Genomic DNA, 53,068 nt, shown 5'->3' with positions numbered 1-53,068 from the left:
CGCCCGCGGCTACCGCAACCGCCACAACTACCGCCTCCGCATGCTCCTCGCCGCCGGCGGACTCACCCCATGACCCCCACCGAATGTCCGAAGAGCCCGCAAAGTCGGCGTGATCGTGGTTGCTCAGTCGCGGTTCGCGGACGTTTCGACTCAATGGTTGCGGCAGTCCGTGCTCGAGGTGATGCGACATCCTGAAAGTGTTGCGATCAAAGACAAGTGAGGCCTGAGCGAGGATCAAGATCTCGACCTCGCCAGACCGCCAATGACGAGTCTGGTATCAGCTCGCGTCGATCTCGCGGAGCCCGAGTACTTTGGCGAGCGTTATGCGGATGGTGAACTCCGGCTCCCAGACGAGGGCGACAAGATCGTGGTACTTGGCGTCGGCGCGTAGCAAGTCCTCAACATCGCCTTCGAAAGCGTAGTGCGTGGCCGTCATAGCAAGCGCCCGGTCGCGAAACCTATCAAAATCGGCGAGTGACGGGAAGAAGATCGAGAACCTCCCATCAGTCCGCTCACCCACAGAAACTCCCCACTCAGCTTTCAGCATGTCAAGGATGTCTGGAACAGCGTCGACGTTGAGTCGTTCCTCAAAGAGCGTCGCGCTGTGAGGCGCAGGCGGCGCGTCCGTCAGAGTAGTCCGGGACCAGTTGATGCTCACCTGCTTCTCGAACGTTAGTAGATCGAGATCGCTCGGGTCGATCTCAAGTCCTTCGCCGGTGAGATATCGGCGCCCACTTCGCGCTATCCACAGGATCGGCGCGTCCACGAGGTCGTGCTTGACTGAACCAGAGCCCGCGCCCGGCTCATCTGCGACGATCTTTCGGGCACTGCTCAAGAGCTCGTCGCAGTGGTAGTCCATGCAGAATCGAAAGTAGTGGGCCGCGAGAGCTGGCGCCCAGTCCCAGAGCGAATCCTGTGGGAGCGGGAATCGGGCCTGCAACTCTTCGAACTCCTGAAGCTGTTCAGCTTTCCCTGGCAGCGCCAGCGCCTGGAATTGGGCTTCGTCCCACACCGCTCTCATCTCGTTCTCGAACTTCGCCTTGCACGCCCTAAAAAGCCGAGAGTGGATACAGAGATTGAGGAGCTTGGGGCTCGCGCTGAAACTCACTTCGCAGTGGTAGTTCCGGTTGTATGCCGGTTCGTCGTCTGAGGATCGCTCGAAGACGTACTTGGCCGATAAGACATCTCTGGCCGCCTGCGTGATTACTCGCTCACTGGCGGCGCTATGTCCGCCGCTGGGCGTGCTCGCGGTCCGAAGATGCTTCACGACGACTTCTATTTGGGAACGCACTTGTCGCCGGATCAGTTCCACCGTGTCGCGCGCCGCGCGGATGTCGATGCGCTGCGTGTCGTCTTGCAGGGTCATCCGCTCGACCAGGTCATCCAGCGCAGAGAGAAACGGGTGTACGTCGCGGACACGTAAATGGCGTGCCCCGCGAGCGTTCTGCTTCGTGAACATTTCGGTTGTGATCAGGCCGAGTGCGAAGACGTCCGCGGGCGCCCCGATACCACTTGGGTGCTTCCTGGCCATCTGCTCGGGGGCCTGATAGTTGCGGTTCGCGAGTACTTCGCCCTGCCTTGTCAGATAGGAGTTCTTGAAGTGCGCGATTCCGAAGTCTGCGATAACCAAGTGACGATTGACCGTGTCGACGAGGATGTTCTCAGGCTTGATGTCACGATGCACTACACCTTCACCATGCACATACATCAAGCCCTCGCACAGCTGCGCGATGTAGTCGAGCAGCACGTCGTCAGCGAGCTCCGCAGCAATGACATGGCGCAGGCTCGTCGGGTACAAATCCATGACGTAGTAGAAATGGGAATCGTCCTCGGCCCAGGAGTGAACCTTCACGACATGCGGGTGTTCGGATTCGATCCCGAACCGAATCTCATTGCGAAAGCGCTCATTGCGCTTTGCTGATCCGCCGTGCTTCTCGATCTGTTTGAGCGCGTAAGGGCGACCGTCGGCGCTAGAGCGCACCCGCCACACCTTTGAGGCGCCACCCTGGCCGAGCATCGACTCCACCGTGTAGGTCGTGCCGTCAATTTCGCGCACATCATTCTTCTTCACCGAGGTCAACGGTAGCTCAGCCGAGCTGGCACGCATGGCCGTCCCGTCGATGAGGCACGTGCCTTCAACCAGTGACAAGTTCTTTGGCGGCGGCGGTGTCTTGAACCCAGGATCCTTTCGCAGATTCCCGCGAAACGCCCAGCGATCGCGATGCCAAAGTGCGTGGCGTCGAACATCTTCACCTCTTCGAGCTGTCTGCCACGGCTCGGCGCGATGTGTCGGAGGGCACGGAGGCGTCGGGCTCGGCCTGAGCACCCGCGTCGAAGCCGTCGACGACACGACGGCCACCGCCCCACCATCCGATCGCCCTCCCGCACCGAATAACAGGGGTACCCCGACCCCGGCGGCAGGAGATCATCGTGACCACGCACACCGGCCGGCGCGCGTCGCTCGCCCTCGCCGCCCTCGCGGGTCTCGTCAGCGGCGCCGTCTTCCTCGGCGCGGCTGAACTGCTGGCGCTGCTCGTGGCGCGCACCGCCAGCCCGATCCTTGCGGTCGGCGGCTTCGTGATCGACATCGTGCCGCAGCCGTTCAAGGAGTTCGCGATCGCGACGTTCGGTGCGAACGACAAGATCGCCCTCCTCGCGGGGCTCGGCCTCGCCGTCGTCATCGCCTCGGCGATCGGGGGCATCCTCGAGTACATGCGCAGCCCGTCCGGTGTCGTCATCGTCGCCATCGCCGGGGTGCTCTCCACGGCCGCGGTCGTCTCGCGTACCGGTGTCACCCCGCTGTCGTTCCTTCCGCCCGTGGTCGGCACCGTCGCGGCCTCCGTCGTCCTGATCCTCCTCGGACGTCGACTGCGCCTCTGGCGCGGCACCCTCGAAGGCGCGCACGCAGACGCAGACGCAGACGCAGACACCGCCTCGGACGAAGCGCCGGCGCTCGGCCGTCGCGGCTTCTTCCGCCTCGCGGGCGTGGCCGGGGTCTCCGCCGTGATCGTCGGTGTCACGGCACGCGTCGCGACGGCCGCGACCTCATCGGTCGACGCGATCCGCGATGCGCTGAAGCTGCCGGCCCCTCGCCGAACGCTGACCGTACCCGCGGGCGCCGAGCTCGACGTTCCCGGTCTCTCGCCGCTCTTCACGCCGAACGCCGACTTCTACCGCGTCGACACGGCGCTCACCGTCCCGGCCATCGACCCGTCGACCTGGCGCCTCGTCGTGGACGGCATGGTCGACCGTCGCATCGAGCTGAGCTTCGACGACCTCGTGGGCATGGGGCTGGACGAGTACGGCATCACCTTGACGTGCGTGTCGAACGAGGTCGGCGGCGGACTGGTGGGAAACGCGCGGTGGCTCGGCGTGCCGGTCCGCGACATCCTGCGAATGGCGGGACCGCAGGGCGGCGCCGACATGGTGCTCTCACGCAGCGTCGACGGCTACACCGCGAGCACTCCGCTGTCGGCGCTCACGGATGACGGGCTCGACGCGATCCTGGCGGTCGCGATGAACGGCGAGCCGCTGCCGGCCGAGCATGGCTTCCCGGTGCGGATGATCGTCCCCGGGCTCTACGGATACGTCTCGGCGACGAAGTGGCTCACCGAGCTGAAGGTGACGACCTTCGCGGCCGACGAGGCGTACTGGACGCCGCACGGCTACAGTGCCGAGGCGCCCATCAAGCTCTCCTCTCGTGTCGACGTGCCCAAGGTCGGCAGTCCCGTCGCCCCGGGGCGGGTCCCCGTCGCGGGCATGGCATGGGCGCAGCCGACCGGGGTCGCCCGCGTCGAGGTGAACATCGACGACACCGGCTGGATCCCGGCAACCATCTCCACGCCGGTGAACGACGAGAGCTGGGTGCAGTGGATGTACGAATGGGATGCCGCGCCCGGCACCCACTACATCGCGGTACGCGCCTGGAACAAGAACGGCCAGCTGCAGGAGCAGCAGCGTGCCCCGATCGCCCCGAACGGCTCGACGGGGTGGCACCGGGTTCTGGTCACCGTGTCGTCGTGAGCGCTCGTCCGCCGCGACGGAGCCCCGCGCGTGAGAATGTCGGCATGACGCCTCGTTGGACCCCACTCGCGATCACCTATGTCGTGCTGGCGATTGCCGGCCTGGTCGGGACGTTCGCCTTGAACGTCTGGTCGGTGGTCCTCATGCGCAACTACCTGCTCGATCTCGTGCAGTCGGGCCCCGCCGTCGGATCGATGCCCGTGCGGCCCCGCGCTCACGCGCGATCGAGCGCGCGAGCACCTGGCCGCCGCTGGTCAGCAGCGCGCGGCGCCACGGGAGCGTCCCCTCGATCTCGATCTGGATCGACATGGACAGCACCGTCCGGATCACGACGATGAGGCCGAGGATCAGAGCGTCCTCGATCGACGGCTTCGAGGTGATGGTGCGGATGAGGTCGGCGGCCACGAGCACCTCGAGCCCCAGCAGGATCGCCGCCCCCAGCGTGGTGCGCAGCACCAGGTAGGCCGCGTGCGCCCGCCGCTCGCGGCGGAGCGTGCGCCACGCCAGCACGACCGCGATGACGAACCCGGAGACCATGGCCAGGGCACCGATCACCTCGAACACGATCGCGATGACGGTGAAGAACGGCTCGATGGATGCGGACATGATCGCCACTCTAGGGGCGAGCTCCTCCGGACGCAGCGCGACGCCCCCGCCCGACGGGGGCGGAGGCGTCGCGCGGGGGGAGGCTTACTTGAAAGCGTCCTTGACGTCCTCGCCGGCCTTCTTCACGTGGGCCTTGGCCTGCTCGGCCTCGCCCTCGGCTTCGAGGCGCTCGTTGTGCGTCAGCTTGCCGACGCCCTCCTTGACCTTGCCGCCGAGGTCCTCGGCCGCGTTCTTGATCTTGTCGTCGAGACCCATGATGTGTTCCCTTCTCTGGCCTTCTCCGGACTCCTGACCTCGACGCTACGAGGGCCGCCGGCGCGAGGGCAGTGGGTTGACGGGCTGGGATCGAGGGGGTAAACGGGCTACGCGCGATGCGTGACGGGATGCCGCAGCATCCCCATCGGGCGGGCGCCCGGCACCCCGGTGATCGGACGCACCTCCTCGAAGCCGAGCCGTCGGTACAGGCGCCGGTTGACCGGGGTGGACGACTCGAGGTACGCGCTCTGGCGCATCGCGTCGAGGGCGTCCAGGTGAGTCGAGAGCAGGCGTCCGCCGACGCCGCGGCCGCGGGCGCGTGCCGTCACGCCCACCTCGGCCAGGTACCAGTGCGGGGAGTCGGGACGTTGGCGCTCCAGGTGCGAGAACAGCGAGAGCGCGCGGGGGATGCCGCGCCATCCCAGGGCGCGCACGAAGTGCGGCGCCTGCCCGACGAGACGTCCGAGAGCGCCGTGCGTGCATTCGGGCCCTCCCACACGGCGACCCCGAGGATCGAGCCGTCCCCGTCGCGGGCGAGGTCGACGGTTCCGGTCGTGAAGGCGCCGGCCGCCAGCATCCCATGGAAGAGGTGCGCGAGCCGTGTGCGCCAACGGCCCGGCGTCGGCACGATCGCGGCGAGCACCGGGTCGGCCTCGAAGGCTTCGGCCAGCACGTCTGCGGCGGCGGGGAGGTCGCCGCGGCGGGCGGGGGTGATGGTGATCTCCGGCATGTCTCCTCCAATTGGTCCGAGTGGATAAAACTAGTACGAGGGGAACCGCCGGCCCCGACCCTGGAGGACGCTGTGAACGAAGCGCCATCGCCCCGCGCCTACCTGGGCGTGGACGATCGCCGCCGGCAGCTGCTCGACGCGGCGTGGGAGGTAATCCGCGACGGCGGCGCGACGGCGCTCTCGCTGCGGACCGTCGCGCAGCGCGCCGGGGTGGCGCACCGCGTGGTCACCTACGCGTTCGGGACCAAGAGCACGCTCGTCGCCGCGCTGCTCGAACGCGAGTCGGCGCGTGCGGTGGAGGCCGCCTGGGCGGCGCCGCTCGCCGAGGAGACGCTGGAGAGCGCGGTCGCCGCAGCGCTGCGTGCCTACCTCGACGACGTGCGGGCCGATCCGCGCCGGCACGAGTGCCTCGCCGAGCTGACGATCCTCGCGCGATCGTCGGGCGAGCCGGCGGATGCCGCCGCGATCGAGAGCGCCGCGGCGCTCGCCGAGATCGGTGCCCGCCTGGAGGCCTGGCAGTCCGCACGCCCGGCGGCATCCGTGCGGGATATCGACGTCGTCGCCGCGGCGATCCTCGCCACCGCCGAGGGACTCGCGCAGTGGTGGCTCGCGACGCGCGACGACGCGCACGCCGACGCCGTCATTGCCGTGCTCGCGAGAGCGTTCGCGACGCCGTGACGCCGTGACGGCGCTCAGGCGAGCAGGTCGTGCGGGAGTGTGTCGTCGGCGAAAGCGGGCCACGCCGGAAGGGGATCCTCCAGCCGCGCCCAGCCGGCGGCGCCCTGCTCCAGCTCGGCGTCGGTGAGCAGCGCGGCGTCCAGGGTCGCGACGACGGCGCCCGTCATGAGATCGAGTCCCGTGAGGGCGAGGTCCTGCGCCGTGAGGCTCGCCTCCATGCTCGCGTCTTGCGGGTCGATCCACATCGCCGAGCCAACCTGGTTCCAGCGGGCCAGGATGCCGGGGCGCGTCGCCAGCCGACAGAAGCCGGCCGAACGCAGCAACAGGCCGAAGCGACCCGTGTCGAGTTCGTCGAGGGCGGCGGCGAGGCGGGCCGGGTGGAACGGGCGCAGTCGTTCGTAGCGCACCGTCGATACCCGGGGATCGGTCATGTAGGGGTCGTGCTCGTCGTTCAGCGCCTGCACCCATCCGGGGTGCTCCAGCACCGAGCTCTCGTCGAACCCGCGAGGGTCGGAGCCGGCGAGGGCCTGGAGGTCCTCCGCCGGGCCGCGGGACAGGCGTACCCGTGCGCGCGGGGCGAGGTGGGAGGCGAGCGCCATGAGCACCGACAGCTCGGCGGTCTCCACGTGCTCCCAACGCACGAGACTGATGAGGGTCGCCGACTCGAGCAGCGTGACCGCACGTCGCGCTCGCGCGCCCGCGTCGCCGTCGCCGTTGCGGCGGCGCCCATCGAGCGGACTCGGGTCGCGCAGATCGTCCAGCATGTGCCGGGCGTCGACGACGCAGACGATCGGTGCAGGCGGTGTGCGCGCGACGATGTCCAGGTGCAGCACCTCCACGTCGATGTCCGCATCGATCACGAAGCGCTCGACGTCGTGCCGATCCCGCTCGAGCGTCACCGCGACGGGATCGCTCGGCGCCGCACCCGCATCCGCATCCTCGCGTCCAGCCGAGACGCGGAGGAGTGGTCATGAAGGTTCGTGCGTCCCTCAAATCCCTGAAGGAGCAGCCCGGCGCGCAGGTCGTGCGCCGTCGTGGTCGCGTCTACGTCATCAACAAGCTGAACCCGCGCTTCAAGGGTCGGCAGGGGTGACCGTCCCCGGTTGCGCAGCACCGGCATCCGTCGAGATCCGCTGCGCCGTCGAGAGCGACGTGGCGGCGGTCTGCGCCTTCGGTGCCGTGGTGCTCCCCGCGCACTACACGCCTCTCATCGGGGCCGATGCCGCACAGGAGCTGGTCACCGACTGGTGGAGCGCCCCCGCGACGCTCCGCGCCGTCGACGCCCAGGCGCTCTGGGTGGCACTCGATGCCGACGGGGAGATCGTCGGCGTCGGCGAGCTCGGCCACATCGGCGACGATCCCGTCATCTACAAGCTGTACATCGGCGCCCACCGCCGCGGCGAGGGTATCGGCGCGCTCCTGATCGACCGGATGATCGCGACGCTCGCACCGCGCACGCCGCGCGTGCTGATCGAGCACGTCGCCGCCAACGACCGCGCCGCGGCGTTCTACGAGCGCCACGGGTTCGTCGTCGACCATGTCGACGTGATCGACCCGCACGCCCCCGAGCGCGACGTCGTCTGGCGGGCCCGCGAGCTCGCCGCCTGATCGGGCGGCGCTCAGGCGAAGCGGTCGAGGTGGATGCCGGCGTACGCGAGCGCCGCGACGCTCTCGCCGTCCGTGATCTCGCCCGCGGCGATCATGCGGAGGACATTGCCGAACGGCACCCACCGCACGGCGTCGATGCCCTCCTCGTGTTGAGAGGCGTCGGCATCCGCACCCCGGGAGATGCCCTGCGCGAGGAAGACGAACTCGGGTGCGCGCGCGATGCCGTTGAGGGCGTTCATCCGCCCGAGCGCCGTCCAGCGTGCCGCGGTGATGCCGGCCTCCTCCGCGAGCTCTCGCTGCGCCGCGACGAGAGGGTCCTCGCCGTCCGAGCCGCCCGCCGGAACCTCCCAGGAGTGGCCGGTGGTGTAACGCTCGAGCGAGACGAGACAGACGCGATCATCGTCATCGACGGCGACGACGAACACGGCGGGATGCTGCATCTCCACGACGCCGTAGATGCCCTCGCCGTGAGGGCCGACGACATCGTTCTCCTCGACGCGGATCCAGCGGTTCTCGTACACGGTGCGCGATGCGCGCGTCTGCCACGTCATGCGCCCACCCTAGAACGGGCGAACGGCCCGGACGCAGAGTCCGGGCCGTTCGAGCGGGCGGTGGCGATCAGTACCAGCCCACCGACTCCGAGTGGTCCCATGCGCCGCAGGGCGTGCCGTAGCGGCCCGCGATGTAGCCCATGCCCCACGCGATCTGGGTCGCAGGGTTGGTCTCCCAGTCGGCGCCGGCGGAGGCCATCTTGCTGCCCGGGAGCGCCTGCGGGATGCCGTACGCACCGCTGCTGTTGGCGGCGTTCACACGCCAGCCCGACTCCTTGTTCCACAGCGACACGAGGCAGGCGAACTGGTCGTCGCCCCAGCCGTAGTTGGCGGCAGCCATCGAGCGGGCGATGCCCTGGGCGGATGCCGGGTCGACGTTGACGTCGACCGCGGGACGCGACGAGACCGACGCGGTCGTCGCCGCAGCGGCCTCCTCGGCCTTCGCCTTCGCGGCGGCTTCTGCGGCCGCGGCGGCCTCGGCGGCAGCCTTCGCCGCCGCCTCGGCGGCGGCCTTGGCGGCAGCCTCCTCTGCGGCCTTGCGCTGCACGGCGGCATCGAGGGCGGCCCGCAGCTTCGCCGTCTTGGCGGCGACGACCTCGGTCTCGGCCTTCGCGTCGGACGTGAGCGTGGGGATCATCATCGCGGGGGTCACGTCGAGTGCGCGCAGCTTCGTGATGAGGGCGCCGAGCTTGGCTGTGTCGACCGTGGTGTCGGTGGTGCCGACATCGAGACCGGAGGCCGAGATGTCGATCGCCACCTTCGCGGCGGCGGCGACGGCACTCTGCGCGGCGCTCATCGCGGTGACGCCGCCGGCGGTGATCGCGCTGAGCGGTGCGGAGGTGGTCTCGACGGTGACCGAGCCGGTGGAGGCGGCGGGAGCATCGCTCGCAGCGAAGGCCGGCAGGGCCCCCGCAGTGGTCGTGGCGGCGCCGATTACGAGGCCGAGGCCGAGGAGGGCGGATGTCACGGGGCGGTAGGGCAGACGGGGCATAAAGAGAGTACTTCCGGTGAATCAGCACCGCCCCGGCGCCGGAGCGCGAGCGGTGTGCGTCCTCGGGTGGACACGAAGGTCACAGCTTCACAACGTTTTCTGGACATCCCCGGCGCACAACCTGAGTGAAACCTGTACGCCAACCGCCCGTCGGCCCGCGTTTCCTCCGGTCCGTTTGCCACGGTCCGAGCCCTGTCCGCTGTCCTGGCGGCGATATAGAGTCGCCTGCGACAGATCGTCATCGACAGGACGTCGCATAACGAAAAAGAGGCGAAAAAATGGCATCCAATTCGGCATCCGAGATCGTCGACGCCGTCGGCGGACCCGGAAACATCGCGAGTCTCACCCACTGCGCCACACGATTGCGCTTCCAGCTCAACGACGGAGACAAGGTCGACAAGACCGCCGTCGAAGCCATTCCGGGAGTGCTCGGCGCGGTCCCGCAGGCCGGCGACCGCTTCCAGGTCGTGATCGGCGGCGGCGTGCAGACCGTCTACAACGAGATCATGGCGCTGCCCGTCATGGCCGGCGGTGCATCCGCTGGCGGCGGCGCGGACGAGAGCATCGCCGACATCAAGGCGCGCGAGCGCGCGAAGGGCCCCCGTGGCACCCACGCCTGGCTCGACTCGCTGTTCGAGTTCCTCTCGGACTCGTTCCGCCCCATCCTCGGCGCCCTCCTCGGCGCGTCGCTGTTCATCACGTTCATGGCGCTCATGGCGACCCTCCACGTCATTCCGGCCTGGAACGCGCCCGGCGTCACCCTCGACCCGTCGTGGGCGTTCGTCAACCTCATGTGGCAGTGCGTGTTCGTCTTCCTGCCGCTGATGGTCGCCTACAACGCGTCGCAGAAGATCGGTGCCGACCCGTGGGCGGGCTTCTCGATCATGGCGGTGCTGATGCTCCCGAGCTTCTCCGGTCTCGCGACGGGCGTCGAGAAGACGCCGCTGTTCGGGTTCCAGCAGGCGCAGGTCGCGATCGTGCAGGTGTGGGGTCTGCCGATGCCCATCGCGGACTACTCCTCGCAGGTGTTCCCTCCGCTACTGATGGCCGCGGTGCTCGGCCTCGTCTACAAGGGCCTCAAGAAAGTCATCCCCGAGAACATCCAGCTGATCTTCGTGCCCTTCCTCGCGATGCTCATCATGATCCCGTTGACGGCCTTCCTCATCGGCCCGATCGGCGTGTACGTCGGGGCCGGGCTCGCGAGCGCGCTCGCGGCGATCAACTCCTTCTCGCCGTTCATCTTCGCGATCGTCATTCCGCTCGCCTACCCGTTCATGGTGCCGCTGGGTCTGCACTGGCCGATCAACGCGATCATGCTCCTGAACATCCAGACCCTCGGGTACGACTTCATCCAGGGCCCCATGGGCGCGTGGAACTTCGCGTGCTTCGGCGCGACTGCCGGTGTGCTGGTGCTGGCCTGGCGGGAGAAGGACAAGCAGATGCGGCAGACGGCGACGGGCGCGCTCGCCGCGGGCCTGCTCGGCGGCATCTCCGAGCCCTCGCTCTACGGCATCCACCTGCGGTACAAGCGCATCTATCCGCGGATGCTCGTCGGCTGCCTCACGGGCGGTCTCATCATCGGCATCGGTTCGCTGGTGCTGGGTCTTCCCCACGGCATCACGACGCAGGCGTTCGTCTTCACCTCGCTGCTGACGGTCCCCGCCTTCAACCCGATCGGGCTCTACCTGGTCGCCGTTGCCGGCGCGTTCGTGGTCGCGATGGTGCTCGTCATCATCTCGGGCTACAAGAACCCGGAGCCGGCCGGTGCGGCCGTCGCGGCGGCCACGGCAGGCGCGGCATCCGTCGCCCCCGGTGTGGCGCGCGACAGCATCCCGGCCGTCGCCGGCGGCGCGGAGCTCGCCGGTGTCGCCGGTGAGGCGACGGCGGCCACGACCGCGACCGCGGTCGCAGAGCGTCCGGATGCCGTCGGTGCGTTGATCCAGGTCGCCTCGCCGCTCGACGGAACCGTCGTCGCGCTCGACCAGGTGCCCGACCCCGTCTTCGCCGGCGGTGTCATGGGCCCGGGCGTCGCGATCGAGCCCACCGGTGACACGGTCTACGCGCCGGGTGCCGGCACGGTGGTGGCCGCTCAGCCGACCGGACACGCGTTCGGCCTGCAGCTGGACAACGGCGCCGAGGTGCTCATCCACGTGGGAATCGACACGGTCAACCTGAAGGGGGAGGGCTTCGACGTCAAGGTCAAGAACGGCGACCGCGTCGAGACCGGCACGCCGCTCGTCACCTTCGACCGCGCCGTGATCGAGAAGGCGGGCTACCCCCTGATCACCCCGGTGATCGTGCTGAACGGCGACGCGTTCGACACCGTCGACCCGGTCGCCCTCGGCCCCGTCACGCACGGATCGCCGCTGCTGGACGTGCAGAAGAAGGCCTGACCGCTGCGCTCTGCGTTTCGACTCGCTGCGCTCGCTCAACGACCGGGGAGGGCCTCCCCGGTCGTTGAGTGAGGAGCGCAGCGACGAGTCGAAATGCGGTGACCCCGCCGTCAGCGCAACGCGGCGACCGCGTCCCAGATCGCGTCGGCGACCTCCCGCTTCGTGCCCGCCGCATCCGACACGACGGTGCCGGCGGCATCCAGCAGCAGCACACGATTGTCGGTCGCCTCGAAGCCGTGGGTCTCATCGACCCGGTTCACCGCCAGCAGGTCCACGCCCTTGCGCTCTCGTTTGCGGCGTCCCCGTGCCAGAAGCTCCGCATCGTCGGCCGCCGTCTCGGCGGCGAAGCCGACCACGATCTGACCGGGCCGGCGTGCGGCGACGAGTCCTGCGAGCACATCGGGGGTGGTCACCAGCTCCAGCCGCGGCACGCCGTCCTCTTTGCGCAGCTTTTCGCGCGAGACCTCCGCGACCCGGTAGTCGGCGACCGCGGCCACCATCGCGATGATGTCGGCGGCGGGCGCGGCATCCGTCATCGCCGTCTCCAGCTCGGCGGCCGTGCCGACGCGCACCATCGTGATGTGCGTGTGGCGGGATGCCGACGCGAGCACCCCTTCGTCCACGTGGGCCGCCACGAGCGTGACGTCGGCGCCGCGGTCGGCGGCGGCGAGGGCGAGCTCAGTACCCTGACGGCCACTGGAGCGGTTGCCGAGGAAGCGCACCGGGTCGATGGGCTCACGGGTGCCGCCGGTCGACACGGCGACCCGCAGGCCCGCGAGATCGGCGGGCGGCGGCGCGGCGATCGCCAGCGCCGCAGCGACGATCTCCTCCGGCTCCACCATCCGCCCGGGCCCGCTGTCGCCGCCCGTCAGCGGGCCGTCGGCCGGCCCCACCACGTGCACGCCGCGCGCCCGCAGCGTCGCGACGTTGGCCTGCGTGGCGGCGTGTTCCCACATCGCCGTGTGCATCGCGGGCGCGACGACGACGGGCGCGGTGGTGGCGAGCAGCGTCACACCGAGCAGGTCGTCCGCGATGCCCGCCGCCATCTTCGCGAGGATGTTGGCCGTCGCGGGGGCGATGACGATGAGGTCCGCGGAGGTGCCGAGGGCGACGTGGCGCACGCGCGCGACGTCGTCGTGGACACTGGTCGTGACAGGATTCCTGCTGACGGCCTCCCACGTGGTCGTCCCGACGAAGCGCAGCGAGTCCTCGGTGGGAACAACGTGCACCTCGTGCCCGTTGGTGACGAGGGCGCGCACGAGGTGCACCGTCTTGTACGCGGCGATGCCGCCCGTCACGCCCACGACAACGAACATGGTCCGATCCTCCCACGCCGCAGGCGTCGCCACGAGGAGCGGACGGAGAGGTCACGAGCACCGTGTGTACCGTCATCGTCCACGTCCCGCACGGCGATGGCGCGCCCGTACGGTTGCTCGCCGTCCGTGACGAGGACCCCGCGCGCTCGTGGGATCCGCTGGGCCCGTGGTGGCCCGAGCTTCCGAGCGTGAAGGGTGTGCGCGACCGTCGTGCCGGTGGCGCGTGGTTGGCGGTGGATGCCGAGGACGGCCGCGTCGCGGTGATCCTCAACCGCGCCGACGTGCTGGCCGCCGACCCGACGGGACGGGCCGAGCCCCCGATCTCCCGCGGCCGGATCGTCCTCGATGCCGTCGCCGGCCGCACCCCGGACAGTCCACCGCATGCGCAGGGGTTCAACCTCGTCGAAGCGACGGCCGCCGGCGCCCGTGTCACCATGTGGGACGGCGGCGCTCTGCGGCACGTGGAGCTTGCTCCCGGCATCCACATGGTCGCGCATGACGACGTCGACGATGAGGCGACGGCGCGCATCGCGGCGTGGCGCGCGGCCTTCAGCGCGCCGGCTGCCATCGACGGGCACTGGTGGGAGCCCTGGCTCGACACTCTCGAGCTGACGAGCGGACTGGGACCCACCGACGATCGCGCCATCGTGCGCGACAACCGTCCCTTCGGGTACCCGACCCTGTCGCTGCTGGTCGTCGCCGCCTCGCTCGGACCCGACGGCGTCGACGTGCGCTACGCGGAGTTCGACGAGCCGGGGCAGTGGAACCGACCCCGGCTCGCCTGAGCGTCTCGCGCCACCGTCGTCTCAGGCCCCGCGGCGAATGGCCGTGACCAGGGGCCGCGATGTGAGCAGCGACAGGCACACCAGCACGATCCCGGCGAGGAACGTCCCCACGATCACCACCATCGAGATCGGAGCGATCAGCACCGTCAGCCCCACCACGGGCAACGCCAGAGCGACGCCGACGAGTGCGCCCCCACCGCCGCCCATCGCAGCGGCACGATGACGGTGAGCGCGCGGGCGCGGCGCAGTTCGCGCCCCGGCATCCCCAGACGATCCAGGCCCACGATGAGCTCGCGGTCCTCGAGCGTGGACGCGGCCTGTGTCACCCCCACCGAGCAGGCGAGCAGCGCGAAGCCGACGCCGAGCGTCACGAGCACGCCCGTGCGCATGTCGGCGAACAGCACGGCCTGAGAACCCGTCTGCCCGTCGTCGCCGGCGAGCGCCACGAGGCTCGCTCCCGAGCCGCCCACCACCGCGATGACGGCGATCATCGCGATCCCCGAGACGCGGCGCCAGGCCGAGGCCGCGTGCGCCGACAGCTCGCGCCCGGCGATGAGCTGCGCCGCAGACGACGTGGTGCGCGCGAGGCGGCGCCCGCGGGCCGCGACCAGCGGTGCTCCGACGACGTTCACGATCACGAGTGCGACGCCGAACAGGCCCACCAACGCGATCAGGCCTACCGCGGCGCCCCAGACCTGCGCGATCGCGGTGATGTTCGACACCGCCGTCGCCACGGCGACGATCGCCAGGACGCCGAAGACCAGCGCCGCCGTGCGCCGCCGTGGCGGGGCGGTGCGACGAGCCACGCCCAGCGGCGTCAGCTGCACCCGTCGCAGGCTCAGTGCCGCGCTCGCCGTGGCGACCACGACGACACCCACGACCGCCCCGGCCGCCGTGCCCGCGCCGGTCCAGAGCGCCGCGGCTCCGACGGGCCCCACCGAAGAACGGCAGCAGTCCCACCATGGGCAGCAGCGCCGCGTACAGACCGACGCCCAGGATGCCGCCGACCAGCGCGGTCGCGCCCGCTTCGACGACCGTCATCGCGCTGACCTCTCCCGTCCCGGCGCCGAGGAGGCGCAGAGTGGCCAGACGGTCGTTGCGTCGGCGCGCCGACAGACGTGCCGCGGCCGCCCCCAGCGTCGCGATCGGCACCGTGAGCAGCACGAGCGCCAGTGCGCTGAGCGCGCGGTAGATGATCTGCATCTCCCCGGCGGCGCGCGGGTCGGTGAAGAACATGCCGACGCCGCCGCCGACGACCAGCAGCAGCGCGGTCGTGACGCCGAAAGCGACGATCGGCCGCACCAGCGCGGCGCGGCCTTGCCGCGACGGGCGCGCGAGCATCACGGTGAGGCGGACGGTGCCGGCGACGCTCATGCGGCGCCGCCCGTCGCGACCGTCGCCGAGCCCTGGATGCGCCCGTCGGTCATGTGCAGCGTCCGCGAGCAGCGCGCCGCGACGCCCGGGTCGTGGGTGACGACGACGAGGTCTTCGCGGCGGCCCCCGCGGCGTCATCGGCCCCGGGATGTATCGGCATCCGCCTCCCGGGCGATCTCTGTCGCGCGTCGGGGGTCGCTGCTAGCGTCGCGGCATGGGAGTGGACGGGGGCGAGTCGGTGTTCTTCGCGGATGCCGCGGCCTTCCGGGCATGGCTCGAAGCCCACCACGACACCGCGACCGAACTGTGGATGGTGCGCCGGCGCAAGGGTCATCCCGAGCAGGGGCTGCGCTGGGAGGACGCGGTCCCCGAGGCGCTGTGCTTCGGCTGGATCGACTCGACGAGTCGACGGCTCGACGACGACGCGCGCATCCAGCGGTGGACGCCGCGCACGCCCACCTCCACGTGGAGCGCGGTGAACATCGCCCACGTCGCGCGGCTCACCGTGGAGGGGCGCATGCACCCGGCGGGCCTGGCGGCATTCGAGCGGCGCCGGCCGGAACGCACCGCGATCTGCTCGTATGAGACCAGCGACGAGCTCGACGCGGACGAGCTGGCCGCGATCACGGCCGTTGCCGCGGCTCGCGCGTTCTGGGATGCCGCGACCCCGGGCTACCGTCGCATCTGCGCCCACTGGGTGCACGGCGCGCGCCGTGCCGAGACGCGGAGCGCCCGCCTCGCGCAGCTCGTCGAGGAGTGCGCGGCCGGGCGACTCATCCCTTCGCAGCGCTACGGCATCCCGCCCGCGTGGCTCGCGCGCGCCGCTGCGGCCGCCGCGGTGCACGGAGAGTCGTAACGGCGACGCGCGGCCGCGTCGTCGACCGTCAGCGCCGGCGCAGCAGCAGCACGCCGTCCTCGAGCGTCCCCGGCTCCTCATCGCGGCCCGTTGCGGCGCGGGTGCGGGTCTCCACGAGCACCGCCTCCCACGCCTGCGGATCGAGGTCGAGCAGTCGCAGCTCCTCCTCCGGGGGCAGCAGCCGTGGGCGTTGCCCGTCGTCGCCGTGATGAGACCACGGCGGCGCCACGGCGTGCGACACGATCAGCAGATAGCCGCCGACGGCGACGCGCTCGGCCGCGCCGCGCAGCAGGGGGACGCGCGGGAAATCCGGTTCCCACGAGTGCAAGAAGCTCGCGCTGACCAGATCGAACGTCCCGGGCGGCACGGCCTGCGTGCCGCTTCCCACGAAGAAGGTGACCCGTTCGGAGAGTCCGCGCTCGCGCGCTGCGGTCGCACCGCGGCGGATCGCGGTCTCTGAGACGTCGACCGCCGTCACGTTCCAGCCGTGTTCGGCGAGCCAGACGGCATCCGCCCCCTCGCCGCAGCCGACCTCCAGGGCTCTGCCGACCGGGAGCGTCGCGGCGAGGTCGGCGAAGGTCGCATTGACGTGACCCGACCAGATGCTGTCGCGGGTCGCGTAGCGCTGCTCCCACGCCGAGGCTCGTTCGCGGGCGCGCTGCGCCAGTGCCAGGTCGCCGTCCTCCACGACCAGTGCGGCATTGACCCCGGCGCCCGCCATCGATCCGGCCGCCATCGCGACGGGAACATTGCCGTAGGGCGCGACGACATTGCCGGCCGCCCACACGCGCGGATGCGAGGTCGTGCCCAGGAGGTCGACCGCCAGCGGCGCCCCGGGATCGTCGGTGCGCGCCAGGCGAAGGGCGTCGGCGAACGCCAGGTCGATCGCTGGCGTCGGCGCGACGAACAGGGCATCGATCGCGTGCATCTCGCCGTCGGCATCCCGCGCCGCGTGCAGCGCACCGTTCGCCCCGTCGAGGGCCACGATCGGGGTCGGCACGATGCGGATGCCGCGAGCCCGCCAGCGCACCCGCAGCTCGTCGTCGAGGGGCTCGATCGCGCCCGTGAAGGCGGTGAGCTCCTCGCTCCACTGCCGAACCAGCTCGATCTGGTGCACGCTCTGCGGCGAGGTCGCCAGCACGCCGAGACGGCTGCCCGCCACCTCGAAGCCGTGGCAGTACGGGCAGTGCAGCACATGGCGTCCCCAGTATTCGGCGAGCCCCGCGACGGGCGGCAGCTGGTCGCGCACTCCGCTGGCGATGATGACGGCGCGAGCGGTGTCGGCCGTGCCGTCGGTGCGCGTGAGGCGCAACACGGCGCCGTCATCGCGGATGCCGTCGACCTCGCCCTCTTCGACGCGCACGCCGTAGCGGCCCAGCTCGTCGCGTCCGCGCGCGAGCAGCGCCTGGGGATCGATGCCGTCGTGGCCCAGGACGCCGTGCATGTGCGCGGCGAAGCGATTGCGCGGGCTGGCGCCGTCGATCACCAGCGTGCGCCGACGCGCACGTCCCAGCATCTGTGCGGCGCTCAGGCCGGCCGCGCCGCCGCCGATGACGACCGCGTCCCACTCTCTGCTCTGCATAGGTCCACTGTGGAAGGTGCGGGTGATGATTGCAAACAGAATTGCGTTATTGGCAAACTGAGGAGATGTCCCACGCTCTCGATCAGGTCGGCGCTCGCCTTCGTGCGGCCCGGCACGCACGCGGCTGGACGCTCGAGGAGCTCGCGACGCCGGCGGGCGTCTCGGTGAGTACGCTGTCGCGTCTGGAGTCGGGCAAGCGACAAGCCTCGCTCGAGCTGTTGCTGCCGTTGACGCGTCGACTCGGCATCCGCATCGACGATCTCCTTCCTACCGAGACACGTGACCCGCGCGTGCACCGCCCGATCGAGCGTCGCGACGGGATGGTCATCGCGCCGCTGACGCTCGAGGACTCGCCGATGCAGGCGCTGAAGATCGTCTATCCGCCGATGGATGCCGCGCCCGCCGCCCGCATCCACGAGGGATACGAGTGGCTCTACGTGCTGAGCGGCCGCGTGCGGTTGGCGCTCGACGGCAGCGAGCACGCGCTCGGCGCCGGCGAGGCCGCCGAGTTCGACACGCGGTTGCCGCACTCGATCAGCGCGACCGCCGATGGCCCCGCCGAGGTGCTGAGCATCTTCAGTGCCTCGGGCGAACGCTTCCACACGCGCCTCGCCTGACGGCGAGAAACCACGACCGCCGCGAGAAACCACGACCGCCGCGAGAAACCACGCCGGCGCGTGTTTCTCGACGCGGCGATGGTTTCTCGCGGAGGAGGGACGCGTCAGGCGCGGTGGGCGCGGTAGTAGTCCAGGAGCGCGCGGGTCGAGGCATCCTGCGCGGCCGTCGCCGTCTCGTCGCCCTCGATGGCCGGAGCGATCTGCAGAGCGAGCTGCTTGCCGAGCTCGACACCCCACTGGTCGAACGAGTTGATGCCCCAGACCACACCCTGCGTGAAGGTGATGTGCTCGTACAGGGCGACCAGCTCGCCGAGCACGCGCGGGGTCAGCGCCGGCGCGAAGATCGACGTCGTCGGGCGGTTGCCGGGGAACGTGCGTGCCGCCACGAGCGCGCCGGTGGTGCCCTCGACTTCGACCTCCTCCGCCGTCTTGCCGAAGGCGAGAGCCTTGGTCTGCGCGAGGAAGTTCGCCAGGAACAGGCCGTGCACGTCGCGGCCGCCGTCGTTGAGGTCGTACGCGGGGTTCACGAAGGCGATGAAGTCCGCCGGGATCAGGCGGGTGCCCTGATGGATCAGCTGGTAGAAGGCGTGCTGACCGTTGGTGCCCGGCTCGCCCCAGAAGATCTCGCCCGTGTCGCTCGTGACCGGCGAGCCGTCCCAGCGCACGCGCTTGCCGTTGGACTCCATCGTCAGCTGCTGCAGGTACGCGGCGAAACGACTGAGCTGCTGGGCGTAGGGGAGCACCGCGTGCGACTGGGCCCCGAGGAAATTCGTGTACCAGACGTTGAGCAGGCCCATCAGCACCGGCACGTTCCGCGCGAACGGGGTCGTCCGCACGTGCTCGTCGATCGCGTGGAAGCCCGCGAGAAGCTCGCGGAACGCCTCCGGTCCGAGCTCGACCATCAGCGACAGGCCGATGGCGGAATCGACCGAGTAGCGGCCGCCCACCCAGTCCCAGAATCCGAAGGCGTTCGCCGGGTCGATGCCGAAGTCGGCCACCTTGTCGAGGGCCGTCGAGACCGCGACGAAGTGGTGCGCGACGGCATCCTGCTTCTGCGCGTCGGAGCCGTCGATCGCCCCGGCGGCGGCCAGGCCCGTCCACAGCCAGTCGCGCGCGAGACGCGCGTTGGTGAGCGTCTCCAGCGTCGTGAACGTCTTCGAGGCGACGATGAACAGCGTCGTCTCGGGATCGAGGTCCTTCGTCTTGTGCGCCAGGTCGAACGGGTCGATGTTCGAGACGAAACGCGCGCTGATCCCCGCGGTCGCATACGGCTCCAGCGCGGTCGAGACCATCGCGGGACCGAGGTCGGAGCCGCCGATGCCGATGTTGACGACGTGCGTGACCGTCTTGCCGGTGACACCCTTCCACGCGCCCGAGCGCACGCGATCGGCGAAAGCGCTCATCGCCTCCAGCACGGCCTGCACATCGGCATCCACGTGCTGACCGTCCACGACCAGCTCGGGCGTCGCTCCGGCCGGGCGTCGCAGCGCCGTGTGCAGCACGGCGCGGTCTTCCGTCGTGTTGATGTGCTCGCCGCGGAACATGGCCGCGAGGCGATCGGCCAGGTGCACGTCGTCGGCGAGGGCCAGGAGCGAGGTCAGGATGCCGTCGTCCACGAGGTTCTTCGAGAGGTCCACGTGCAGGTCGGCGGCGTCGAAGGTCAGCCGCTCGACCCGCGTCGGGTCGTCGGAGAACCAGGCGCGGAGATCGGGGGCGAAATCCGCGGCGCGTGCGGACAGATCGGCCCAGGCGGGAGTGCGGGTGGCGTCGATGGGAGTGCTCACGCCTTTACGCTAGCGTCCGCGAGCCGGGTGTGCAGACGCGAGTCCTGTGAGAAAGGCATGGCCGGACGAGATCGATGCGCGAGCCCCGGAAACGACGGTGGGCCGGCCGTCCGAGAGGACGACCGGCCCTGCAATCCGTTGCACCACATTCGCAGGGGGAGAGTCCTGCGTCGCGTCCTCCGGCTCATGGAGTCGGTGTCCGGATTCGGCGATGACTCACGCTATAACGGCGAGGTCACGGTGGCGGGCTCGTCCGCCGAGTGCATATCGTTCGCATACCGTCCTGCCAGGAAACGGTCCCGTCCTCACGATCGCAGCGAGGCGAACCCTGCCGAGACCGTCAGGCTGACCCGCCGCGGCGAATCCGGATCCACGCGCAGACGGTTCTCCACGTCCCCGGCGGCGGCGTCGGTGGACACGGCGTAGGTCGCGTCGGGCAGCACGAGAGCGAGCCGGCCCGCGCTGAGGTCCGCCGTCAGAGTCCGGGGCGCGGACCCGGTGAGGCTGCCCTCGACGGACCCGGCGCTCAGCTTGAAGCCCGCGCGATCGACTCCGGCGAGATCCACGACGAGTCGCCCGGCGGAGACGTCCGCGGTGAGCGCTGCCGCTCGCCCCGACAGCTCCATCGATCCGGCGCTCACGGTGGCGTTCACCGTCCCGTACGTGCCCTGCACCCGCAGCGCGCCGGCGCTGAGCGTGAGATCGCCGTCGAGGGCGACCCGCTCCAGCGAACGGGGGAGGGTCAGCACCGCGGTGTCGCTGCGCCCGAAGGGGCGGATCGCGCTCCACCACGTACGCTGCGTCGTGACCACGAGCCGATCGCCGTCGCGACGCAGGCGCCAGTCCGCGACGGCACCGTCGACCTCCAGCGACGCGCGGTCGCCGCCGTAGACGATGCTCAGATCCGCGGCGGCCACGTCGACGGTGAGGGCGCGTACGTCCGCGGCATCCGCCGTCAGCGTGCCGCTGCCGCGCGCGGCGCCGGCGATCGCGCCGAGCGCCGAGGTGGCGAACGCGCCGAAGATCAGGGCGGCGCCGAGCGCGATCGTCAGAATCGCCACGACGCGGGCCGCCGGGCGTGGGCCGGTCGGACGCGGCGGTCCATCGGGACGGCCGGCGGATGGCCCGCCCGCGCCGGCGGTCGGCGGAGGCGGTGTGAGGGTGGTGGTCATCGGTTCGTTCCGTTCTCCCAGTGGATGAGGGCGGCCAGCACCCGTCGGTTGCCGTGTTCGTCCTGCTCGAGGTCGAGCTTTTGGAACAGCGAGGTGATGTGCTTCTCGACGCTCGCCTCGGTGACGAACAGCGTCTGTGCGATCGCCTGATTGCTCTTGCCTTCGGCGATCAGCGCCAGCACGCTGCGCTCGCGTTCGGTCAGCCGCTCCATGCGTGCGTCGCGTCCGCGGCGGGTGAGCAGCTGCGCGACCACTTCGGGGTCGAGGACGGTGGCGCCCGCGCCGATGCGTTCGACCGCATCGAGGAAATCGCCGACATCGGCCACGCGATCCTTCAGCAGGTAGCCCAGCGCCGCGGACTGCGTGCTGATCAGCTCGCCCGCATACCGCTCCTCGACGTATTGGCTGAGCACCAGCACGGCCACCTCCGGATGTGCGGCGCGCAGGTGCACCGCGGCGCGGATGCCTTCATCGGTGAACGTGGGCGGCAGGCGCACGTCGAGGATGCACAGATCCGGGGTGGAGGTGGCCACGGCATCCATCAGCGCCCCGGCGTCGGGGAGCGCGGCGACCACCTCGTGACCGGCGTCGTCGAGGAGGCGCACGAGACCCTCGCGCAGCAGGGTGGAATCCTCGCAGATCAGGATGCGCACGGCACACTCACCTCCAGAGCGGTCGGACCGCCGTGGGGGCTGTCGAGGCGGCTCACCCCGCCGGCTGCCGCGATCCGATGCGCGATGCCGTCGAGGCCGCCGCCGGGCAGCACGCGGGCACCGCCGACACCGTTGTCCTCGACGCGTGCCCAGAGCATCGGCGCGCCCTGATCGACGCCATCGCGTCGGCGCACCGTCACGCGCACCTCGCTGCCCCGCGAGTGCTTGGCCGCGTTGGTCAGCGACTCGGCGATGGCGAAGTAGACCGCGGCCTCGGCCGTGCGGCTGCACCGATTCGACGGGTCCCCGGAGGCATCGGGCAGACGCACGTCGAGGGTCACGGGGACGTGCGATCGTGCGGCCAGGGCGCTGAGGGCGGCATCCAGGCCCCGGTCGTCGAGGACGGAGGCGTGGATGCCGCGGGCCAGCTGGCGCAGCTCGGTGATCGCCGCCTTGGTCGAGGTGTGGGCTTCATCGATCAGCGCCTTGGCCGCGGCAGGATCGCTGTCGATCTTCTGCTGGGCCAGCCCCAGCATCATCCCCACCGAGACGAGTCGCGGCTGGACGCCGTCGTGGAGGTCGCGTTCGATGCGCGTGCGCTCCAGTTCGCCGGAGCGCACCGCGCTCTCGCGCTGCGTGCCGGCGGCGCGGGCCTGCTCCACGAGCACCGCTTCACGGCTCGGCACGAGGACCGCCCGGGTGAGCACCGCATGCAGGAGCGCGGCGCCGATCAACAGCGCGAGGCTGACGATGATGCCCACGATGCCGACCGGGACGGCCGCCTCGATGCCGATCTGCACGTCCGTGGCGGGGATGCGAGCGGCATCCTCGCCGATCAGTGGAGCGAACAGCAGCACCACGCTGGAGGACAGGGCGCCGACGATCGGCAGCACGACGAGCCCGAGGATCGTCGAGATGCCCGCCGAGGCGACGCCGCGCCACATCGGGCCGTCGGTGAACTGCTGCCAGAGGGTGCGCAGCCACCCGGTGAACCCGGGGTGGGCGCTGGGGCGTGCCGTCAGCGCGGGCAGGCCGTACTCGTAGAGGCCGTCGACCCGCGCGTATTCGAGCCATGCGGTGGCCCACGTCGCGTAGACGAACGCCACCAGGAACAACGCCCCGACCCCGAGAGCGGGAAGGAGCCCGACGCCGAGGCTCAACAGCAGCAGAAGCAGGCTGAAGATCGCGGTGCCCGCCAGCCCCATCGCCGCCAGCTGCGCGATGGCGCCGAGATGGGCGAGAAGTCCGATACGGCGGGCCGGCACCGTTGACGCAGGCGGCGGGGGTGCGGCGTGTGGCACGGATGCCGGGGGCAGGGCGGCGGTCTCTGACATGACTCCACGCTAGGGCGCGCCACGGCGCGGACGCAGGGAGCGGTCCCCCGAATCGGGGTGGGGTTATCCCCACCGGCCGGCTCCGCGCCGAGGGAGGGCGTGCGGAAGGATGGAGGCATGACCGTCCGCGACATCCGCCTGATCGCCGTCGACATGGACGGCACGCTGCTGCTGCCCGACGGGTCGGTGCCCGACGGGCTGTGGTCGCTGCTGGGGCGGCTGCGCGAGCGGGGCATCGCCTTCGCCCCGGCCAGCGGTCGCCAGCTGGCGACGCTGCAGCAGACGTTCGCCGCCGTCGACGGCGAGCTCGACTACATCGCCGAGAACGGAGCGTATGTCGTCCGCGGCGACGTCGAGGTCAGCTCGGACGCCGTCGACCCGGCGGTCGCGGCATCCGTCGTCTCGCGCCTGCGTGCCGCCGTCGCGGAGGGGACCCTCCGCGCCGGACTCGTGCTGTGCGGCAAGAGGTCGGCGTACGTCGAGGACACCACTCCTCGCTTCCTCGCGGAGGTTGAGAAGTACTACGCGCGTCGGGAGGTCGTGGCCGATCTTCTCACCGTGGACGATCAGATCCTCAAGCTCGCGATCTACGACCTCGACGGCGGCGAGGAGCACTCCGCGCCCGCGTTCGCCGATCTCGCCCAGACCCACCGGGTCGTCGTCTCCGGTCACCACTGGGTCGACATCATGAACGCGACCGTCAACAAGGGGGTCGCGCTGCGGGCGCTGCAGGAGGCGCTCGGTGTGACGGCCGAGCAGACCGCCGCGTTCGGCGACTACCTCAACGATCTCGAGATGCTCGGTGCCGCGCACTGGTCGTACGCCATGGCCGACGCCCACCCCGAGGTCGCGGCCGCCGCGCGGTTCCGGGCGCCCTCGAATGCGGATGCCGGGGTGCTGAGCGTCATCGAGGAGCTGATCGCACCGTGAGCGTGCGCCGGGCGTAGCGTGGAGGCATGGTCATGATCCCCACGGTCGCGCTCAACGACGGCACGTCCTTTCCCGAGCTCGGATTCGGCACCTACAAGCTGCAGGGCGAGGACGGTGTCGCCGCGATCGAGGCGGCCATCGGCGCGGGCTATCGCCTGCTCGACTCGGCCGTGAACTACGAGAACGAGACCGAGGTCGGCGAGGCGGTCCGCCGCAGCGGCATCCGCGACGAGCTCATCGTGACGACGAAGGTCCCGGGCCGCGACCACGGCTACGACCAGGCGATCCGCAGCGCCCACGCCTCCCTTGAGCGTCTCGGCCTGGAGCGCATCGATCTCTACCTCATCCACTGGCCGAACCCCAGCGTCGGCCGCTACGTCGAGACCTTCCGTGCCATGGTCGATCTGCAGAGCGACGGTGCGGTCGGCTCGGTCGGTGTTTCGAACTTCACGGAGCAGATGCTCACCCGACTGATCGAGGAGACGGGCGTGACCCCGGCCGTCAACCAGGTCGAGATGCATCCGTACTTCCCTCAGGCAGCGCTGCGCGCCTTTCACGCCGCTCACGGCATCCGCACCGAGAGCTGGAGCCCGCTGGCGCGGCGCAGCGAGCTGCTCGCCGAGCAGGTGGTCGCCGATGTCGCCGCCGCGCACGGGGTCACGCCCACCCAGGCCGTGCTGCGCTGGCACACCCAGCTCGGCTCGACCCCGATCCCGAAGTCGGCGACGCCGGCGCGTCAGCGTGAGAATGCGGATGTCTTCGGCTTCACGTTGACCGATGACGAGATGGCGGCACTCAGCTCCCTGGAGCGGGGTCGTCTGTGGGGCGGGGACCCCGAGACGCACGAGGAGATGTGAGCTTCCGCGCGAGCAGGCGGTCGCATCCCACGACGACATAGCCGACCGCGACGAGCCCCACGGTCAGCCCGCCGATCCACAACGCGACGCCGCCGACCCCGTGTTTCGCGACGTTCATGAACGGGTACGGCACGCTCGTGCCGCCCGCAAGCCGGCCCCGACCGCGCTGTAGGTGTACGCGAACGCGACATACGCGAACGGGATGAGCACCCACAGCAGCGGGTCGTGGCGGCGCAGATGACCCTTGGGGACGAACAGCGCCCAGTCGAGGATCGGCGTGACGATGTGGACGAGATCGTCGGTGAGCCAGTTGGGACTCGCCGTCCACAGCCCCGACACGCGGGCGATGCCGATCACGATCACGAGCGCCGCCACGGCGCGGTAGCCGAAGGCGAGGATGCGTGAGCGCGCGATCATTCGCTCATGTGAGGGCTCACGCTCACAGTTGCGCGCCGTCGTCCCACGGGTCCTCGAGCTCAGGCGTGCGTCCGCGCCACGATTCGTACGCGATGAGCCAGCCGATCGAGACGATCACGGCCAACAGCACGCCGAGCAGCACGTTCTGCATGATGAGTCCGAACAGCACTCCCGCGCCGAGCAGCACCACGGTTCCGATCAACCAGCCGATGCGGCCGCGTGGCCATCCTCTGTGGGTCATGGCACCAGCGTAGAAGGTCGGCCCGGGATCGCCGCCCGATCACCGCCCGCGGTGGTCCTCCGGTGCGAAGCGGGGACCGCGGCGCGGTTCGAGCCGGCCGCTCAGCCCGATCAGTCTGATCACGCGCTGGCGGTGCCCGCGCCAGGGCTCCAGCAGCTCGAGCATCCCGTCGTCGTCGACGCGGCGACCGGTCAGGGCGTAGCCCACCTGGTGGGAGAGGTGGTAGTCGCCGATGCTGACGGCATCGGGATCGCCGAAGGCGCGGATGCGCATCTCCGCGCTGGTCCACGCCCCGATGCCGCGGAGGCTCGTCACGGCGCTGTCGGCGGATGCCGGGTCGCGAGCGGCCCGCTCGATCGAGGCGCGCCGGGCGGCCGCCTGCACGATCGTCTGCGACTGCGGCGGTTCGAGTCCGGCGCGGTGCCACGTCCAGCTCGGGATGAGGTGCCAGTCGGCCGGCGGGGCGAACATCGGCCGGGGCGTCGGGCCGGGTGCGCGCTCGCCGCACCAGGTGAGGATCATCCGCCAGGCGCCGAAGGCCTGCAGCCCCGTCACCTTCTGCTCGAACACGGCGCTGATCAGCGCGTCGAAGACGAGGTCGGTGCGACCGAGCCGCAGATCGCCGTGCCGGTGATGGGTATCGGAGATGAGCGGATGCCGGTGGGGTTCGAAACCGTCGGGGTCGTCGTCGGCGCCGCACAGTCGCGGCAGCTGCTCCAGCGCCCAGGCGGCGCCGGTACCCCAGGCCGCGGCACGGACGCGGTCGCGTTCGATGCGCAACGCCAGGGTCGCGACACCCGCGGGCGTGCGCGTGGCCCGCCAGATCACGCCCTGGTGCTCGAGCTGCGACGGATCATGCGCGCCGCGCTGCTGCGGTCGTACGGCGCGCGCGACGTCGGTGAGCACGCGCGGCCGGTACTCGCTTTCGATCGGCCGCGGCGACGGAGGACGCGGGTCGCGCGTCGCCGGCGGCACCGTGCGCGGCGGCATCCTCTCCCGCGTGCTCATGCCGTCACCCTATGTCAGGGCCTCCGACATCACGACGCGAGTGGCGTGGACGCGGATCAGAAACGGTCGGGCGAGGGTGTGCCGTGGCCGTAGCGGATGACGACATCGGCGTGGCGGTCGAAGCGGTATCCGATGCCGCGGACAGTGCGGACGATGTCCTCATAACGGCCGAGCTTGGAGCGCAGGCGCCGCACGTGCACGTCGATCGTGCGTTCACCGGGTGCCTCGTCGGCGTCCGCGTGGCTCCACAGCGACGAGACGAGCTCGGTGCGCTCGATGGTGCGGCCCTCACGGAGCACGAGATACTGCAGCAACTCGAACTCCTTGAACGTGAGCTGCGCGGTCTCGCCCTCGATGTGCACGCGGCGGCGGGAGATGTCGATCGTCACCCCTCCGGGCACGTGGTCGTCCTCCGGCTCGTCCTGCTTCGTGCGGGCGACGGCGCTCGGCTCGTGGAGCGCGAGGCGCACGACGTCGACGTCGCGGCCGCCGGCGGACGCGGGCGCCAGGGCGACGGTGGCATAGGTCTCGGCGTGGGGGGCGAGTTCGCCGAGCGTGCGGCGCAGAGCTTCGACGAGCGTGGAGAGCGAGACGCCGTCTGCCGCCGCCTTCGCCTCGTCGATGCCGACGTAGAGAGCGAAGCCGCGCGGCGCGGTGCCGACCGGGACGGTGCCGGCGGCGGGGGTCGCCGTGCTCGCGGCCGGGGCGGCCACGGCGGGACGCTGCGGCACGTCGGAGACGGCGCGCAGGTGACGGACGGGAGCGGGCGAGGCGAGAAGAGCGGTGTTCGACACGGGAATGTCCTTCGGGGCGGAACCCGGGGCGTGCGGCCCAGGAGCGGGTTCGGGTGTGTGTTGCGTGAGGCCCGGTGCGAGATCAGCATCGGATGGGATGCGAGGGCCTGTGCGAGACAGCCGGCGTTCGCGTTGTGCGCGGCGCGGTGCTCGGGGGGTGGCAGTCGGCTGACGGAGGTCGGTCAGCGACGGCGGGCGCACCCGGCGGGGTTCACCGTCAGTGGCACATTCGGCAACACATGGCAACGCGCGGCATCATCATGATGCCGGCATGTCCGTTCGCCTCCAGGGCGGACAGAGTGCGTGCGTTGTCAGTCATGGGCCTGATTATGACGAATCGCGTCGTGATGTGTCAAACCGCACGGATGCCGCCGTCACAAGATGACGGAATGTGACAGAGTGCATGGTCGTGAACGCCCCGACGACGCCGCCCGCCCGCATCCGCATCGTCGGGACCTCAGGCTCGGGCAAGTCGCGGCTGGCGGAGGACGTCGCGGCGCGGATGCATATCGCCCGGCTCGAACTGGACGCTGTGTTCTGGGATGCGGGGTGGACCTATCGCAACCTCGAGGAGGCTCGGGGACGCGTGCGAGCGTTCCTCGCCGCGCACCCCGAGGGGTGGGTCGCGGACGGCAACTGGAACTCACGGCTGGGCGGTCTCATGGAGCCTGGTACCGCCGGCGGGGCCGACGTCGTGGTGTGGGTCGACCACCCGCGTCGCGTCGTGATGTGGCGGGTGCTCCGGCGAACCCTTCGTCGCGGCATCCTGCGCGAAGAGCTCTGGCACGGCAACCGCGAGAGCGTGCGCTCGTGGCTGAAATGGGAGCCGGAGGACAACATCATCCGCTGGGCCTGGACGAGCTATCCGGGCATGCGCCGGCGGATGGAGGCACGGATCGCCGCGGGCGACCCCGTGCTGCGGCTGCGGGGCCAGCGCGAGGTCGACGACTGGGTGCGCTCGCTTGCCGCCGGTCCCGCGGCGTAGCCCCGCACCCGTCCCATCTCCGCCCCGCCCCCTGCGCCCCGGCGTAGCGTAGAGATATGACAGAAACCGCCGACGAGCTGTCGTTCAGCAATGAGCCCGACGCGTCGCGCTACACGCTGCGCCGAGGGGAGCAGATCGTGAGCGCGCTGGACTACCGCGACGACGGCCGCACCGTCGCGATGACGCGGGCGTACACCGTGCCGACTTTCCGGGGTCACGGCTACGCGGCAGAGGTCGTCTCCCGGGCCGTCGACGACGTCGCCGCTCGAGGCGATCGCGTCATCAGCCCGGTGTGCTGGTATGTCGCCGACTGGTTCGCGGCGCATCCCGAGCGCCGGTCGCTGCTGGCGCCGCCGCGGACCGCCTGAGCCGTCATCGCCTACCTCCTCGGCGCCGGCGCCGTCAAGGGTCTGGTCGGTCGCCGCGCGGCCCCGCACAGTGGGACGACCGAGGTGAGGAGAGCCCATGAGCACCGAGCGAGACGAACTCCCGGACGGCGTGATCGATGCCGAGCCGTCGGGAGGCGGGGAGAGCGCGCCGACGCAGGACGAGCCCCGTCTCGAGCTTCATGAGACATCGGATCAGGAGCGCTTAGACGGACTGATCGCCCAGCTGCGCGCCGACGTCGGTGGGCAGAACGCCGCCACCGTCGACGAGGCCGTTCGCGGTCGCCTCGCCGAGACGGGGGTTCCCGCCGAGGAGGAGGTCATTCTCGCGCTGATCGCCGAGCTCGCAGCGGACGAATCCGCGGACTGAGCGCACGCGGCGGGCGCCCGTCGACGCGCGTCACTGCTCCGACAGCCACCGGCCCAGCTCCCGGGCAGTCGGTTCCGCCGTGCGGATGAGCGTCTCGTGACGGTGGCCCTCGACGACGAAGCCGCGCGAGTCCGGGATGGCGGCGACGACCTCATCGAACCACTCGGGGGGAACGACGACGTCGGATTCGCCCCGCACCACGAGGGTGGGTGCCGAGACCCGAGCGTAGGTGGCTTCGGGGCGGTGGGTGAGCATCGCCCGCATCTTGCGCCGGAGGTTCGGTCCCGCCCGCATATACTCGCGGGCACCCAGCAGCAGCACCTTCGGGCTTTCTCCCCAGAGATCGCGCGCCAAGCGCCACAGCTGACGTAGCGCGCGGCGGCGATGGCGGTCGACGGTGGGGGCGACCAGGACGAGGCGGTCGACCGTGTCGGGGTGTCGGGCCGCGGTTTCGGCGACGACCTGCGTGCCCATCGAGTGCCCGAGCAGCACGACCGGACCGCGTCCCAGATGGCGCAGATACGCCGCGACGAGGTCGGCCATGCGCTCGATCGTGGGCGTGCGCGTCGGCTCCGGGGCGTCGCCGTAGCCGGGCAGGTCCAGGGCCACCACGAGCGCTTCGTTCTCCAGGTGGCGCACCAGATCTGCGAACACCTTGCGGCCCATGCCGATCCCGTGCACCAGCACCACCGTGCACGCCGACGCGGCATCGCCGCGACGCTCCGCCACGACGCTCGCGCCGCCGTGTGCGAAAACCTCGATGCGCCCGGCATCGGTGGGCACGCCCGTGATCTCGTCGATCGCGCGATCGACGGCATCCGTGCTGACCGCCATGCACGAGTGGACGGGCGTGAGCGCGGTCGCCTCGACGACGTCGCTGAGCGTGCAGGAGCGCACGGTCACCGCGCGTGTCGTCGCCGCCGACCGCGGCGACGTCGCCGGAACCGTCACGTTCACGGGGCAGGCCGCCACCTCCGCGCTGGTGCGCGCCAGCGCGTGGTCGGTGCAGGTGCTCGTCTCGCGCGGCGGGGCGAGCGTCGTCGTCCCCGCGGGAATCCGCACCGTCACGGCGCAGTACGACGGCTACCGCGATCAGCTCGTGCAGGTGTCGAACTCCGATGCGGTCACGCTGGCCGACGTCGTCGTGACCCCGGACCCCGAGCCCTCGCCGGTCCCCACCGACGGCACGAGTCAGAGCGGCACGGGTCAGACCGGCACGGGTCAGAGCGACCCCGGCGCGGCCTCGCTGGCCACGAGCGGTCAGAGCCCGGTGCTGATCACGGCGGCGAGCATGCTCGCAGCGCTGCTGCTGGTAGCCGGAGCCGTCCTGCTGATCGGACGCCGCCGCATCCGAAACGGCTGAGTCCGCACCCACCGCGACGGGCGGCTCGGAGACGGTCTCCGAGCCGCCCGTCCGCTGTGTCGTGGGACGGTGGCCACGCGTGAGGGGGCGATAACGTGGACGGATGACCAGTCCGGGTACCGCGAGCATCTCCCTCGACGGCGGGCAGCGCTGGCGCGCGTTCTGGGTCTGCGTATCCGTCGCGGCGCTGACGATCCTCGATCTGAGCAAGGTGAACGTCGCGCTGCCCTCGATCGAGAAGGCGCTGGGGGCCGGTTCGACCCAGCTGCAGATCGTCGTCTCCGGCTACGTGCTCATGTTCGGTCTCGCGCTCGTGCCCTTCGGGCGGCTCGGCGATCAACGCTCGCGCAAAGCCCTGTTCCTCGTCGGGTTGAGCCTGTTCCTCGTCACCAGTGTCGTCTGCGCCCTGGCGCCCACGATCGAGGTGCTGATCGCTGCCCGCCTCGTCCAGGGCCTCGCCGCCGGCATCCAGATGCCGCAGGTGCTGGGAACCATCCAGCAGATCTTCGTCGGCAAGGAGCGCGGTCGCGCCTTCGGACTGTTCGGAGCCACGATCGGTGTCGCCACTGCGATCGGCCCCACCTTCGGTGGCCTGATGATCGCCGTCGGCGGGGTGCAGGACGGCTGGCGGTGGATCTTCTGGATCAACGTGCCGCTGTGTGCACTGGTCATCGCCGGCGTGCTGGGCCTGCTCCCGCGAACGCGTCGATCGACGCCCGGTCGCCTGCAGCTGGACCCGGTGGGTCTCGTGCTGCTCGCGTTCACGATCGTGACCCTCATGTGGCCCTTCCTCTTCACGACCGGCGCCCCGACCGACGATCCCCGCCGGTGGTGGAGCCTCGTGCTCTTCGTCGTCTTCGTGACCGCGTTCACCTGGTGGGAGCGGCGGTACGCGGCATCCGGTCGTTCACCTCTCGTGCCGTTCTCCCTCTTCTCGATCTCGTCGTTCCGCAACGGCACCCTCGTCGTGACTACCTACTTCACGGCGATCCCGGCGATGTTCCTGCTGACCACGCTGTTCCTGCAGATCGGCATCGGCACCGAGCCCGTCTTCGCCGGCATGGTGTCCATCGGCTTCGCCGTGGCCAGCGCCATCACCGCGTGGTTCGGCGGCTCGCTCGTCGCGCGGCTCGGGCGCCCCCTCGTGGTCGGCGGGCTGATCGTGGTGCTCGTGAGCGTCGTCGCCCTCGCGATCGTCGCGTACACGGTGCCGGCCGGAGTCGTGGAGTACGCCATGGCGGGGGTCATGGTCCTCGCCGGTGCCGGCGCCGGCTTCGTCGTCGCGCCGAACCAGACGCTCACCCTCGCCGAGATCCCGACGCGCGAGGGGGGCCTCGCCGGTTCGGTCGGCCAGCTCGGCCAGCGCGTCGGCACGGCAGTGGGCACCGCGATCGGGCTCTCGCTGTTCTACTCGACGGTCTATCGCGAGAAGGACGGCGGGGGCGACGCGCTCGCGGTCTTCCACGATGCGTACGCCTACGGCATGGTGGCCGTCGGCGTCTTCCTGGGCATCGCGCTGCTGATTGGAGTGATCGACCTCGGCGCGCGGCGCAGAGCGGCCCAGGACTGAGCCCACCCGCGGGCCTTCCGTGCGATGTCGGCGGCTGCGCCTACCGTGGAGCCATGCGCATCCTGCATACCTCCGACTGGCACATCGGGCGGACCTTCCACGGTCATTCGACGCTCGATGCGCTGCGGGGTGTGCTCGAGACGCTCACCGAACAGGTCCGCACCCACGCGGTCGACGTCGTCATCGTGGCCGGCGACGTCTTCGATTCCGCGACGCCGGCCGCCGCCTGCTACACGCTGCTGTCCGAGACGCTGCGGGCACTGGCCGACACCGGCGCGCAGGTCATCGTCACCAGCGGCAACCACGACTCCGCGGCGCGGCTCGGCTTCCAGGCGGCGCTGCTGCGCGACGGCATCCACGTGCGCACCGACCCGGCGGCGATCGGCGAGCCGATCACGGTGTCGGACGAGCACGGTCCGGTGCACTTCTACGGCATCCCTTACCTCGAACCCGCGCTCGTGCGTGCGGTGTGGCCCGGGGTGCGTACGCAGGCCGATGCGCTTCGCCGTGCGATGGACGTCGTCCGCGTCGACCACGCCTCCCGCGGCGGACGGACGGTGGCGATCGCGCACTGCTTCGCGGCCGGCGTCGAGCCCACCCCGCACCTCGAGCGCGATATCCAGCAGGGCGGTCTCGATGTCGTGCCCCTGTCTGCCTTCGACGGTGTGGACTACGTCGCCCTCGGTCACATCCACGGTCGCCAGAAGCTGGCTGAGCATGTGCGCTACGCCGGCGCGCCGCTGCACTACAGCTTCGGTGAAGGGCACAAGCCGCGCGGGTCGTGGCTCATCGAGATGGATGCCGAGGGAGCGTCGGAGGCGGTGTGGGTCGAGCTGCCGGTTCCTCGACGCCTCGTCACCCTGCGCGGGCCGTTCGAGGAGATCCTGGCCGCGACCTCGTCCGACGATGCTCGCGACGCGTGGGTCAGCGTCGAATACACCGATGATCTTCCGGTGCGCGATCCGCTGCGACGGCTGCAGCAGCGCTTTCCGTACTGCGCCAAGGTCGTGCACGTGCCGGACGTCGCACGCCACAGCGATGGGCGGGGCTACACCGATCGTGTCCGGGCCGCACGCAGCGACCTCGAGCTGTTCGATGCGTTCCTGTCACATGTGCGTGACGGCGAGGGGCTGACGGAGCGAGAGCGCGAGGTGCTGCGTGACGTGCTCGAGGAGCGCGTCGTCGTCGAGGCGTTGGCATGAAGCTCCACCGTTTGGAGCTCACCGGCTTCGGGCCCTTCCGTGACACGCAGGTCGTCGACTTCGACGCGTTCGATGCCGACGGACTCTTCCTGATCTCCGGGCGCACCGGCACCGGCAAATCGAGCATTCTCGACGGGGTCAGCTTCGCCCTGTATGGCAGCGTGCCCCGCTACGACGGCGGGGAGAAGCGTCTGCGCAGCGACCACGCGGATCTCTCCGACCCGACCGAGGTGCGATTGGAGTTCACCGTCGGCGCGCGACGCTGGCGCGTGACGCGGGCGCCGGAATACGACCGCCCCGCCAAGCGCGGGGGCGGATTGACGACGGAGCCGCCGCGGGCGGAGCTGGAGGAGCTGGTCGAAGGAAGATGGGTCGGGCGCGCGGCGAAACCGCGCACGGTCGGCGAGGCTCTCGGCGAGATCCTCGGTCTGAACGCGCAGCAGTTCCAGCAGGTGATCCTTCTGGCGCAGAACAAGTTCTCGCGGTTTCTGCTCGCCTCCGGTGAGGAGCGCCAGGGCCTGCTGCGCACGCTCTTCGGTACGCGTCGATTCGAGCAGTACCGTGATGAGCTCGATAGCCGGCGCCGAGAGGCGGAGACGGCTCTGGCCGCTGTCGACTCGCGTGCGCGCACGCTCGTCGAGGAGGGTGAGAGGCTGGCCCGAGCTCACGATCTCGATATCCGCGAGGCGCAGGACGGCGCCGGCGACCTCGCTGACGAGCACGCGGGCGGATCGGAGCTTGCAGCGCACCCCGACCCTCGGCGCGCGGATCCCGCGCCGGCGCCCGTGGCGACCCGTCGCGAGGATCTCGCGCGGGCGCACCGCCGCGCGCGGTACCGCGTCGAACAGGCGGAGTTCGCGCGCACGGCGACCGAGGAGCGTTTCGCCGCCGCGGCCGCCGCGCACGCCGCGGTCGTGGCCGCCGCGGCGCGCGCGCAGGAGCGACAGACGCTGCGCCACCGCCTCGGTGAACTCGAGGCCCGCGCCGACGAGATCGCACGTGCGCGCCGCCGGCTGGATGGCGGGCGTGCCGCCGCGGTGCTGCGCGCCCCTCTCGACTCTCTCGAGCGTGCCGAGCGCGCTGCGGCGGCGGCGGCGCACGACGCCGACACGGCTCGGGATCGGTGGCGTGCGGGCCGCACGGACGCTTCAGCCGACGCCGCTCGCGCGGTCGAGCAGCTCACCGGTGATCTCGCCCGGTGGGAGATCGCAGCCGCTCAGGAGCGGGACCTCGTCGCGCGTCGGGTCGAGCACGAGGCTGCGATCGCCGCGATCGTGGCGCGCGAGCACGACCTCGCGGACATCGATGACCGCCGCGCCGCCCGTCCCGCCGAGCGTGCCCAGATCGACGCCGAGATCGCCGCCGTGTCGGTCGCCGCGGCGCGTCTCGACGATCTGCGTGCCGAACACCTGCGTCTGCGCGAGGTCGTCGCTGCGGCCCACCGTGCCGACGACCTCGCGGCCGCGCTCGCCGCGGCCGAGGCTGCGTACGCGACGGCGCTGACGGACTCCGAGGCCGCGTCGGCTGCGCTCGGTGCGCTGCTGCGTCGACGTGTCGCCGGCGTCGCGGCGGAGCTTGCGGCCGCGCTCGTTCCCGGGGAGCCGTGCCCGGTCTGTGGCTCCCCCGAGCATCCCCACCCCTCGCCGCCCGCCGACGAGCCCGTCACCGATGACCTGCTGGTGGCGGCCGAGCGCGCGCGAGACGAGGCGTCCGTCGCCGAGGCCGACGCGCGCGAGCGTGCCGGTCTCGCACGGGAAGCTGTCGCTGCGGCCCGCATCGCCGCCGGCGGCCTCGACGGAGCCGCGGCCGAGGAGAGGCTCGCCGCCACGTCCGCGGCGCAGGCCGAGGCCGAGCGTGCGGCCGCGGAACTCGCCGGCCTCTCGCAGCGCCGCGCGCGTGCCGAGCAGGCCGCCGCGGCCGACGACGAGCGGCGCGCGGCGTGCGTCGAACACCTCGCGACGGCGCGCGAGCGTGCCCGCGCGGCCGAGTCCGACATCTCCCGCCTCGACGCGGTCGTCACCGCGGCGCGCGGGTCGTTCGCGACGGTGGCGGCGAGAATCGACGCCGTCGCCGAGGAGCGCGATCGGGCGCGCGCGGTCGTCGTGGCTGATGCCGCACGTGATGAGCGCGCTCGTGCGCACCTCGACGCCCGACAGGAACTCGACGCGCTGCTCGCGGCCTCCGGTTTCGACGATCTCGACGCGGCCCGGGCGGCGCTCATCTCCGACGAGGAGATCGAGGGGATCGACATCGCGATCGCCGACCATGCGGCGCAGCTGTCGGCGACGCGCTCTCGACTTCTCGAACTCGAACTCGACGCCGGCGGCGATGACCCCTCCGCCGGCGATGTCGACGCCTCCCGTCAGACGGTGGAGATCGCCGATGCCGCGCGCACCGATGCGATCTCCGCTCACGCCGGCGCCGTCCGCACGGCCGAGGCGCTCCAGGATCTGCTGCAGCAGGTCGACCGTGCCCTGGCGGAGGTGCAGGAGAGCGCCGACGAGGCCGCCGCCGTGATCCGTCTGGCCGACAGTGTGGCCGGGCGGGCGCCGAACACGATGCGGATGGACCTCGAGACCTTCGTGCTGGCCGCCGAACTGGAGGAGATCGTCGCGGCTGCCAACGTGCGTCTGGCGGAGATGTCGTCGGGACGCTACACCCTGCACCACTCCGACGCCCGTGCCGCGCGCGGGCGCGCGTCGGGCCTGGGCCTCGACGTGCTCGACGCGCACACCGGCCGGCGGCGTCCGCCGCAGTCGCTGTCCGGCGGCGAGACCTTTCTCGCCTCGCTCGCCCTCGCGCTCGGTCTTGGAGAGGTCGTCACGGCCCGGGCCGGCGGCATCCGTCTGGACACGCTCTTCGTCGACGAAGGCTTCGGATCGCTCGACCCCGAGACACTCGAACTCGCTCTGCGGACTCTCGACGACCTGCGCGCGGGCGGGCGTACCGTCGGTGTCATCAGCCACGTCGAGGCGATGAAGGAGCAGCTGCCGGCCCAGCTGCTGGTCGCATCGACGCCGGAGGGCCCGAGCGTCATCCATCAGGATGCCGCTCGAGCCCCCGTGGTCAAACGCGCGCGGTGACCTACTGCAGGTAGGTCCGCGCAGAGGTCAGGATCTCACCGTAGAGCGTGCGCAGCATGTCGGCGGAGCTCTCGTCGGCTCCCACGCTGGTGATCGTCTGCTGCACGAGGTCGTCGATTCCCGCCTCGCCGGTCGTGAGCAGCGTCTCGCCGATGAGGATCAGCGTTTCGTCGGGGAGGACCTGCTCGATGATCTCGGGCGTCGCCGTCGGGTCGACCTCCGTGAGGATCTGGTTGACCTTCGGGCGGACATCGGCGATGAACTGCTGCTGCGCCGCCGACTCCGTCGCCGTTGCAGAATCGTCGCCCTCGCCGGGCAGGATGTCGCCGGGGCTGACCTCGACGGAGGGGATGGGCGTCGGGGTGCTCATCATCTCGTCGATCGATGAGCCCGCCGAGGAGACGCCGACGAGGATGATCGACCAGATGAGAGCGAACGAGCCGATCGTCGCGCCCACCAGCGACAGCACGAGGGCCGTGATGCTGAGGGGCTTTCCGCCGTAGCGCTTGCCCGCGAGCCCGACGACGGAGAAGATGAAGCCCGCCAGCAGCAGCAGACCGCCGATCAGCACGGCCACCAGACCCACCCACGGCACCGGCACGATGCCGATGATGCTGAGGAGCGTGCCCCCGGCGGCGAGGCCGAGTGCCGTCCACGCGATGGCCTTCGAGCGCGTGTCGGGCACCGGCGGGCCCGAGGGTGCGAGGTACGGCGGGGTCGGCGCGCCGTAGGGGGCGGTGGGTGCGCCGTAGGGCACGGTGGGCTGGCCGGCCGCGGGCGGGAGAGGGGGCGCCGTCGGTGCGACGTAGGCATCCCCGTAGCCGCCGGTCGGGGCGGGTGCGGCAGGCGGGGCTGCGGGCGGGTAGACCTCGGTGGGGGTGGAGTCCACCGCGTCGGGAGCGACCGCGTCGGGGACGTCGGCGGCCGAGCCGTCCGGATCCTGAGGATTCGTGGGCGGGGGTGTCGACATCTGTTCTTCCTTCGTTTTGTCCGATCATCGCGGGGCCTGGTCCGGGAGACGTCGGCGTGGCGGCGGTATGTCGACCCTATCGACTCACTGTGACTTTGTTCTCGGTGAGCTGTCCGCGACGTTTCTCACGTCGCATCCGCTGACCGCGACAGGCCATCCTGAGACAGGATGGGAGCACGCGGCATCCCGCCGGTGCGAGCACGCGGCGGGACGCCCGATGAAAGGGACGCCATGACACTCACCTCGGTTCTGCTCGACACTCCGCCCTCGGTGGCCGCGCGACTCGGCTGGGACCCGGCCACGACCGTCCACGATCGTCGCCGCATTCTCGCGAAGGAGCTCATTGCCGCTCGCCTCGGCTGTGACGTGAACGACATCCGTATCGAGCGCGAGGCGCCGCGCGGCTTCGGCTACCACACGCGCCTGATCGCCTCGCGTGACGGTGAGGAGCTGCCGATCGCCATCGTCACGGCGAGCTTCCGCGCCGCGACGATCGTCGCCATCTGCGACCCGGGCCTTCCGCTGGGCATCGACATCCGTGACATGACACCGGAACCCGCCGACATCCGCTTCATGCAGAAGCACTCGCACCTGTTCGACCCGGACAACATCCCCGACCTGCTCCAGCACTGGGTGCGGGTGCAGGCGGTGCTCGAGGCCGACGGTCGCGGGGTGCGCGTCGCGCCCGACAACGTGCGGCTGGACATGGGGCGGCTGAAGGGATGGATCCCGGACCGCAACATGAAGTACACGCTCGTCGACGCCTCGCGCGACAGCTGGGTGATCACGATCGCGATCGGAACCCTTCCCGCGGCCTGAGTCCCGTGTTCATCCGTCCCTTGCTGCCGCATCCGACGGGGTGAAGCGACCACAGCGGACGGATGAACGCCGCGGGGCGCGGGTGGGCTCAGGCGGCCGGGAACGCGCGGTCGAGCTCGGCGAGCCACACCGCGGCGTTGCCGTCGCTGGGCGCTCGCCAGTCGCCGCGCGGCGAGAGCGACCCCGACGGAAGCACCTTCGGCCCGTTGGGGATCGCGGTGCGCTTGAACTGCGCGAAGCCGAAGTAGCGCGTCAGGAACACCCGCAGCCAGCGCACGATCGTCTCGCGGTCGTAACCGTAGCGGTCGGATGCCGGGAAGCCCGGCGGCCACGCCCCGGCATCCGCGTCGCGCCACGCGTGCTCGGCGAGGAAGACGATCTTCGAAGGGCGCAGACCGTAGCGCAGCACGTGGTACAGCGCGAAGTCGTGCAGCGCGTACGGGCCGATCGTGTCCTGCGTGGACTGGACCTTGCCGTCCTGACCCGCCGGGACCAGCTCCGGGCTGATCTCCGTGTCCAGCACCGCCTGCAGCACGTCCTTCGCCGCCGGCGACAGGCTCGTGCCGTCATCGTCGGCATGCGCGATGACCCAGCGGATGAGGTGCTGGATGAGGGTCTTGGGCACCCCGGCGTTCACCGCGTAGTGGCTCATCTGGTCGCCCACGCCGTAGGTCGCCCATCCGAGGGCGAGCTCGGAGAGGTCGGAGGTGCCGACGACGAAGCCGCCGTTCTGATTCGCGAGGCGGAACAGGAAGTCGGTGCGCGCCCCGGCCTGCACGTTCTCGAACGTCACGTCGTACACGGGCTCGCCGTTCGCGAAGGGGTGTCCGATGCCCGTCAGCAGCTCGGTGGCCATCGGCCGGATGTCGATCGTCTCGATGGAGGCGCCGATGGCCTCGGCCAGGGCGATGGCGTTCGACTTCGTGTGATCGCTCGTCGCGAATCCCGGCATCGTGTAGGCGAGGATGTCGCTGCGCGGGCGACCCATGCGGTCCATCGCCCGCGCGACGACGAGGAGGGCGTGCGTCGAATCGAGGCCGCCGGAGACGCCGATCACGGGCTTCGGTGACCCGATCGCGCGCATCCGCTGCTCGAGCGCGGACACCTGGATGTTGAACGCCTCGTAGCAGTCCTGGTCGAGTCGTGCCGGGTCGTCGGGCACGAAGGGGAAGCGGTCGAGCGGGCGACGCAGGCCGATGTCGGATGCCGGGGGATCGACCGTGAACGACACCGTGCGCATCGGCGCCGCTGCCGGGGCGACCGCGCGGCGGTTGTCGTCGAACGTGCCCTGGCGAAGGCGGTCCTGGCGGATGCGGTCGAGGTCGATGTCGGCGACGGCGCTGCGCGGGCCGTCCGGGAAGCGCTCGGTTTCGGCCAGGAGGGCGCCCGACTCGTAGATCATCGTCTGTCCGTCCCACGACACGTCGTTGGTCGACTCGCCCAGGCCCGCGGCCGCGTAGACGTAGGCGGCGATGCAGCGGAACGACTGAGACTTCGCGAGAAGGTGACGATCATCGGCCCGCGCGACGGTGATCGGGCTGCCGGAGAGGTTCAGGAGCACGGTCGCACCGGCGAGAGCGGCGGTGGACGACGGCGGCACGGGCACCCACATGTCCTCGCACACCTCCGCGTGGACCACCAGGCCCGGCACGTCGTCCGCGGCGAACAGCAGGTCGGTGCCGACGGGCACCTCCTGGCCGACCAGCACGGTGGATTCCGGGGCATCCGTTCCGGCCGCGTACCAGCGGGCCTCGTAGAACTCGCGATAGGTCGGCAGATAGCTCTTCGGTGCGACGCCGAGCACGCGGCCGCCGTGGATGATCACCGCGCAGTTGTAGAGGCGTGGCCCCAGCCGCAGCGGTGCGCCGACGACCAGCAGCGGACGCAGCTGCTGCGAGGCCGAGACGAGGGTGGCGATGGCGGCGTGGACGGCGTCGAGCACGGCATCCTGCATCACGAGGTCGTCGATGGCGTATCCGGTCAGGCAGAGCTCCGGGAAGACGGCGACGGCGACGGCATCGTCGCTGAGCGCGCGGGCCGCGTCGATGACCGCCTCGGCGTTTCGCGCCGGGTCGGCGATCGCGACGGGGATCGTACAGGCGGCGACCCGGGCGAACCCGTGCCGATAGACGCTCTCGAACGGCAGGTTCTCGCTCACCCCTCCAGTCTGGCAGGTGCGCCGGCGCTGGGCGATGTCGGCGGCGCCGACTAGCGTCGAAGGCGGAAGGGTGACATGCGATACATCGAGGACACCGGCGACGGCGCGCGCATCGTCTGGAGCGCGAGCGATTTGAAAGCAGCCGCCGAGTGCGAGTTCGCGTGGCTGCGTGCGATCGACGCCAAGCTCGGACGGGTGCCGGCGGTCGTCGAACCCGAAGACCTCACCCTCGAGCGCGCCGGTCGGCTCGGCACCCAGCACGAGCTGCGCCAGCTGGAGGCCTACCGCGCGCAGTATCCCGGACGTGTCGTGGAACTGCCCGAGACGCGATCGTCGGATGCCGCGGCCGTCGCGGCTGCGGTGGCCGCGACGACGGCGGCGCTGGCCGACCCCGCCGTCGCGGTCATCTATCAGGCGGTGTTCGCCACCGAGGAGTTCGTCGGATTCGCCGACTTCCTCGTGCGCGACGACCCCGCTCGCCCCGCGGATACCGCCGCCAACCCGTGGGTCGTGCAGGACACCAAACTCGCGCGTCACGCACGCGTGACGGCGTTGATGCAGCTTGCGGCATATGCCGACCAGCTCGACCGGCTGGGAGTGCCGCGCAGCAGCCGTGTGGAGTTGCTGCTCGGCGACGGCACGACCTCGACGCACGCCGTCAGCGACCTCCTGCCCGTCTTCCGGTTGCGCAGGCAGCGACTGCGGGCGCTCGTCGCCGACCGCGACATCGCGGCGGGCGCCACGGGCGCTCCGATCGCGTGGGGAGACGACCGGGGTGAGCTCAGGATCGTGGCGTGCGGCCGATGCGCGACCTGCGATGCGGAGGTCGTCGCCCATCGCGACCTGCTGCTCGTCGCGGGGATGCGACCCGTGCAGCGTGACCGGCTGCGGGCCGCCGGCATCCATACCATCGACGACCTGGCCGCCGCGAGCGCGCCTCCCGAGCGGATGTCGGGTGACACGTTCGCCGGCCTGCGTACGCAGGCGCGCCTGCAGCTGGACAGCCCGGCGGGCGGCGTGGGGGAGACGGCAACCGCGGCCGCGCCGCCGGTGCCGACCTTCGAGGTGGTCTTTCCGAAGGCGATCGGAGCGCTGCCCCGGCCCGACCGCGGCGACCTCTTCTTCGACTTCGAGGGAGACCCGCTCTACACCGAAGCCGCCGACGGGGTGGGAGCGATGTGGGGCATCGACTACCTGTTCGGCTGGGTCGACGACGACGAGCAATACGCGGCGCTGTGGGCGCATTCCTTTGCCGACGAGAAGCGGGCGCTCGAGGATTTCCTGGATGTGGTGGCGCTGCGCCGGCGCGCCCACCCCGGAATGCACATCTACCACTACGCGCCGTACGAACCGACGCATCTGCTGGCGATGGCCGCCCGCTACGGTGTGCGCGAGGCCGAGGTCGACACGCTGTTGCGTGAGGGCGTCTTCGTCGACCTCTACCCGATCGTCCGGCGCGCCCTTCGCGTGGGATCGCGCTCGTACTCGATCAAGAAGCTCGAGCCGCTCTACATGGGCGCCGAGGTGCGCACCAGCGACGTGCAGCGCGGCGACGACTCGATCGTCAAGTATGTCGAGGCGCGCGAGCTGATGGACGCGGGGGCGGACGCCGCGGGAGCGGCGATTCTCGACGATCTCGCCGACTACAACCGCTACGACTGCGTCTCGACCCGGCGCTTGCGCAACTGGCTGGTTGAGCGGGCCCGGGAGTCCAAGCTCCTGCCCTCGGCCGACGTCGACGCCGCAGAGCGTCCCTACGAACCCTCCCCGCGTGCCGATGCGCTCACGCGGATGGCGGGCGCTGCCGAGAGGGACGATGCCCCCGATGTGGCCGCGGTCACCGCGCTCAAGCTCGCCGCCGCGGCGATCGACTACTACCCCCGCGAGGCGAAGACCTTCTGGGCGACGCACTTCCTGCGGCTGCGTGAGCCCGTCTCGATCTGGGAGGACACCCGCGACGTCGTCGTCTTCGATCACGATCGGTGCCGAGTCCTGAGCGACTGGCACGTACCGGAGGGCGGACGCGTCCAGCGTCGCGTGATCGAGCTGCGCGGCGATCTCGCGCCGGGCACGAAGCTGTCCGCGGGGGGCGCGGTCTTCCTGCTGTACGAGCTGCCGACACCGTTCCCGGTCGACGCCAGCCCGCGATGGATCCACGCTGCACGTTCGGTCCGCGTCGTCGACGTCCTCGATGACGGCATGGTCGTGGAGGAGAACTCCATTCAGGGGTTCACCTGGCAGGAGCTGCCGATCGCCTCCACGCCGCCCGCGCCGCCGCAGGCCGGGTCGCAACAGGCGGCCATCGACCAGTGGGCCGACGCGATCATCCAGGCTGCGCCCCTGCGCTCGGCGGACTTCCCGTTCGACCCCGCGACCGACCTGCTGCTGCGCAGAGTCCCGCGCACGCGCTCGGGTACGCTCGCGCGCGGCGACGGCGACGGCGACGCGGTCGACGAGATCGCCCGCGCGGTCGACGACCTCGACCGCAGCTATCTGGCCGTGCAGGGTCCGCCGGGCACCGGCAAGACCTATGTCGGCTCGCACGTGGTTGCACGGCTCGTCCGCGAGAAGGGATACCGCGTCGGTGTCGTGGCGCAGTCGCACGCGGTCGTGGAGAACATGCTCGCGCGCATCGTCGATGCGGGCGTGCCGGGTGAGCGCGTCGCGAAGGCGACGAAGGGCACGGCATCCGGCGCCGAGAGCTTCACCGTCATCGCGAAGGACGGCTACGCGGCGTTCGCCGCAGCCCACCCGGAGGGTTTCGTCATCGGGGGCACGGCGTGGGACCTGAGTCACGCCGGGCGCGTGCCCCGCGCGAGCCTGGACCTGCTCGTCATCGACGAAGCGGGACAGTTCTCGCTCGCCTCCACCATTGCGGTGTCGGTCGCGGCACCGCGTCTGCTGCTGCTCGGCGATCCGCAGCAGTTGCCGCAGGTGAGCCAGGGAACCCACCCCGAGCCGGTCGACACCTCCGCGCTCGGATGGGTGATGGACGGTGCCGCCGTCGTCCCTGACGACCGGGGCTTCTTCCTCGCGCAGACCCGGCGCATGCGCCCCGAGGTCGCCGGTCCCGTTTCCCAGCTCTCCTACGAGGGACGACTCGCTGCCCACCACTCCACCTCGGCTCGTCGCCTCGAGGGGGTCGCGGCCGGCGTCGTTCCGGTGGCGCTGACGCATGCGGGCAACGCCACGCAGTCGCCGGAGGAGGCCGACGCCGTCCTCGCCCTCGCCCGCGATCTGCTCGGTCGGGCGTGGACACCGTCCGCGCATGTGCCGCCGCGACCGCTCACGGCAGCGGATCTGATCGTCGTCACGCCGTACAACGCGCAGCAGGTGCTCGTCGAGTCCGTTCTGGCGGACGCCGGGCTCGGAGAGATCCCGGTCGGAACCGTCGACAAGTTCCAGGGCCAGGAGGCGGCCGTCGCGATCGTGTCGCTCGCGGCATCCAGCGGTCGTGATGCACCCCGAGGACTCGAGTTCCTGCTGCTGCAGAACCGTCTGAACGTGGCCGTCTCGCGAGCCGAGCACACCGCGTTCGTGGTGTACGGCACGGGCTTGCTCGACGACCTGCCCCGCACCCCCGACGGAGTCGCCCGGCTCAGCGCCTTCGCCCGTCTCGTCGGCGCGGACGCGCCGTAGACTCGGCGTACCGCTCGAGGCTCACCGGTCGCGTCCCGCCGGACGATGCCTCCGCGACGCGGCGAACAGGAGCGCGACATGAGCGATGAGATGCCCCGGCAGTTCGAGATCGATCTGCCGCCGGAGGCGATCGCCGGCAGCTTCGCCGACTTCGCCAACGTCTGGCACACGCCCGACGTCTTCGTGATGGATTTCGTCTCGCTCGTGCGCCCCCCGCAAGCCGGGGTGGATGCCGATGGCGCTCCCGTCACCGTCGTTCCCGGGCGGGTGGTGCAGCGGGTGCGCATCCCGCCGCAGCAGGTGTTCGAACTCGCGAAGGCGCTCACCCAGCAGCTGGAGTTCTGGGAACAGGAGACCGGACGACGCGCCGAAGGGTGAGGCAGCCCGTCTCCGCGGCCGCGCACGGTCGTGCCGGTGCGCGTCATCTTGGGGGGATATACTCCCGGAGGCTCGTCCCCGTGCATCCGATCACGACGAGCCGTGATCAGAGGCGGTGAGACACCATGGCAGACGATAGTAGGCGCGCCGCGGTGGTCGCCGCCGGCATCCTCTCGCTCTGAGGCCGGCGCACCCGCGGCGCTCTCGCGCGTGCCGCCCCGGCACGCACGGACGTGCGCGCGATCCTTCGCGCGTGCCCGTTCGCGGCGCCCGGCGACCGCGTGTCCTCGAGGAGAGACCCATGACCCTGATCGACAACGCCGTCTACAAGGACGGCGTGCGCGTCGCCACCCCCGCCTCGCTCGACGAGGCCTATGCCCTCCAGGAGGCGCACGCGGGTTTCGCGTGGATCGGCCTGTACCGTCCGTCGGACGAAGAGTTGGCCTCCGTCGCGACGGAGTTCGAACTGCACCCGCTCGCCATCGAGGATGCGGCTCTGGGGCACCAGCGCTCCAAGGTCGAGCGGTACGGCGACACGCTGTTCGTCGTGCTGCGTCCCGCGCGCTACGACGACGAGCGCGAAGAGCTCGACATCGGCGAGCTGCATCTGTTCGTCGGCCCCGACTTCGTCATCACCATCCGTCACGCCGAATCGCCCGATCTCGGGGCCGTGCGGCGGCGCCTCGAACAGCAGCCGGAACTGCTGGCGCTGGGATCGGAAGCGGTGCTGTACGCCGTACTCGACCGTGTCGTCGACGAGTACGAGCCTCTGGTCGCCGGCATCGAGAACGACATCGACGAGATCGAGGACGACCTGTTCGGAGACGCCGACGACGATGCCCTCTCGCGCCGCATCTACGAGCTGTCCGGAGAGCTGAACCGCTTCGCGCGGGCCACGCACCCGCTCGTCCCGATCATCGAGTGGCTGCAGCGCGGCCACGACGCCTACCACGTCGACATCGAGTTGCAGCGGCGGCTGCGCGACGTCCGCGACCATGCCCTCCGCGTCACGGAGCGCATCGACGGTTTCCGTGCGGTGCTCGACAAGGCGCTCATCGTGCATTCCGCGCTCGTCTCGCGTCGCCAGACCGAGGTGAATCTGGCCCAGAACGAACAGGTGAAGAAGATCTCCTCGTGGGCGGCGATCATCTTCGCCCCGACGCTGATCGGCACGGTCTACGGCATGAACTTCGACGTCATGCCCGAACTGCACTGGGAGTACGGCTACCCCGTCGCTCTCGGCGTGATGGTGGCTTTCCCCACCGTGCTCTACCTGATCTTCAAGCGGCGGCGGTGGCTGTGAGCCTCGTTCGTCCGTCCCGTTGCGTCACTCTCGGCATCCGATAGCGACGACACGGGGCGGATGAAGCCGGTCAGACCGTGCCGTAGAGGCGGTCGCCGGCGTCGCCGAGGCCGGGCACGATGTAGCCCTTCTCGTTCAGGCGCTCGTCGAGCGCACCGAGCACGAGGGTCACGTCGCGGTCCCCGACGAGCTCCTCGATCTTCGCGACGCCCTCGGGCGCGCCGAGGATGCAGATCGCGGTCACGTCCTGCGCGCCGCGGGCGAAGAGGAAGTCGATCGCCGCGCCGAGCGATCCACCGGTCGCGAGCATCGGGTCGAGAACGAAGCACTGGCGGTCGCTGAGGTCGTCGGGAAGGCGCTCGGCGTACGTGTAGGGCTGCAGGGTCTGCTCGTTGCGCGCCATGCCGAGGAAGCCGATCTCGGCGGTGGGCAGCAGCTTCACCATGCCGTCGAGCATGCCGAGGCCGGCGCGCAGGATCGGCACCACGAGGGGTCGCGGCTCGGAGATGCGCACCCCGGTCGTCGTCGTGACGGGCGTCCGGATCTCGACCTCTTCGACGCGCACGCTGCGGGTCGCCTCGTAGGCGAGCAGCGTCAGCAGCTCCTCGGTGAGCTGACGGAACACCGGCGACGGTGTGCGCTCGTCGCGCAGCACGGTCAGCTTGTGGGTGATGAGGGGGTGATCGGCAACGTGCACGCGCATGATCTCAGCCTACGCTGAAGGCATGAGCCTGCCCGTGCGTGCCGACGACGAGAACGCGCTGCGTCGCGCGCTCGCGCTCGCCGCCGAGGCCGCTGCCGCGGGCGAGATCCCGGTGGGTGCCGTCGTGAGGGATGCCGCGGGCACCGTGATCGGCGTCGGACGCAATCGGCGCGAGGCCACGGCCGATCCCACCGCCCACGCGGAGATCGTGGCGCTGCGCGAGGCCGCGGCATCCCTCGGCACCTGGAATCTGGAGGGGTGCACGCTCACGGTCACCCTCGAGCCCTGCCTGATGTGCGCGGGCGCCATTCTGCAGGCGCACATCACACGCGTCGTGTTCGGCGCGTGGGACGAGAAGGCGGGAGCGGCCGGATCGGTGTACGACGTGCTGCGCGACCGTCGGCTGCCGGTGCGGGCCGAGGTGGTCGGCGGCATCCTCGAGGACGACGCGCGCGCTCTGCTGCGCACCTTCTTCGACGCCCGTCGCTGACGAGGTGCCCCGGCTCAGTCGGAGGAGCTGAGGATGATCGCCTCGGTGGGCGGGGCGGGATCGGCCGGCCGGCCGATGTAGCCGATGTTCTCCAGCAGGGCGCGGCGGAACTGTGCGGGCCGCTCCAGGTGCGGCGCGTGGCCGACGCCCTCGAAGACCACTTCGGTGACGGTGCCTCCCGCCGCGCGGTAGGCGTCGAGCACGTCGCGGGTCTGCGACACCATCTCCTGCGCGGGGGCGAGCTCAGCGCCCGGCCACCCCGGGATCACGCCGAGCGCGCCGAGGTGGTTGGTGTCGAAGAACGAGGCGTCCGAGACGATCGCGTCGGCGGAGCCGCGCACCCAGAGGACGGGCGGCTTGGGACTGATCTCCACGATCGCCGACGTGTCGAAGTACTGCGGCGCCATGGTGTTCAGCACGCCCAGCCGCCCGGCGGCGAATCCCGGCCAGTTCTCGCTGGCGACGCTGTCGCCGGGGTAGTTGCCCGTCGCGGTGGAGGTGGTGTTCATCGACTCGACCCAGATGTCCTCGTGCTCGCTTGCGTAGCCGGGCGCGACGTAACCCGAGCGGAAGACGCTGCGCGGCGATGTGGGGGCCTCGTCGGTCGTGTCGCGGTCGGTGAGGCGCTGGACGAAGTCGGGGTTGGCGCCGCCCGCACCGCAACCCGCATCGTCGGCGGTCACGCGCGATCCGTCGCGGCGGGTGCCGCCGAAGCCGTAGGGCGAGACCGGAGCCTGCAGCGTGAGGGAGCGTGCGGGGTGGTCGATCGCGTACTGCATGACCACGCCGCCGCCCATCGACCAGCCGACGAGGTGGGCCGTCTCGATGCCCAGCGCCTGCAGCGTGGCGAACACGTCGTCGCTGAAGTCACGGACGCCGCGCGTCGCGTCGACGGGCGCGCCCTCGGTCTCGCCGAAGCCGCGGAGGTCGATGGCGACGACCCGCAGATCGCTGGGCAGATCCTGCATGAGCTCCTGCCAGAACAGGCTGGACGACACGTTGCCGTGCACCAGGATCACCGTCTGATCCGCGGTCGCGGCCGGGTTGTCGCCGCGGCGTTCGAGGATGCCGACGCGCAGGCGATCGGTGTCGATGATCCGGGAGGTGATGCCGTCGAGGAGCGTCATGACCGCATCCTACTCCGACGACCTGACGTCATGAATGAACTTTCAGGTCAACAGGCGGAGAGCTCCCAGGGGTGGTCCTGACCACACCTTCTCGCGGTCGCGCGGCGCGTACGGACCGGCCGTACTGGTGCGCTGCCGAGGGTGACGAGGCTCTCGGCCCAGCGCACGGCGGCGGCGACGCCGTCGACCACGGGCACCCCCAGCCGGCGCTCCAACTCGGCATCCAATCCGGCGAAACCGGCGCAGCCGAGCACGATCACGTCGCGCCGTCGGCGAGCACGCGGGCAGTGGTTTCTCTGCACGCCTTGCGTTCCTCTGCGAGGATGAGGGCATGGCTTCCCCCCTCCCTTCGATCGCGATCCTCGGTGCCGGCTCGATGGGAGGCGCGATCTTGCAGGGCCTCGTCCGCTCGGGTGATGCCTCCGCGATCACCGTGACCAACCGCACCGCTGCGCGCGCTGAAGCCTTGGTGGGGCTCGACGGCGTCACGAGCCTCTCGCTCGAGGCCGACGGCGACGCGAACACGGCCGCCGCCGCAGCCGCCGACATCGTGCTCATCGGCGTGAAGCCCGTGATGGTGCCCGATCTGCTCCGCGAGATTGCGCCCGTGCTGCGTCCGGGGACGATCATCGTGAGCCTCGCCGCGGGTGTCACGATCGCGACATTCGCGTCCATCGTGGGTGAGGATGTCTCGGTGATCCGCTCCATGCCGAACACCCCCGCGGTGGTCGGCAAGGCGGTGACCGGCCTGTCGGCGGGCCCCACGGCATCCGCGGACGAGCTCGCACTGGTGCGCCGGCTTTTCGCGACGTGCGGAGCGGTCATCGAGGTGCCCGAGTCGCAGATCGACGCCCTGTCGACGATCTCGGGGTCGGGGCCGGCCTACTTCTTCCTGCTGGTCGAGGAGCTCACCGAGGCCGCGCGCGGCAAGGGCTTCTCCGACGCCGACGCGCGCCTGATGGCCGAGCAGACCTTCATCGGCGCCGCGGCGCTGCTGGATGCCACGGGGGAGGACCCCGCCGAGCTGCGGCGGCGCGTCACCAGCCCCAAGGGCACCACCGAGCGGGCGATCGCGGTACTGCAGGGCGCCCGCCTGGACGGCGTGTTCGCCGAGGCGACCGACGCCGCCCTCGCCCGCGCCAAGGAGATGGCCGCCGGCGCCTGACCCCCCGCCCGCGAGAAACCACTTTCGGCACGAGAAACCACCACTGCAGGTGTGTGTCGTCGCCGTTGTGGTTTCTCACTGCGGCCGGTGAGGGAGAGCTCGGGGCGTCTGGCGCAGGCTCGCCAGTCCGGCGCGGTCGCGCGGGCGGACGAGCCGGACGGCCGCGCGCTGCAGGGCGGTGGCCAACGGTTCGACCCGCACCGCATCCGCCATTTCCCAGCGTGCGACCGGGTGCCCCGCGCGGCGCAGACGGTCCTCGCGGCGCTTCTCGTCACGGAAGCGCAGCGCGGCTCTCTCGAGCGCGTCGTTGTCGCCGATCCCGTACTTGCCCCAGCCGTCGCTCTTGCCGACCGTGCGGCTCGACGGGAACAGGAAATCCGTGCGGTCCGTCACCCCCTCGTAGCGGAACTCGGCCTGCAGCACCGGGTCTTCGAAGCCGCACCAGCGGATGACGGCGCGGCTGACGCTCTCGCCGGGCGACTCGGCGCGCGCATCCGCGTGGGCCCAGACCCACGCCAACCGCGCGACGCCCCGGCGGGAAGCCTGCGACGCGGCCCGCTCGCGGAGATCGTCGACGACGAGCATGCCGCTCTGTCGGGGCGAGATCGCGGCATCCACGACGGCGAGCGCCTGCGCGGGCGGAAGCACGCGGGCGAGATCGACGACGGCATCCGCCGGCGACGTACACAGGATGCCGTCGACGCGCACGATCTCCCGCGCGTCCGTGCTGGTGTGCACGCACACGTCGCCGAACCGTCGGGACGCCGTGCGGTCGGGATCGAACACGTGGATGTCGCGCGTCTCGCCGAACAGCGGCAGGCCGAGCAGCACCGCGGCGGACTCCAGGCACAGCACGGCGTCCGGGTGGGCGAGCGCGAACGCGTGCACCCGCAGCGCGTACCGCTGCCACGGCGCCAGCCGCGCCGCCGCGGCAGCATCCACGTACACGCCGCGGCGCACCCGCGCGAAGCCGGGTCCGCTCACCCCCAGCTGCAGCACGCGGGCCTCGGCGGAGGTGACGAGCGGAAGCGGTGACCGGGTGGTGGCACGGTCCGTCGGCAGGTGCGGCATCCGCAGATCATGCCCCGGCACCCGCGCCCGCGCGCCCACATCCCCACCCTCCCCGCGGCCGTCCCCTCCCGCGCCGCCTGGGGAGGAGCCCCCGTGCGGCGGCGAGAAACCACCGGCGCGTCGAGAAACCACGCGCGGCAGGGTTTCTCGCGCCGCAGATGGTTTCTCGCGGGCGCGGCGGGCGGGCGGGCGCGGCGGGTGGGCGGGCGGGCGGGCCCGGATGCCGCGGTCAGCGGTCGAGGGAGGCGAAACGCTCGATGTCGCTGTTGGTCCCCGACACGATGATGAGGTCGTGGTTCGTGACGACGGTGTCGGCCTCGGCGTAGCGGAAGGGCTTGCCCGGGCTCTTCACGCCGACGACCGTGACGTTGTACTTCGAGCGCACCCCCGACTCGTTCAGACCGATGCCGCGGATGAACTTCGGCGGGTACATCTTGGCGAGCACGAAGTCGTCGTCGAAGCGGATGAAGTCGAGCATCCGGCCGCTGACCAGGTGCGCGACGCGCTCGCCGGCCTCGCGCTCGGGGTAGATGACGTGATTCGCGCCGACGCGGGCGAGGATCTTGCCGTGGCTCTGCGAGACGGCTTTCGCCCAGATCTGCGGCACCTTCAGATCGACCAGGTTCGCCGTGATGAGCACCGAAGCCTCGATCGACGAGCCGACGGCGACGACGGCCACCTGGAAGTCCTGGGCGCCGATCTGCTTGAGCGCTTCGATGTTCTTGGCATCGGCCTGCACCGTGTGGGTGACGCGCTCGGACCACTTCTGCACGAGCTCGAGGTTGTCGTCGATCGCGAGGACTTCGCGGTCGAGGCGGTCGAGTTCGCCGGCGCACGCGGCTCCGAAACGGCCGAGGCCGATCACCAGGACGGGAGCATCGCTCCGGATCTGCTCAACCAACGATCGGCCTTTCGACGGGCAGCGAGTAGTGCTGCGATCGGCTCGTCGCGGCGACGGCCGCGGCGAGAGTGACGGTACCCACACGGCCCATGAACATCGTCGCCGCCATGACGTAGACGGCGAGATCGGGCAGGTCCTGCGTGATCCCGGTGGACAGTCCGACGGTCGCGAAGCCCGAGACGACGTCGAAGAGCACGTACTCGATCGGATATCGCGTGATCTGGGCGATCGTGATGGTCGACACGGCGACGATCGTCGACCCCCACGCGACGACCGACAACGCCACGCGCTGCACATCGCTGGGGATGCGGCGGCCGAACGCCTGCACGCTCGGTCGTCCCTTGGCCTCGGACCAGACGGCGAGGGCGAGGACGGCGAGGGTGGTCACTTTGATGCCGCCGGCGGTGGATGCCGAGCCGCCGCCGATGAACATGAGCATCGAGCCCACGACGAGAGACGATCCGTGCAGCTGCCCGATGTCGACGATGGAGAAGCCCCCCGAGCGCGTCATCGCGGACAGGAAGAATGCTTGGAAGGTCGTGTCCCAGGCATCCATCCCGCCGAACGTCTTCGGGTTGTCGTACTCGAGCAGCAGGAACACCGCGGCACCGGCGAAGAACAGGATGACCGTCGTGATCAGGGTGAGCTTGGCGTGCAGCGACCAGCGGCGGACGTGGAGGTGGTGGCGCCACAGCGCGAAGATGACGGGGAAGCCGATGGAGCCCAGGAACACCCCCGCCATCAGAAGCGTCAGGAAGAGGTAGTTGTGCGCGAACGGGGCGATCCCCTCGGCGTTCGGCGCGAAGCCGGTGTTCGTGAACGACATCGCCGCGTAGTACGGCGCCTCCCACAGTGCGCTCAACGGATCGACACCGCTCGCGAGCAGCGACGGATACAGCAGCACCGCGAGTCCCGCCTCGATCACGAGGGTCGACAACGCCACGGTGGCCAGGAGCTGGCCGACCTCGCCCAGGCGCACCGCCTGGCCCTCGTTGACGGGTCCGCCGTGGGCGCGCAGGGGGTTCGTGTCGCCCGCGGCGATCAGCTTCGCCCGCAGGCCCAGGCGCTTGGAGATCACCAGGCCCAGAATGGATGCCAGGGTCAGCACCCCCATCGCGCCCACGTTCACGCCGATGTAGACGATCAGGTGACCGAACGCGCTCCAGTGCGTGCCCATGTTGACGGTCGAAAGCCCCGTCACGCAGATCGTCGACACCGCGGTGAACAGGGCATCGGCGAACGGCGTGACCCGACCGTCGGCGGATGCCGCGGGCAGCGAGAACAGTGCGGTGAACAGCAGGATCAGCGCGAGGAAGATGCCGACGGCGAACCGCGACGGCGATGCCGTGGTCGCGTCGCGCAGTCGATCACGGGTGGCTGCGAGTGAGGTGCGCAGGGAGCGCCATGCACGGGCACCCGCGGTGTCGCCCGTCATGGTCCGCCCCTCTCTGACGAAGAACCGTTGACATGGTACTCCGCGCCGCGGCGCGGGCTAACCTATCGTCATGGCGGACATCTTCGACGTGATCGCCGACGGTACCCGTCGGGACATTCTGCAGCTTCTGCGCGAGCGCGCGTCGGCGGGCGAGCATGGCACGAGTGTGTCCCACATCGTCACCGACCTGGGCGTCAGCCAGCCCACGGTCTCCAAGCACCTCAAGGTGCTCCGTGAGGCCGAGCTGGTGACGGTGCGCGAAGAGGGCCAGCACCGCTATTACAGCCTGTCGCCGGCGCCGCTGGACGCGGTCGATGACTGGCTCGTCCCCTTCCTGGACGAAGATCTCCTTCCCGCCCCCGCGGGCCCCTCGACGCTTCCCGAGCCCGCGGTCG

General features: G+C 70.8%; 53 protein-coding genes and 1 pseudogene (1 of these 54 cut by a window edge). 24 read left to right on the top strand and 30 right to left on the bottom strand.

The window, feature by feature from the left end; genetic code table 11:
- Nucleotides 1–277 precede the first annotated feature (277 nt).
- Nucleotides 278–2,071, bottom strand: coding sequence for a serine/threonine-protein kinase (locus ABS64_RS10025; protein ID WP_292683346.1), 1,794 nt, complete (start codon nt 2,069–2,071; stop codon nt 278–280).
- Between the two features lie 359 nt (nt 2,072–2,430).
- On the opposite strand from ABS64_RS10025, the gene ABS64_RS10020 reads away from it, so the two are divergent.
- Nucleotides 2,431–4,023 (top strand): molybdopterin-dependent oxidoreductase, encoded by a 1,593-nt coding sequence (locus ABS64_RS10020; protein WP_292683344.1) that lies wholly within the window; start codon nt 2,431–2,433, stop codon nt 4,021–4,023.
- Between the two features lie 141 nt (nt 4,024–4,164).
- Here ABS64_RS10020 and ABS64_RS10015 read toward each other — a convergent pair whose 3' ends face one another.
- The 4 genes from ABS64_RS10015 to ABS64_RS10000 form a co-directional block, all read right to left on the bottom strand.
- Nucleotides 4,165–4,629 (bottom strand): DUF1622 domain-containing protein, encoded by a 465-nt coding sequence (locus ABS64_RS10015; RefSeq protein ID WP_292683342.1) that lies wholly within the window; start codon nt 4,627–4,629, stop codon nt 4,165–4,167.
- 84 nt (nt 4,630–4,713) lie between these two features.
- Complete coding sequence (locus ABS64_RS10010) at nt 4,714–4,884, bottom strand: CsbD family protein (RefSeq protein ID WP_036290850.1); 171 nt, start codon at nt 4,882–4,884, stop codon at nt 4,714–4,716.
- A gap of 107 nt (nt 4,885–4,991) precedes the next feature.
- The gene (locus ABS64_RS10005; protein WP_363331281.1) at nt 4,992–5,213 is read right to left on the bottom strand and encodes a hypothetical protein; all 222 of its coding nucleotides are present in this window, start codon (nt 5,211–5,213) and stop codon (nt 4,992–4,994) included.
- Nucleotides 5,210–5,614: a hypothetical protein gene (locus tag ABS64_RS10000; protein ID WP_292683350.1), complete on the bottom strand. Its 405-nt coding sequence runs from the start codon at nt 5,612–5,614 to the stop codon at nt 5,210–5,212. Before ABS64_RS10000 ends, ABS64_RS10005 begins: the two co-directional genes overlap by 4 nt.
- A 72-nt stretch (nt 5,615–5,686) precedes the next feature.
- Here ABS64_RS10000 and ABS64_RS09995 point away from each other — a divergent pair, with 72 nt between their 5' ends.
- Nucleotides 5,687–6,292 (top strand): TetR/AcrR family transcriptional regulator, encoded by a 606-nt coding sequence (locus tag ABS64_RS09995; RefSeq protein WP_292683340.1) that lies wholly within the window; start codon nt 5,687–5,689, stop codon nt 6,290–6,292.
- Nucleotides 6,293–6,306: 14 nt separating this feature from the next.
- On the opposite strand, the gene ABS64_RS09990 is transcribed toward ABS64_RS09995, so the two are convergent.
- Nucleotides 6,307–7,191 carry a GTP-binding protein gene (locus tag ABS64_RS09990; protein ID WP_292683338.1) on the bottom strand — a complete coding sequence of 295 codons (885 nt, stop codon included), beginning with the start codon at nt 7,189–7,191 and terminating at the stop codon, nt 6,307–6,309.
- 71 nt (nt 7,192–7,262) lie between these two features.
- Between ABS64_RS09990 and ykgO the strand changes: the two genes are divergently transcribed.
- Entirely contained in the window at nt 7,263–7,385 is a 123-nt protein-coding gene (gene ykgO / locus ABS64_RS09985) for a type B 50S ribosomal protein L36 (protein WP_036290846.1), read from the top strand.
- Nucleotides 7,382–7,900 carry a GNAT family N-acetyltransferase gene (locus tag ABS64_RS09980; protein ID WP_051498889.1) on the top strand — a complete coding sequence of 173 codons (519 nt, stop codon included), beginning with the start codon at nt 7,382–7,384 and terminating at the stop codon, nt 7,898–7,900. Before ykgO ends, ABS64_RS09980 begins: the two co-directional genes overlap by 4 nt.
- An 11-nt stretch (nt 7,901–7,911) precedes the next feature.
- Here the strand turns inward: ABS64_RS09980 and ABS64_RS09975 are convergent, their stop codons facing one another.
- Entirely contained in the window at nt 7,912–8,451 is a 540-nt protein-coding gene (locus tag ABS64_RS09975) for an NUDIX hydrolase (protein ID WP_061683742.1), read from the bottom strand.
- 67 nt (nt 8,452–8,518) lie between these two features.
- Nucleotides 8,519–9,442: a lytic transglycosylase domain-containing protein gene (locus ABS64_RS09970; protein WP_204947758.1), complete on the bottom strand. Its 924-nt coding sequence runs from the start codon at nt 9,440–9,442 to the stop codon at nt 8,519–8,521.
- A gap of 278 nt (nt 9,443–9,720) precedes the next feature.
- Between ABS64_RS09970 and ABS64_RS09965 the strand changes: the two genes are divergently transcribed.
- Entirely contained in the window at nt 9,721–11,835 is a 2,115-nt protein-coding gene (locus ABS64_RS09965; RefSeq protein ID WP_292683331.1) for a glucose PTS transporter subunit IIA, read from the top strand.
- Between the two features lie 110 nt (nt 11,836–11,945).
- Here ABS64_RS09965 and coaBC read toward each other — a convergent pair whose 3' ends face one another.
- Nucleotides 11,946–13,151: a bifunctional phosphopantothenoylcysteine decarboxylase/phosphopantothenate--cysteine ligase CoaBC gene (coaBC, locus tag ABS64_RS09960; protein ID WP_292683329.1), complete on the bottom strand. Its 1,206-nt coding sequence runs from the start codon at nt 13,149–13,151 to the stop codon at nt 11,946–11,948.
- Between the two features lie 62 nt (nt 13,152–13,213).
- Between coaBC and ABS64_RS09955 the strand changes: the two genes are divergently transcribed.
- A complete protein-coding gene (locus tag ABS64_RS09955; protein WP_061683738.1) occupies nt 13,214–13,936 on the top strand; it encodes an NRDE family protein in 723 nt (240 codons plus the stop codon).
- A 21-nt stretch (nt 13,937–13,957) separates the two neighbouring features.
- Here ABS64_RS09955 and ABS64_RS09950 read toward each other — a convergent pair whose 3' ends face one another.
- From ABS64_RS09950 to ABS64_RS14695, 3 genes and pseudogenes are all read right to left on the bottom strand, one after another.
- Complete coding sequence (locus ABS64_RS09950; protein WP_155947596.1) at nt 13,958–14,095, bottom strand: hypothetical protein; 138 nt, start codon at nt 14,093–14,095, stop codon at nt 13,958–13,960.
- The gene (locus ABS64_RS09945) at nt 14,083–14,874 is read right to left on the bottom strand and encodes a hypothetical protein (protein ID WP_051498888.1); all 792 of its coding nucleotides are present in this window, start codon (nt 14,872–14,874) and stop codon (nt 14,083–14,085) included. The genes ABS64_RS09950 and ABS64_RS09945 overlap by 13 nt, the downstream gene beginning before the upstream one ends.
- 31 nt (nt 14,875–14,905) lie before the next feature.
- Nucleotides 14,906–15,139: pseudogene (locus tag ABS64_RS14695) on the bottom strand (FtsX-like permease family protein); the annotation flags it as partial.
- 385 nt (nt 15,140–15,524) lie between these two features.
- On the opposite strand from ABS64_RS14695, the gene ABS64_RS09940 reads away from it, so the two are divergent.
- The gene (locus tag ABS64_RS09940; RefSeq protein WP_036290836.1) at nt 15,525–16,166 is read left to right on the top strand and encodes a YdeI/OmpD-associated family protein; all 642 of its coding nucleotides are present in this window, start codon (nt 15,525–15,527) and stop codon (nt 16,164–16,166) included.
- A 28-nt stretch (nt 16,167–16,194) separates the two neighbouring features.
- On the opposite strand, the gene ABS64_RS09935 is transcribed toward ABS64_RS09940, so the two are convergent.
- Nucleotides 16,195–17,748, bottom strand: a complete 1,554-nt coding sequence (locus ABS64_RS09935; protein ID WP_036290835.1) for a bifunctional NAD(P)/FAD-dependent oxidoreductase/class I SAM-dependent methyltransferase — start codon at nt 17,746–17,748, stop codon at nt 16,195–16,197.
- A 65-nt stretch (nt 17,749–17,813) separates the two neighbouring features.
- On the opposite strand from ABS64_RS09935, the gene ABS64_RS09930 reads away from it, so the two are divergent.
- Entirely contained in the window at nt 17,814–18,365 is a 552-nt protein-coding gene (locus tag ABS64_RS09930) for an XRE family transcriptional regulator (protein ID WP_036290833.1), read from the top strand.
- Nucleotides 18,366–18,469: 104 nt separating this feature from the next.
- On the opposite strand, the gene pgi is transcribed toward ABS64_RS09930, so the two are convergent.
- From pgi to ABS64_RS09910, 4 genes are all read right to left on the bottom strand, one after another.
- Nucleotides 18,470–20,149, bottom strand: coding sequence for a glucose-6-phosphate isomerase (gene pgi, locus ABS64_RS09925; protein WP_292683322.1), 1,680 nt, complete (start codon nt 20,147–20,149; stop codon nt 18,470–18,472).
- 305 nt (nt 20,150–20,454) lie between these two features.
- The gene (locus ABS64_RS09920; RefSeq protein ID WP_036290829.1) at nt 20,455–21,321 is read right to left on the bottom strand and encodes a hypothetical protein; all 867 of its coding nucleotides are present in this window, start codon (nt 21,319–21,321) and stop codon (nt 20,455–20,457) included.
- Nucleotides 21,318–21,974, bottom strand: coding sequence for a response regulator transcription factor (locus tag ABS64_RS09915; protein WP_016464268.1), 657 nt, complete (start codon nt 21,972–21,974; stop codon nt 21,318–21,320). The genes ABS64_RS09920 and ABS64_RS09915 overlap by 4 nt, the downstream gene beginning before the upstream one ends.
- A complete protein-coding gene (locus ABS64_RS09910) occupies nt 21,962–23,308 on the bottom strand; it encodes a histidine kinase (protein WP_292683319.1) in 1,347 nt (448 codons plus the stop codon). Before ABS64_RS09910 ends, ABS64_RS09915 begins: the two co-directional genes overlap by 13 nt.
- Nucleotides 23,309–23,425: 117 nt before the next feature.
- On the opposite strand from ABS64_RS09910, the gene ABS64_RS09905 reads away from it, so the two are divergent.
- On the top strand, nt 23,426–24,238 hold the full coding sequence (locus ABS64_RS09905; protein ID WP_292683317.1) for a Cof-type HAD-IIB family hydrolase: 813 nt from the start codon (nt 23,426–23,428) through the stop codon (nt 24,236–24,238).
- Between the two features lie 26 nt (nt 24,239–24,264).
- Complete coding sequence (locus tag ABS64_RS09900) at nt 24,265–25,095, top strand: aldo/keto reductase (protein WP_292683315.1); 831 nt, start codon at nt 24,265–24,267, stop codon at nt 25,093–25,095.
- 114 nt (nt 25,096–25,209) lie between these two features.
- Here the strand turns inward: ABS64_RS09900 and ABS64_RS09895 are convergent, their stop codons facing one another.
- Genes ABS64_RS09895 through ABS64_RS09880 form a run of 4 tightly spaced genes read right to left on the bottom strand, consistent with a single transcriptional unit; the run spans nt 25,210 to nt 27,555 of the window.
- Nucleotides 25,210–25,512: a hypothetical protein gene (locus tag ABS64_RS09895; RefSeq protein WP_292683313.1), complete on the bottom strand. Its 303-nt coding sequence runs from the start codon at nt 25,510–25,512 to the stop codon at nt 25,210–25,212.
- Between the two features lie 22 nt (nt 25,513–25,534).
- A complete protein-coding gene (locus tag ABS64_RS09890) occupies nt 25,535–25,753 on the bottom strand; it encodes a hypothetical protein (RefSeq protein WP_036287559.1) in 219 nt (72 codons plus the stop codon).
- 39 nt (nt 25,754–25,792) lie between these two features.
- Nucleotides 25,793–26,761, bottom strand: a complete 969-nt coding sequence (locus ABS64_RS09885; protein ID WP_292683309.1) for a DNA-3-methyladenine glycosylase 2 family protein — start codon at nt 26,759–26,761, stop codon at nt 25,793–25,795.
- A gap of 56 nt (nt 26,762–26,817) precedes the next feature.
- The gene (locus ABS64_RS09880; protein ID WP_036287543.1) at nt 26,818–27,555 is read right to left on the bottom strand and encodes a winged helix-turn-helix domain-containing protein; all 738 of its coding nucleotides are present in this window, start codon (nt 27,553–27,555) and stop codon (nt 26,818–26,820) included.
- 403 nt (nt 27,556–27,958) lie between these two features.
- Between ABS64_RS09880 and ABS64_RS09875 the strand changes: the two genes are divergently transcribed.
- The 3 genes from ABS64_RS09875 to ABS64_RS09865 all read left to right on the top strand — a co-directional run bounded on the left by ABS64_RS09875 (nt 27,959) and on the right by ABS64_RS09865 (nt 29,296).
- Entirely contained in the window at nt 27,959–28,540 is a 582-nt protein-coding gene (locus ABS64_RS09875; protein ID WP_292683306.1) for a toxin, read from the top strand.
- A gap of 56 nt (nt 28,541–28,596) precedes the next feature.
- The gene (locus ABS64_RS09870; protein WP_061683618.1) at nt 28,597–28,908 is read left to right on the top strand and encodes a GNAT family N-acetyltransferase; all 312 of its coding nucleotides are present in this window, start codon (nt 28,597–28,599) and stop codon (nt 28,906–28,908) included.
- 97 nt (nt 28,909–29,005) lie between these two features.
- Nucleotides 29,006–29,296: a hypothetical protein gene (locus tag ABS64_RS09865; RefSeq protein WP_292683303.1), complete on the top strand. Its 291-nt coding sequence runs from the start codon at nt 29,006–29,008 to the stop codon at nt 29,294–29,296.
- A gap of 30 nt (nt 29,297–29,326) precedes the next feature.
- On the opposite strand, the gene ABS64_RS09860 is transcribed toward ABS64_RS09865, so the two are convergent.
- Nucleotides 29,327–30,130, bottom strand: a complete 804-nt coding sequence (locus tag ABS64_RS09860) for an alpha/beta hydrolase (protein ID WP_292683301.1) — start codon at nt 30,128–30,130, stop codon at nt 29,327–29,329.
- Here ABS64_RS09860 and ABS64_RS09855 point away from each other — a divergent pair.
- The 4 genes from ABS64_RS09855 (at nt 30,117) to ABS64_RS09840 (ending at nt 36,514) form a co-directional block, all read left to right on the top strand.
- Nucleotides 30,117–30,659 (top strand): hypothetical protein, encoded by a 543-nt coding sequence (locus ABS64_RS09855; protein ID WP_288120765.1) that lies wholly within the window; start codon nt 30,117–30,119, stop codon nt 30,657–30,659. The two genes, ABS64_RS09860 and ABS64_RS09855, sit on opposite strands and share 14 nt — an antisense overlap.
- A gap of 103 nt (nt 30,660–30,762) precedes the next feature.
- A complete protein-coding gene (locus ABS64_RS09850; RefSeq protein WP_292683297.1) occupies nt 30,763–32,229 on the top strand; it encodes an MFS transporter in 1,467 nt (488 codons plus the stop codon).
- A gap of 53 nt (nt 32,230–32,282) precedes the next feature.
- Nucleotides 32,283–33,431 carry an exonuclease SbcCD subunit D gene (locus tag ABS64_RS09845; protein ID WP_292683294.1) on the top strand — a complete coding sequence of 383 codons (1,149 nt, stop codon included), beginning with the start codon at nt 32,283–32,285 and terminating at the stop codon, nt 33,429–33,431.
- The gene (locus tag ABS64_RS09840; RefSeq protein WP_292683292.1) at nt 33,428–36,514 is read left to right on the top strand and encodes an SMC family ATPase; all 3,087 of its coding nucleotides are present in this window, start codon (nt 33,428–33,430) and stop codon (nt 36,512–36,514) included. The genes ABS64_RS09845 and ABS64_RS09840 overlap by 4 nt, the downstream gene beginning before the upstream one ends.
- Nucleotide 36,515: 1 nt before the next feature.
- Here the strand turns inward: ABS64_RS09840 and ABS64_RS09835 are convergent, their stop codons facing one another.
- Nucleotides 36,516–37,484, bottom strand: a complete 969-nt coding sequence (locus ABS64_RS09835; protein WP_292683291.1) for a hypothetical protein — start codon at nt 37,482–37,484, stop codon at nt 36,516–36,518.
- A 231-nt stretch (nt 37,485–37,715) separates the two neighbouring features.
- Here ABS64_RS09835 and ABS64_RS09830 point away from each other — a divergent pair, with 231 nt between their 5' ends.
- Nucleotides 37,716–38,303 (top strand): hypothetical protein, encoded by a 588-nt coding sequence (locus tag ABS64_RS09830; protein WP_036287519.1) that lies wholly within the window; start codon nt 37,716–37,718, stop codon nt 38,301–38,303.
- 88 nt (nt 38,304–38,391) lie between these two features.
- On the opposite strand, the gene ABS64_RS09825 is transcribed toward ABS64_RS09830, so the two are convergent.
- Complete coding sequence (locus tag ABS64_RS09825) at nt 38,392–40,461, bottom strand: NAD(+) synthase (protein WP_292683288.1); 2,070 nt, start codon at nt 40,459–40,461, stop codon at nt 38,392–38,394.
- A 75-nt stretch (nt 40,462–40,536) separates the two neighbouring features.
- Between ABS64_RS09825 and ABS64_RS09820 the strand changes: the two genes are divergently transcribed.
- The 3 genes from ABS64_RS09820 to ABS64_RS09810 all read left to right on the top strand — a co-directional run bounded on the left by ABS64_RS09820 (nt 40,537) and on the right by ABS64_RS09810 (nt 45,781).
- A complete protein-coding gene (locus ABS64_RS09820) occupies nt 40,537–44,100 on the top strand; it encodes a bifunctional RecB family nuclease/DEAD/DEAH box helicase (RefSeq protein ID WP_292683286.1) in 3,564 nt (1,187 codons plus the stop codon).
- Between the two features lie 78 nt (nt 44,101–44,178).
- Nucleotides 44,179–44,478, top strand: coding sequence for a DUF3467 domain-containing protein (locus ABS64_RS09815; RefSeq protein WP_036322021.1), 300 nt, complete (start codon nt 44,179–44,181; stop codon nt 44,476–44,478).
- A 301-nt stretch (nt 44,479–44,779) separates the two neighbouring features.
- A complete protein-coding gene (locus ABS64_RS09810) occupies nt 44,780–45,781 on the top strand; it encodes a magnesium and cobalt transport protein CorA (protein WP_036287510.1) in 1,002 nt (333 codons plus the stop codon).
- Nucleotides 45,782–45,851: 70 nt separating this feature from the next.
- On the opposite strand, the gene upp is transcribed toward ABS64_RS09810, so the two are convergent.
- A complete protein-coding gene (upp, locus tag ABS64_RS09805; protein ID WP_292683282.1) occupies nt 45,852–46,484 on the bottom strand; it encodes a uracil phosphoribosyltransferase in 633 nt (210 codons plus the stop codon).
- A gap of 22 nt (nt 46,485–46,506) precedes the next feature.
- Here upp and ABS64_RS09800 point away from each other — a divergent pair, with 22 nt between their 5' ends.
- A complete protein-coding gene (locus ABS64_RS09800; protein ID WP_061682450.1) occupies nt 46,507–46,974 on the top strand; it encodes a nucleoside deaminase in 468 nt (155 codons plus the stop codon).
- Nucleotides 46,975–46,988: 14 nt separating this feature from the next.
- Here the strand turns inward: ABS64_RS09800 and ABS64_RS09795 are convergent, their stop codons facing one another.
- Nucleotides 46,989–48,101 (bottom strand): alpha/beta hydrolase, encoded by a 1,113-nt coding sequence (locus ABS64_RS09795; protein WP_292683279.1) that lies wholly within the window; start codon nt 48,099–48,101, stop codon nt 46,989–46,991.
- Between the two features lie 47 nt (nt 48,102–48,148).
- On the bottom strand, nt 48,149–48,403 hold the full coding sequence (locus ABS64_RS14690) for an aspartate/glutamate racemase family protein (protein ID WP_363331280.1): 255 nt from the start codon (nt 48,401–48,403) through the stop codon (nt 48,149–48,151).
- A 29-nt stretch (nt 48,404–48,432) separates the two neighbouring features.
- Between ABS64_RS14690 and proC the strand changes: the two genes are divergently transcribed.
- Complete coding sequence (gene proC / locus ABS64_RS09785; protein WP_292683277.1) at nt 48,433–49,266, top strand: pyrroline-5-carboxylate reductase; 834 nt, start codon at nt 48,433–48,435, stop codon at nt 49,264–49,266.
- 75 nt (nt 49,267–49,341) lie between these two features.
- On the opposite strand, the gene ABS64_RS09780 is transcribed toward proC, so the two are convergent.
- The 3 genes from ABS64_RS09780 to ABS64_RS09770 form a co-directional block, all read right to left on the bottom strand.
- Entirely contained in the window at nt 49,342–50,337 is a 996-nt protein-coding gene (locus ABS64_RS09780) for a hypothetical protein (RefSeq protein ID WP_292683275.1), read from the bottom strand.
- A gap of 229 nt (nt 50,338–50,566) precedes the next feature.
- A complete protein-coding gene (locus ABS64_RS09775; protein ID WP_036287495.1) occupies nt 50,567–51,238 on the bottom strand; it encodes a TrkA family potassium uptake protein in 672 nt (223 codons plus the stop codon).
- A complete protein-coding gene (locus ABS64_RS09770; RefSeq protein ID WP_292683272.1) occupies nt 51,231–52,673 on the bottom strand; it encodes a potassium transporter TrkG in 1,443 nt (480 codons plus the stop codon). The genes ABS64_RS09775 and ABS64_RS09770 overlap by 8 nt, the downstream gene beginning before the upstream one ends.
- A 70-nt stretch (nt 52,674–52,743) precedes the next feature.
- Between ABS64_RS09770 and ABS64_RS09765 the strand changes: the two genes are divergently transcribed.
- On the top strand, nt 52,744–53,068 hold the 5' portion of the coding sequence (locus tag ABS64_RS09765) for a metalloregulator ArsR/SmtB family transcription factor (RefSeq protein ID WP_005049783.1). It continues 83 nt past the right edge of the window; only the first 325 of its 408 coding nucleotides appear in the window; its start codon is at nt 52,744–52,746; the stop codon falls past the right edge of the window.

This window comes from Microbacterium sp. SCN 69-37 (genome assembly GCF_001724435.1).
Lineage (GTDB): Bacteria > Actinomycetota > Actinomycetes > Actinomycetales > Microbacteriaceae > Microbacterium > Microbacterium laevaniformans.
Note: the sequence above shows the minus strand (reverse complement) of the source record. Positions and strands in the feature narration are given on the sequence as shown.

Excerpts from the sequence above, each read along its gene's own strand:
- upp (WP_292683282.1), bottom strand. The coding sequence starts at position 46,484 with ATGCGCGTGCACGTTGCCGATCACCCCCTCATCACCCACAAGCTGACC.
- ABS64_RS09870 (WP_061683618.1), top strand. The coding sequence starts at position 28,597 with ATGACAGAAACCGCCGACGAGCTGTCGTTCAGCAATGAGCCCGACGCG.
- ABS64_RS09890 (WP_036287559.1), bottom strand. The coding sequence starts at position 25,753 with ATGACCCACAGAGGATGGCCACGCGGCCGCATCGGCTGGTTGATCGGA.
- ABS64_RS09830 (WP_036287519.1), top strand. The coding sequence starts at position 37,716 with ATGACACTCACCTCGGTTCTGCTCGACACTCCGCCCTCGGTGGCCGCG.
- ABS64_RS09815 (WP_036322021.1), top strand. The coding sequence starts at position 44,179 with ATGAGCGATGAGATGCCCCGGCAGTTCGAGATCGATCTGCCGCCGGAG.
- ABS64_RS09975 (WP_061683742.1), bottom strand. The coding sequence starts at position 8,451 with ATGACGTGGCAGACGCGCGCATCGCGCACCGTGTACGAGAACCGCTGG.
- ABS64_RS09920 (WP_036290829.1), bottom strand. The coding sequence starts at position 21,321 with ATGACCACCACCCTCACACCGCCTCCGCCGACCGCCGGCGCGGGCGGG.
- ABS64_RS09770 (WP_292683272.1), bottom strand. The coding sequence starts at position 52,673 with ATGACGGGCGACACCGCGGGTGCCCGTGCATGGCGCTCCCTGCGCACC.
- ABS64_RS09885 (WP_292683309.1), bottom strand. The coding sequence starts at position 26,761 with ATGAGCACGCGGGAGAGGATGCCGCCGCGCACGGTGCCGCCGGCGACG.
- ABS64_RS09845 (WP_292683294.1), top strand. The coding sequence starts at position 32,283 with ATGCGCATCCTGCATACCTCCGACTGGCACATCGGGCGGACCTTCCAC.
- ABS64_RS09865 (WP_292683303.1), top strand. The coding sequence starts at position 29,006 with ATGAGCACCGAGCGAGACGAACTCCCGGACGGCGTGATCGATGCCGAG.
- ABS64_RS09875 (WP_292683306.1), top strand. The coding sequence starts at position 27,959 with ATGGTCGTGAACGCCCCGACGACGCCGCCCGCCCGCATCCGCATCGTC.
- proC (WP_292683277.1), top strand. The coding sequence starts at position 48,433 with ATGGCTTCCCCCCTCCCTTCGATCGCGATCCTCGGTGCCGGCTCGATG.
- ABS64_RS09860 (WP_292683301.1), bottom strand. The coding sequence starts at position 30,130 with ATGGCGGTCAGCACGGATGCCGTCGATCGCGCGATCGACGAGATCACG.
- ABS64_RS09820 (WP_292683286.1), top strand. The coding sequence starts at position 40,537 with ATGCGATACATCGAGGACACCGGCGACGGCGCGCGCATCGTCTGGAGC.
- ABS64_RS09905 (WP_292683317.1), top strand. The coding sequence starts at position 23,426 with ATGACCGTCCGCGACATCCGCCTGATCGCCGTCGACATGGACGGCACG.
- ABS64_RS09795 (WP_292683279.1), bottom strand. The coding sequence starts at position 48,101 with ATGACGCTCCTCGACGGCATCACCTCCCGGATCATCGACACCGATCGC.
- ABS64_RS10010 (WP_036290850.1), bottom strand. The coding sequence starts at position 4,884 with ATGGGTCTCGACGACAAGATCAAGAACGCGGCCGAGGACCTCGGCGGC.
- ABS64_RS10000 (WP_292683350.1), bottom strand. The coding sequence starts at position 5,614 with ATGCCGGAGATCACCATCACCCCCGCCCGCCGCGGCGACCTCCCCGCC.
- ABS64_RS09965 (WP_292683331.1), top strand. The coding sequence starts at position 9,721 with ATGGCATCCAATTCGGCATCCGAGATCGTCGACGCCGTCGGCGGACCC.
- ABS64_RS09940 (WP_036290836.1), top strand. The coding sequence starts at position 15,525 with ATGGGAGTGGACGGGGGCGAGTCGGTGTTCTTCGCGGATGCCGCGGCC.
- ABS64_RS09810 (WP_036287510.1), top strand. The coding sequence starts at position 44,780 with ATGACCCTGATCGACAACGCCGTCTACAAGGACGGCGTGCGCGTCGCC.
- ABS64_RS10015 (WP_292683342.1), bottom strand. The coding sequence starts at position 4,629 with ATGTCCGCATCCATCGAGCCGTTCTTCACCGTCATCGCGATCGTGTTC.
- ABS64_RS09835 (WP_292683291.1), bottom strand. The coding sequence starts at position 37,484 with ATGTCGACACCCCCGCCCACGAATCCTCAGGATCCGGACGGCTCGGCC.
- ABS64_RS09850 (WP_292683297.1), top strand. The coding sequence starts at position 30,763 with ATGACCAGTCCGGGTACCGCGAGCATCTCCCTCGACGGCGGGCAGCGC.
- ABS64_RS09935 (WP_036290835.1), bottom strand. The coding sequence starts at position 17,748 with ATGCAGAGCAGAGAGTGGGACGCGGTCGTCATCGGCGGCGGCGCGGCC.
- ABS64_RS09840 (WP_292683292.1), top strand. The coding sequence starts at position 33,428 with ATGAAGCTCCACCGTTTGGAGCTCACCGGCTTCGGGCCCTTCCGTGAC.
- ykgO (WP_036290846.1), top strand. The coding sequence starts at position 7,263 with ATGAAGGTTCGTGCGTCCCTCAAATCCCTGAAGGAGCAGCCCGGCGCG.
- ABS64_RS09900 (WP_292683315.1), top strand. The coding sequence starts at position 24,265 with ATGGTCATGATCCCCACGGTCGCGCTCAACGACGGCACGTCCTTTCCC.
- ABS64_RS09910 (WP_292683319.1), bottom strand. The coding sequence starts at position 23,308 with ATGTCAGAGACCGCCGCCCTGCCCCCGGCATCCGTGCCACACGCCGCA.
- coaBC (WP_292683329.1), bottom strand. The coding sequence starts at position 13,151 with ATGTTCGTTGTCGTGGGCGTGACGGGCGGCATCGCCGCGTACAAGACG.
- ABS64_RS09970 (WP_204947758.1), bottom strand. The coding sequence starts at position 9,442 with ATGCCCCGTCTGCCCTACCGCCCCGTGACATCCGCCCTCCTCGGCCTC.
- ABS64_RS09800 (WP_061682450.1), top strand. The coding sequence starts at position 46,507 with ATGAGCCTGCCCGTGCGTGCCGACGACGAGAACGCGCTGCGTCGCGCG.
- ABS64_RS09895 (WP_292683313.1), bottom strand. The coding sequence starts at position 25,512 with ATGATCGCGCGCTCACGCATCCTCGCCTTCGGCTACCGCGCCGTGGCG.
- ABS64_RS09780 (WP_292683275.1), bottom strand. The coding sequence starts at position 50,337 with ATGCCGCACCTGCCGACGGACCGTGCCACCACCCGGTCACCGCTTCCG.
- ABS64_RS09930 (WP_036290833.1), top strand. The coding sequence starts at position 17,814 with ATGTCCCACGCTCTCGATCAGGTCGGCGCTCGCCTTCGTGCGGCCCGG.